Genomic DNA, 57671 nt, shown 5'->3' with positions numbered 1-57671 from the left:
GGGTCATCCAGGGTCGCGCCGGCAAACTCAAAATCCTTGCCCGGCGCCGTGCCCAGGAAGCCGTAACTGGCTTGAATAGCGCCCTGCAGGGAGGCATCAAGTCGGCCCACCACCAGGTCGGCGTACACCTGGTCCTGATTCTGATAGGACAACACCTCCACTCCTTTCTTCCCCCAGACGGCTTTGGCATACGCTTCCTGGGTCGAGCCCTGCTCCACACCAATGCGTTTGCCCTTGAGCGATTCAAAGGTCGGCAACAGACCCGACCCACGCTTGACCACCAGCCGTGCCGGCGCATTGGAGACCTTATCGGTAAACGCAATCTGCTCAAGACGCTTGGGCGTCACGGTCATCGACGACGCCACTGCGTCGAACTTGCGCGCCAGCAGCGCCGGGATCATCCCGTCCCAGCTGCTTTCAACCCAGACACAACGGGCTTTCAGTTCTGCGCACAGTGCTTCGGCGATGTCGACCCCGAAGCCGGTCAGGGTGCCGTCCTGATTTTTGTATTCCAGCGGCGGGTACGTAGGGTCGACCCCCAGTCTCAAGACTTTGCCAGACCAGTCGGCCGCGCCGACCAGGCTGGATGCCGTCAAGCAAACCAGTGAAACAGCAGCAATCATCTTGTTCATTGTTATTTTCCTCTTCAGACCGCAGACGTTCTTTGTACAGACTGACGCTCGGCAATACGGCGTCTCAACTCAGAAAACGTTCGACCAGCTTGACCCAGTAACTCGCCCCGATCGGCAGGCAGGCATCATTGAAGTCATAGCCAGGGTTGTGCAGCAGACACCCGCTCTCCCCGTCGCCGTTGCCGATCACCAGATAGCTGCCGGGGCATTTCTCCAGGATGAAGGCGAAGTCTTCACTGGCAGTAAAGGGCCGCAGGTTATCGATCAGTTGCCCTTCCCCCAGCCACTCCCGTGCGACGTCCCGGGCGAATGCGGTGGACTCGGGATGGTTGATCAACACTGGATGACAATGCTGATAATCGATTTCGGCCCGGGCACCGAAACTGGCGGCCTGACCGTTGACCAACTCGGTGATTCTGACTTCGAGCAACTGGCGAATCTCGGGGGTCAATGCGCGCACGCTCAGGCTCATCTGTGCGCTGGACGGGATGACATTCGAGGCAGTTCCGGCATGAATGGAACCCACCGTGATGATCGCCACGTCCTGCGGGTTGACGTTGCGCGAGACGATGCTTTGCAATGCGATCACGATCGACGAGCAAACCACCACCGGATCGACGGCTTTGTGCGGCACCGCGCCATGGCCGCCGTTACCGATGATGTTGATCGTCACGGTGTCGGCAGACGCCATGAACGGTCCGCTGTAAAAACCCAGGTGCCCGGCGGGGTAGCCCGGCACGTTATGCATGGCGAAGATCGCGTCACAGGGGAACCGTTCGAGCAGGCCTTCTTCCAGCATTTTCCTGGCGCCGCCCAGCCCTTCTTCGGCCGGCTGGAAAATCAGTTGCAAAGTACCCTTGAACGCCCGGGTCTGCGCCAGGTGCCTGGCGGCCGTCAACAGGGTGGCCGTATGACCGTCATGGCCGCAAGCATGCATGACGCCGTCGATCCGGCTGGCGTAGGGTAAACCGGTGGTCTCCTGAATCGGCAGTGCGTCCATGTCGGCGCGCAGACCGATGGACCGGCCCTCACCATTTTTCAAGGTGCCGACGACGCCGGTCTTGCCGACACCGGTGCTGACCTGGAAACCCCACTGGCTCAAACATGCGGCCACCCGCTCGCTGGTAGCGAACTCTTCAAAACCCAGTTCGGGATGTGCGTGAAGGCTGTGACGCAACGCGATCATTTCATCCTGCATCGCTGCAATACCAGGCAAGACATGGCCGGCGTTCATTATTGTATTCCCTCGAAAAGACCTGAGCGGTCGCTGAGCTGGATCTTAGGGAACGGAGTCTGGGCTGGGGAGGCCCAGTTTGGTTATGATGACAACCATACGTTGTCACCAGGGTGAGCAGATGAAACTGCATCAATTACAAGCACTGATTGCCAGCGCTGAAACCGGCAGTATCCGGGCGGCGGCGCGTTCACTGGAGATTTCCCAGGCGGCCGTGACCAAAGCGCTGCGCGAATTGGAAACCGCTCAGCAGTTACCGCTGTTCACCCGAACGCCCAGCGGCCTGAATTTCACCGAATACGGAAAAGTATTGCTGACTCACGCCCGCCTCGTGATCAAGCAACTCGAACATGCGCAAACCGAACTCGATCACATGCGTGGCAAGGCTCAGGGGCGGCTCTGTGTAGGGATCACGCCCTGGATAGCCCTGACCTTCCTGCCCGAAGTGGTCCTGGCCTTTCGTGAGCGCATGCCGCAAATCCGCCTGGAGTTGTTCGAAAGCCTGATGGCCGTGGCCCAGCCGCTATTGCGCGACGGCAGCATGGATTTTGCGATCGGCCAGCTTCACCCTGCGCAATCAACGCAGGAGTTCGCCTGCGAAACGCTGCTCGATTACCAGACCTCGGTGTTGGTGCGTCAGGGCCATGCCCGGCAGAGCGCTCGATCGATCCATGAACTGCTGGAGGAAAACTGGACGCTGAACTACGCACCCGACGGACACGACGGTTTGATGCAGGAGCTGTTCTGGCAACATGGCGCACAAATCAATGAAAACCGTATCGTTCGCGCCCACTCACTGGCGATCCTGCAGATGATGGTCGAGCAGGCCGACATGTGCACCTGGGGGCCGTCCATCGTCAGTATTGCCCCACCCTTCCTCGGCCGAGTGGTGTCCCTGGACCTGGCCGAGCAGTTCGAGCCCAGACATCTGGGCATCGTGACACGCCGCAATGGAGCGCTGAGCAACCCGAAGATCGGCAATTGTTTGAAACGCTGCGGTTGTTGGTTTGATTAGCGCCTCGGCTGTGAAATCGCAGCCGACGGCTGCTGCATTCGCCGTGCTCATCTCTACAAATGAGATGAATGCGGACATACAGGGGCTGCCGCCAGCTGCGATCTTTTTCGGTTAGCGATCCAGGTCGCTGATAGTTGCAAGGCAGGCACTGCCCCCCTGCCTGGGCAGGAATACCTCGGCCAACATGCAGCGCGCGCTGCCGCCACCGATGCGCTCGATGGTGTCGATGTTCACCGGCAACGGCGTGGTGTGAGCTTCGATCAAACGACGCTGATTGGCGTCCAGTGATTGCCAGGCTGTGCGCGACATCACCAGCAGCGGCTCGCCCGCTGCGCTGTGCACTTCCAGCATGTTGCCGGCAAAGGACTCCAACTGCTCCCAGTTCAAGGCGATGACCTGTTTGCCGCTGGTTTCGAGCCGTTCACGCAGCGCCGTACGTTCACCCGAATGGGGCAAGGACGCCAGGCAAGCCACCGCCAGGCGGGTGCCGACACTCATCATCACATTGGTGTGATAAATCGCCACGCCCTGGCGATCCACCGCGTTGAACGCACAGAGTTCATAGCCCAAATGGGTGACCAACTGATCCAGGGCCTGGGCGTGGGTGCGTGTGGAATACCCGGCGTAGCAAATCCGCTGTTGCCGATCCAGGACCATGCTACCGGTGCCCTCCAGGAAAACCTCCTGCTCTTCGAAGCTGGACAGGTCTAGCAACTGCTCGACCCGGTATTCGCCCAGCAGCCCGTCGAGTACACCTTTGTCCCGCTCCAGTCGCCGGTTGTGGCCCTGCATCGGATACAGCACCAGGGTGCCATCCGGGTGGCTGCTCCACCAGTTGTTGGGGAAGATCGAGTCCGGGGTATGGGGCGCTTCTCGATCGTTATGCACCAGGACTTCAACGCCGTGCCGACGCAACGCGGCGACATAGCCATCGAACTCGGCAAGGGCCTTGAGTTGAACGTCTTCAGCAACGGTTGCCGGACGCTGGAAGCGGTTGTTCGCCGCCGTGTCCTGATTGAAGGAGAAACGTGTCGGGCGAATCATTAAAACCGTATTGGTGGTTTGCATGGGCACAGACTCAATGAGGGTCGAGAGAGGCTCATTGTCTGTTTCGAGGTGGGAAAAACCCGGTTGATAACAGCTGTTGCGCTGATGAAAACGGCTGAAGATTCTGACCCCTTCAGCCGATTCGGTGAACAACCCAAAGCAAATGTGGGAGCGGGCTTGCTCGCGAAGGCGCAGGGTCATCCAACATCAATGTCGACTGACACACCGCCTTCGCGAGCAAGCCCGCTCCCACAGTTTTTATCCGTTTGACGCTTACTCCATCGTGGTCTTGACCATCGCCAGTTCCGGGTGGCTGACCAGTTTGTCGATGTGCAAATCCGGGTCGTCAAACCAGACTTCGGTCAACACCCGGTAATGTTCCATATCACGGCAGCGCATGCGCAGGCTGTAGTCGAACGCACCGCTGATCAGACGACATTCCAGCACCTGCGGACAGGCGCGGACCTTGGCCTCGAAGGCCTTTTGCGCCGCGCGTCCGCTCTGGTTCGACAACGCCACCAGCACCAGCAACGACAAGCCCGGCGTCAGCTTCTTCTCATCGAGAATCGCACCATAACCGCGAATGACCCCAAGCTGTTCCAGCTTGCGCACCCGTTCCAGACACGGCCTGGGGGTCAGGTGCACGCGCTCGGACAGCTTTTGATAGGTGATGCGCCCTTCGTGGCGCAACACTTCAATGATTGCCTGATCGATACGATCAAGCACGATCGACAGATCGCGGATATCCGCCATGTACGCCTTGCCTCACTTCAAACGACCCGATAGAAATTGCTGCAAACGTTCACTGTTTGGCCGGTCGAGTATCGTAGCATCACCCTGCTCTTCGACCCGGCCCTGATGCAAAAACAACACCTGGCTGGAGACCTGCCGGGCAAAGCCCATTTCGTGGGTCACCATCAACATGGTCCGGCCCTCTTCGGCCAGTGCCTGAATGACCTTCAGGACTTCACCCACCAGCTCCGGGTCGAGCGCCGAGGTTGGCTCGTCGAACAACAGGATTTCCGGTTCCACCGCCAGGGCCCGGGCAATCGCCACCCGCTGTTGCTGCCCGCCGGACAGAAACGCCGGGTACTGATCGGCCACCCGTTGCGGCAGGCCGACTTTGTCCAGATACGCCCGAGCGCTCTCTTCGGCGGCCTTGCGACTCATGCCCAGGACTCGACACGGCGCCAGCACGATGTTCTCCAGCACGGTCAGGTGGCTCCACAGATTGAAATGCTGGAACACCATCGCCAGTCGCGTGCGCAAACGCTGCAACTGCTTCGGATTGGCAACGCGCATGCCGCCAACGCCCTGACGGGTGAGGACTCGCTCGCCATCCAGAGCAATGGCGCCTTCGTCCGCCCGTTCCAGAAAGTTGATGCAGCGCAGCATGGTGCTTTTGCCCGATCCGCTGGCGCCGATCATGCTCACCACGTCCCCTGCCCTCGCGTTTAACGAGACGCCCTTGAGGACTTCGTTGTCACCAAAACGTTTATACAGATTTTCAACCGTGAGTTTGTACATGCGAATACTCCTGAAGCGGCACACTTATCGGCGCCGCTCTGGATAAAGAATGGAAGTCAGTGGGTCGGGCCCAGAAAGCTCAGCCAGCGTTTCTCAGCCAGGCGGAACGCACCGACCAGCCCGAACGACAGCACGAGGTACAGCAGGCCGGCGATACCGAAAGCCTGAAACGTCATGAAAGTCGCGGCGTTGGCATCCCGGGCGATTTTCAGGATGTCCGGGATGGTTGCGGTGAACGCCACCGAAGTCGCGTGCAACATCAGGATCACTTCGTTGCTGTAGTACGGCAGCGCGCGGCGCAGCGCCGAAGGCAGGATCAATTGCAGATACAGGCGCCAGCCACTGAGGCCATAGGCATGGGCCGCTTCGATTTCACCGTAGGGAATGCTGCGGATCGCTCCGGCGAAAATTTCCACAGTGTAGGCGCAGGTGTTGAGGGTGAACGCCAGCAAGGTGCAATTCATGGCGTCGCGGAAAAACGCTTCGAGCAATGGCTGCGAACGGACCACCGCAATGCCGTAGATCCCGCTGTAGCAAATCAGCAACTGGATATACAACGGCGTGCCGCGAAAGATGTAGGTAAACAGCTGAACCGGCCAACGCAAGACACCCCAGCGCGAGACGCGCAAGATCGCCAGGGGCAATGACAGGAAAAACCCCATGGCAATACTCGCCACCAGCAGCCACAGGGTCATCGCCAACCCGGTGAGGGTCTCACCATCGCTGTACAGAAAGGGTTTCCAGTATTCGGCAATCAACTCGATCATCGCGCCATCCCCCGTACACCCTGGTTGTAGCGCCGTTCCAGCACACGCAAAACGTAGTTCGAAGCGCTGGTGATCAGCAGGTAAAGCGCTGCGGCCAACAGCAGGAAATCAAGCATATTGAACGTACTTTTACCGGCCTCTTGCGCGACTTTGACCAGGTCCGACAAACCGATGATCGAAACCAGCGCTGTGGCCTTGAGCAGCACCAGCCAATTGTTGCCAAGGCTCGGCAAGGCGAAGCGCATCATTTGCGGGAACACCACGAAACGAAAGCGCTGGCAACGGCTCAGGCCAAAGCACGCCGCGGCTTCCTGTTGACCGCGCGGCACACTCAGAATCGCCCCGCGAAAGGTCTCGGTGAAATACGCCCCGTAGATAAAACCAAGGGTGATGATGCCGGCCACGAATGGGTCGATTTCCATGTAGGGCCAGCCCATGGCCTCGGTCAGGGCGCTGAGCCAGCCTTGCAGGCTGTAGAAAATCAGCAGCATCAACACCAGATCGGGCACGCCACGGATCAGTGTCGTGTAAAAGGTCGCCGGGAGATTCAACAGTTTCAGCGGCGACAGTTTGGCCGCCGCGCCGAGCAGCCCCAGCGCCATGCTCACCAAAAGTGCGAGCGCCGACAGTTTGAGGGTGACCCAGGTGCCGTGCAGCAACAAAGGGCCATAGCCTTGCAGGGCCGAAAGATCGAGCCCCAGAATATTCAGGAAGGAGTTCACGCCAGTCACCTGTCTTGATGCGCCCCGGTCGCAGCGATACAACGACCGGGGCACGAGGATCAGTTGTTGTAGAGGTCCAGATCACCGAAGTGTTTCTGCTGGATCTGCGCGTAGATGCCCTTGTCGTGCAGGGCCTTGATGGCGGCGTTGAGCATGCCTTTGAGTTCTTCGTTGTCCTTGCGCACACCAATGGCGATTTCCGACGGCACCAACGGGTCGCTGATGCCTTCGCTGTTTTGGAAGTCCGCCCCTTGTGGCGAGGTCAGGAAACTCATCTGCGCTTGCAGCTTGTCCTGGATCGACGCATCGAGACGGCCAAATACCAGGTCGGCATAGACCTGATCCTGATTCTGATAGGCCCGCAGCTTTACCCCGCCTGGCCCCAGTTTGGCCTTGGCGTAGGTTTCCTGAATCGTGCCCTGCATGTAACCGATGGTTTTTCCGCGCAGCGATTCGGCGGTAGGCAGCAGTCCGGAGTCTTTGCGGGTGACGATGGCGGTCGGTCCTGCGTACAGGCGATCGGTAAAGTCGATCTGTTTTTTGCGCGCGTCGGTAACGGTCATCGAAGATTCGATGGCATCGAACTTACCGGCCTTGAGCCCCGGAATCAGCCCGTCGAAATCATTGCTGACCCACACGCAGGTCAGCTTCAGCTCGGCACATATTGCATTGCCCAGGTCCACGCCGAAGCCCTGAACCCCGCCATCGGCCGTGGTGGATTCAAAGGGTGGGTAGCTTGGGTTGACGCCAAATCGCAGCTCCTTCCATTCCTTGGCACTGGCGCCCGTGGTGCAGCAAAGCAACGCGAGTGCCGGCAAAGTCAGCCATTTGATGTTCATTTTCTAGAGTCCCGGATTATTTGGATTTATAGCGATCCGGCGCTTGCGTCGGACCACACTTTTTTGACAGGGGCAGAGAGTCGATGCGGTCTTCACCGCAGCCGTTTTTGTTGTTGTTTTCGACTGGAAGGTGCCAGTCGTCGGAGTTGCACTCCATCTCGGACAGCGATCAACAAGCGCTTGAAATGGACCGTCAGAATGCCAATTGCCGGGAGGGTGCTGGTGTCGTAACCCCATGTTCAAACAGCTTGCCTGTGCTGAACGAAGGGCATTCACAGCCGATTCTGTCGTCCACTGTGTCCCCACATAAAAGGGAGCGGCACAAGACATGTGCTTGTCTTTGAGGCCTTCTTTACCTGCATGACGATGCTTCGTGAAGTACATCGCGCCTGAGCCGTGCGAGCGAGATGCGAGCGGTCACTGTCACCCGGCCGATTCCGCTGTGCGCTCTGTGTTTTTCGACTTGTCTCGCTGTGTCCAGGGTCAGTATTGGCCGAAATCTTCTCTCCATTGCCTCGACAATAGGTCCGTTGCAAACACATGGACCGCCTCCTGAGTCTCAGCCGCCAAAGCGAAAGGCAGTCCGGACCGGCACACCATAAAAGCCCAAAGGAACCCAATATGACCCGTTACATTGACGTCAATGATCTGAGCCGTCTCGTCCAGGAAAAAGGTTTGCCTCGTTGCCTGATCGAAATGGCCGAGTACATCCGTCAAGACTACGTACGCTGGCCGGATTTCGAAAAGTGCGCGCGACTGGCGAACCACTCCCCCGAGGGCGTCATCGAGCTTATGCCTGTGTCTGATACCTCGCTCTACGCCTTCAAGTATGTCAACGGGCATCCGAAGAACACGCACAATGGCATGCTGACGGTCATGGCGTTTGGTGCACTGGGAGACGTCGATACCGGCAAGCCTGTCTTGCTGAGTGAAATGACCCTGACTACCGCCATTCGCACCGCTGCCACTTCTGCACTCGCCGCCCGTTACCTCGCCCGACCGGACAGTCGCCGAATGGCACTTATCGGCAACGGTTCACAGAGCGAATTCCAGGCCCTGGCATTTCATACACTGCTAGGCATTACTGAAATCAGCCTCTACGACATCGATCCTGCCGCGACGGCGAAGCTGGTAGCCAACCTGCGTGCCTACCCCGCCATACAGGTGAGCGTTGCAAAAACCGTCGCGGAAGCCGTACGTGGGGCCGATATCGTGACCACGGTCACGGCCGACAAGGCCTACGCAACGATTTTGACGCCTGAGATGATCGAGCCCGGGATGCACCTCAACGCAGTGGGCGGCGACTGCCCCGGCAAGACCGAACTGCACCGAGACATCGTGGAGCGTGCGCGAGTCATGGTTGAGTACGAACCACAAAGCCGCATTGAAGGCGAAATTCAGCAGATGCCCGCCGACTCACCGGTGATCGAATTCTGGAAAGTCATCAATGGTCAGACCCAAGGTCGCCAGCATGCCGAGGAAGTCACCTTGTTCGATTCGGTCGGCTTTGCCATCGAGGACTACTCCGCCTTGCGCTATGTGCTGGATGTTGCAAGAGCGCTCAACATTGGCAGCGACATCCAGCTGGTGCCGGAGCTGCAGGATCCCAAGAACCTGTTCTCGTTGCTGCAACCTTCAGCAACTGACGATGTAAGGCTTCGGGCTTAACTGCACTCGACACTTCAAAGCGTTTACCTGGCGGCCCCTTCGGCTGCCAGGCGGAACCTTGAACAACCCCTCGGTCGTTTGAGCCATTTTTACAGCGCCATCCGCTGCGCCAGCGGCCTGGATCCACATAAACAAACGACGCCTTTGCATAAAAATTCCATGGCTGCTCGCCCCATGCCTGATGGACCTGGCTGATGCCAAATCCACGCCAGCATGCGGGCTTTCCTCATCCACTATGGAAGACTCGATATGCCACGTTTCATGCTCAGCACGCTGACGCTCGCCCTGGCCTTGACGGCAATGATGCCGGTAGTCAATGCCGCCCCTTTACTCGATCCCACACCTGCACACGCTCGCGTCGACAATCAATCAGGCCAGGCCAATACCTGGCTGGAGATTGATCAGGCTGCCTTCGAAGGAAACATCACCAGGCTTCAGCAACGGCTGGCGGGTAAAAGCCAGATGTGTGCCGTGATGAAAGCCGACGCTTATGGAAATGGCATAGGTTTACTGATCCCTTCCGCCATCCGGATGGGCATCACCTGTATCGGCGTGGCGAGCAATGAGGAGGCGCGTGTTGCACGGGAAAAAGGCTTCAAGGGACGCCTGATGCGTTTGCGCAGCGCTACCGTTGATGAAGTCGAGAATGCACTGCGCTACAACATCGAAGAACTGGTAGGCAATCTGGAGGTTGCACGCCAGCTCAATGCACTGGCCACCCGCAAGGGCGTGAAGCTGCCGGTCCACCTGGCGCTGAATTCGGCGGGCATGAGCCGCAACGGTCTGGAAATGAGCACGGCTGAAGGACAACAACAGGCGGTGGATCTGACCCGGCTGGATCATCTGAATATCGTCGGAATCATGACCCACTTCCCAGTCGAGGAACGTGAAGATGTGCTGCAGGGCCTGGCGAAATTCAAGGAGCAGTCCGGCTGGTTGATCGAGCACGCCAAACTGGACCGCAGCCGGATCACCCTGCACTGCGCCAATACCTTCACCACCCTTGAGGTGCCGGAAGGTTGGCTGGACATGGTTCGCCCAGGGGCAGCACTTTATGGCTACCCGGTGGGTGGGCATAACGAATTCCAACGGGTGATGCAGTTCAAATCACGGGTCGCGGCGGTCAATGCCTACCCGGCGGGCAGTACGATCAGCTACGACCGCACCTTTACCCTGAGCAAAGACTCGTTGATCGCCAACATCCCGGCCGGCTACTCCGATGGTTATCGAAGAGCGTTTTCCAACAAAGCTTCAGTTCTGATCCGCGGCCAACGCGCGCCGGTGATCGGCAAGGTCACCATGAACACGCTGATGGTCGACGTCAGTGGTATCAAGGGCGTGCAGGCGGGAGATGAGGTCGTTCTCTACGGCAAGCAAGGTGATGAAGAGATTACCCAGACGGAGCTTGAGACCATCAACGGCGCATTGCTGGCGGACCTGTACACGATCTGGGGCAACTCCAATCCGAAAGTCTTGAAGTCCAAATAAGGGAAGCCTGATACCAGTCACTTAACGAACGCAGGACATCTGTAGGAGCCGAGCTTGCTCGCGATGGACGTTAACGATAACGCGTGTTTTCTGAATACACGCGCCGCCTTGAGTCCATCGCGAGCAAGCTCGGCTCCTACACAGACCTCATCGATACAGTCCCGATCAGTTTTGCTCAAAGTGATCTTTCAGGTACTCAGCCGCCTCATCCGACGCTTGCTTGACATGCTTTGTCATCAACGCAACCGCCGCCTCCACATCTTTAGCCCGATACGCCGCAAGGATCGCGCGGTGCTCGTCCTGGCTATCAATCCCTGCTGAGCGCAGCTGCATGTAGATATGTGTATAACGCTGCGCGACGGTGTGCGCACGGATGATCATGTTTTCCAGGTGCTTCATTCGCGCAGGAGCATATAGCGCCGTATGAAGCGAGAGGTTCCATTGGCTGCTCAAGATCGGATCGTGAACTTTCTCGAACTCATCGATGATGCGTTCGACAGCATCAAGTTGCTCGGGTGTCGAAAGCGGTACCGAATGGCGCACAGCCAGTGGCTCCAGAACCGCCCGCAACTCAAAGCACTCATTCATTTCATGCCGGGAGGGCTGCGTCACCATAAAGCCACGGTTTGGCAGGAATTGGACCAGTCCCTGCCCTTCAAGCTCGCGCAGCGCTTCGCGAACCGGCACCTTGCTAGTGTTGAGTTCGGTAGCGATCAGGTCCTGACGCAGAGGTTCGCTACCGGAGAGCGCGCCGGTGACGATGGCTTCTCTGATAACGGCCGCAACAAATTGCGGTGCGGACACGCGTGCCAGCGGGATCAGTCCTGCAATGTATTTCAGTGGTGATTGGTTAGACATATGACACTAAGTGGCCAGGGGCGATTTAAAGGCGTGTCTGGGTTTGGCAGATACGAGGAACAACTACATCACTGTGGACAACCGTATACGATTATACGAAAACGGACAAGGACGGCATCCTCGGCCTGCCCTCTCGAACTTCAGTCCAATCCCTCGCCCCATCCATCTGAAATACAAGTCTCATTCATCGTTTTGTTGTTGTCGCTGGCGGATCTATAATCGTATACGTTCTACAGTAGGACGGAATGAAAACACCCTGGTTTGCCGTTTGCGATCAGGTCCTCGTCCCTCTTGCGCCATCTGCAACCACATCAGGACAACCACCGTGATCAACATAAAAAATGTTTCCAAGTGGTACGGTAACTTTCAGGTACTGATCGACTGCTCTACCGCAATAAAAAAGAGCGAAGTCGTCGTAGTGTGCGGCCCTTCCGGCTCTGGCAAATCAACGCTGATCAAAACGGTCAATGCGCTGGAGCCCTTCCAGAAAGGCGAAATTGTCGTCGACGGTATCAGCCTCTCGGACCCGAAAACCAACCTGCCCAAGCTACGCAGCCGGGTCGGCATGGTGTTTCAACACTTCGAGTTGTTTCCGCACCTGTCCGTGACGCAAAACCTGACGCTCGCCCAGATGAAGGTGCTGGGCCGTGGCCAGGACGAGGCGCTCAAACGTGGACTGAAAATGCTCGATCGTGTTGGCCTGAGCGCCCACAAGGACAAGTTCCCAGGGCAGCTCTCAGGTGGTCAGCAGCAGCGTGTGGCAATTGCTCGTGCATTATCCATGGACCCGATCGTCATGCTGTTTGACGAACCTACCTCCGCCCTGGACCCGGAAATGGTCGGAGAGGTTCTAGACGTCATGATCAAGCTCGCAAACGAGGGCATGACCATGATGTGCGTCACCCACGAAATGGGCTTTGCCAGGAAAGTCAGTGATCGTGTGATTTTCATGGACGCGGGAAAAATCATTGAAGACTGTAAAAAAGAAGAGTTCTTCGGCTCTCCCGAAGCACGCTCCCCTCGTGCCAAGGACTTCCTGTCAAAGATCCTGCAACATTGATCACGCGGAGTCGCCAAGGGGACTCACCAACGCAACTCAAAGGCATTTTTCGCGCCCGGCTGGATGCTGCTGCCCAAGCGTGCGCACTCGCGAGAAAGGGTGTCGTGCAGCCATTGACGGTCATCCCCTTCGGCGCGACAGATGCGAAAGCGACGCAGGCGGGTGGGTACCAAGTCCAGCGACTGCAGGTGCCCGCCCGGGTCCAGCGAGGCAAAGTATAGAAACCCCAGGTCGCCGCGAAAGGCTGTGTAGCCTTCGATGCCTTCGTAATCGTTCAGAAGATCACCGCAGCCATAGAGAATCAGGCGTTCGCGGTAGACCTCGATGCCTTTGACGTGGTGCGAGGAATGCCCGTGCACCACGTCAACTCCGGCCTCGTCGATCAAGGCATGGGCGAACCAGCGCTGCTCGCGCGGGATATCGAACCCCCAGTTGTCGCCCCAGTGAATGGAGGCGACCACCAGATCCCGCGGTTTTTTGCCCTCGAGAATCCGTTTGGCCACAGGGCGCAGGCTTTGCATCGACAGATCCTCCAGCCGCGCGACGCCCGCGCCCTTATCCGTGGCGGCCCAGTCCGACGCAATGCCGCTGTCGGGTGCGCCGAGGCCAAACACCAGCAGGCGCCGCCCGCCAGGCTGCAGCAACACGGCAGGCGCTTCGGCAGATCGCCGGTTGTGCCCGGCACCGGCGCTGCACATACCATTGCTCGCCAGGGTATCCAGCGTATCGGCCAGGCCGGCTGCCCCCCAGTCCAGCACATGGTTGTTGGCCAGCACGCAGCAGTCGATGCCGGCTGCGCTGATGGCCGGGAAGTTCTCCGGGCTCATGCGGTAGTTGATGCCCTTTGGCTCCGGTCGTCCGCGGCGAGATACCGCAGTTTCCAGATTGATGATGCGTGCGTGTGGCTGGCGAAGTTCGAACTCATCCAGCGCAGCGCCCCAGACATAGGTGAAATCGACTGGGCGAGGAATCGGGCCATTGACTCGTTCTGCCAGCCGGACGTAGTCGCCGGCATTCTTGACGTAAGCTTCGTAAAGCCGCGGATCGCCAGGATGCGGCAGTACTGCATCGATGCCGCGGGCAGTCATGACGTCGCCGCAGAGAAACAGCTTAAGCGTATCGGTAACAGCTGCCATGGCACCCTCCCGAATATAAGCCGGGGGATGTTTCCATCCCCCGGCTTATTATTACGCTGAAATAGGCAGAACGACTTCTGAACCTCTACTCAGTTGTTCTTCATATGCAACTGATAAAGCTCATTGGCAATGGCGATATCCTCCAGCCCCAGCCCGATTGAGCGGAAGAAGGTATGGCGCTCGGGATCGGGAAGTCGGGCGGCTCCCGTCATCAGCTCGGGCAAATCTCCGCAAATACTCTCGGGTAACCAGCCATGCTGGTCTTTTGCCAAGCGCATTTCCCCTGCGCTGTCGGGCGTTGTAGCCCGGTAATCGCAATAGACGCTCATGTTCAGCAAGGACTCTGGCGGTACTTCATGTGCCAAGGGTGCATTGGTACAAATGGAAGTGATCAGCGCCGGTTTTTTCAGCGTGACAGGGTCAAGCACCGTTCGACCGGCCGAGGTGCACAGCATGATGACATCCGCATCTTCGACCGCACTGGCCAGTTCGGTATGAATGCTCACGCGGGGATCTATGTCCCGGAGCGCCTGCTGTTCGGACGCTGGCAGAGCGTCAATATTAGGTGCATACAACCTGATATCCCCCCATTCGCGCAGTGCCAGGACATGCCGGGCATGAGCCTGGCCCAGCCGCCCTACTCCCACTACCGCCAGCTTGCTGACATGCGCGGGCGCGAGCAAATCGACGGCGAGTGCGGTGGTTCCCGCCGTTCGCTCAACCGTCAGTTGTCCCGAATCACAGAGCAAACGGGGTTGACCGTCATCCATCGACATCATCAACGTCCAGGCCGTCACCAGAGCCCCTTCCGGAAGCGGGATATAGGGCGAGAGCTTTGCACCAAAGACCCGCTCCTCGGCAAGCGTTCCGAGGTAGCTGATAAAGTTGCCCTGCCCATTGGGAAACGGATTGCGCAGTTGTGGCGGTTGCACAGCCTTTTCCTGTCCCAACGCCAGGAACATACGACGCAATGCGGACAGCACATCAATCTGATCGATCAGTTTGGCCACTTGAACTGAATCAAGTACGGCAATGTCATTTTTCATCGAATTCATTCCTTCATCGAGCATCTGACAGAAAACCTAAAACGTCGAAACCACTCGGTTCGAGTTCATGGGGAAGAATATTCAAACAACTAGTTGAATAGCTTGAAGCTACCAAGAGAACTGATACTTCTTACTCAATACAACCCAGCACATCGGTTTTCTAAAGATGGGCAACTACATCGATTTCAATATCAAACGGAAACGGCCAAGGCTTGACTGCAACGAATGAGCGGACGGGTGGATTCTCAGGGAAATACTTGCGATACACTGTGTTTACCTCATCCATCATCGATGGATCCGTCACGAAGATCGTGGTTTTCACGACGTTATCGAGGCACGATCCTGCCGATTCAAGAACAACTTTCATCACCTGCAATACAGCATGCGTCTGTTCAATAATCGTGCCTCGAACTATATTCCCGGTCAGTGGATCGAGCGGCGGCAGGCCACAGGTATAGAGCATCGAGCCCGAACGAATCAGCAAAGAAGTCGGTGTATTCAAACGTCTTAGCGCGTCAGATAAAAACGGTACTTCTATTATTTCTTTCATGGAGGCATCCATTATTGATACAGGCGGGCCCTACGTTCACGCTCAATCGACGCAACGTAGTGTTGGATATACATGCAGATAACGAAGTAGATGACGCCGACAAACAGATAGAGCTCTTTGTAGAACCCTTGCCAGTTTTCGTCATAAAGGCTTGATCTTGCCGATCCAAGCAAATCGAAAAGTCCGATGATCATCAACAGCGAACTGTTCTTGACGAACGCGATGGCGATGTTGGCAATCGGTTGCAGCGAATGGGCGATGACTTGCGGCAAGATGACGTAGGCATGACTGCCCCAATAACCGAACCCCAGGCTTGCCGACGCTTGGCGCTGACCGACTGAAAGTGCTTGCAGGGCACCGCGCAAGGCTTCGGAAAAGTAAGCGGCGGTAAACAACGAGAGACCGATACCTGCCCGAAAAAGCTTGTCGAAAATAAGCTCGTCCGGAAGTATCAACGGAATGATCGCAAAGGTCATGAAGACAATAGTGATCGCCGGAACACTGCGAATGAGATCCACATAAAGCCGGCACGGAACAGAGACAAGCGGCATCTGCGACCGACACCCCAACGCCAGCAGCACACCCAGAGGGAACGCACACACGAGGCCGGCAATGCTGATCAGCAGGGTGATCGGCAGTCCACCCCAACGCGCACGATCCACTGACTCAAGACCGAACAGTCCGCCACTCATCAATAGATAACCAATCAACGCGGCCAGTACCCACAACACAATGGCCACTGTGTGATGGCGGACTCGAATCAAACACCAGAGCGCAACGGCCGCGATCAATGCAACGAAAGTGATCGGACGCCAAAGCGATTCCGGAGGATAGGCCCCGAACAGGATGAGATTGAGCTTGGTGCCGATGAACGCCCAGCAAGCGCCTCCGTTCTGGTGGCATTGCGCGGCATCGCCACTAAAGGTTGCATCAAGCAACAACCATTTGAAGATATCTGGGCCAACCAAAACGACGCCCCAGAGAAAAAGCGCGCCGAGCACAATCCGGCTTGGCATACCCGAGCCCAAGCCTTTCAGACGCTGGATCAGCGTCAAGGGTGCGACAATCGACACTTGGGCACCATTATTCAGATCACCAGACATAATGTTTCTCCCAAAGACCGATTACCCGCGTCGTAATAATGTTTACCGTGACGTAAACCAGCATGAAAATGCTGATCAACTCGATGGCCTGCCCCGTTTGATTCATGGCGGTATTTCCCGCCGAGACCAGTTCCGGGTATCCCACGGCAACACCCAGCGAACTGTTTTTCATCAGGTTCAGGAGTTCACTGACCACCGCCGGCATCGCGATCCGGAAAGCTTGTGGCATCACGATGTAACGCAGCACGCCAAAGTGTGTCAGGCCCAACGCATAACCTGCGGCAATCTGTCCCTGGGCAATGGACTGCACGGCCCCACGGATCGCTTCGGCTATGTAAGTGCCCGTGTACACCGAGAGCCCGATGAACATACTCATGAACTCGGGTGAAAAGTGCCCGCCGCCGCCGATTGAAAACTTGCTCGCTGTGGGCCATTCAAATGTCATTTGCCCGGACCACAGGGCATAAGCGGTGGACACGAAGGCAACCAGGCTCAGGAGTATCAGCAACGCTCCCGGGTTTTTCAGTGTGCTGCCACCGGTGCGCACACTTCTGAGGACAAACGCCACGACGGTGCAAAAGATCGCGACGATTGCTGTCAATGCGAAGGGGGACGGCCACGGGAAATTGATCCCGCGATTACTGATGAACACACCCGGTACCGGCTCCAGAGCCTCCCGGACGACTGGTAGACCGTAAGTAAAAACAGCGAACCAGAAGAACAACTGCAGCAGTAGCGGTGTATTGCGGATCGTCGAGACATACACTTTGGCAATTCGTCTGGCCAGGCCGAATTTAGATAACTGAGCCAGCGCCGCCAATACCCCGAGCAGCACGGAGAACACGATGGCGCAAAACGCCACTTTCAACGTGTTTGAAAACCCCGCTAGCAAGGCGTACGCATATGACTTGTCACCGCTGAAAGCAATCATGCTTTCGCTGAGGTCGAAGCCGGCGCGAGTCCACAGAAAGCCGAACCCGGTATTGATCCCTTTCTGTGTAAGGCGCTCGTTAATCAGGTGCCCGAAATACCAAACCGCAATCACGACAGCCGTGAGTACTACAAGCTGGACCAACACCGTGACTGCCCGGTGTTGGTGTTTAACTGCGCCATCTCTTGCCGACATGACCTTCACCTCTCGTTTCTGATTCGCCATCTACGCGGCGTTTGAGCCATTCACATCGCGGATCAGAAAAGCGGGGCGTACAGCAGGCCACCGTCCGACCACAGGGCATTCTGGCCACGCTTCATCTGCAAGGGAGTATTGGCACCCACGTTGCGCTCGAAGATTTCTTTGTAGTTGCCTACCGCGGAGATGACATTGATCACCCAGTCATCCTTGAGACCCAGCCCTGCCCCAACGCCAGGTGTTACACCCAGAAGACGCCGGACGTCTTCGTTGTTACTGGTGAGCATTTGTTTAACGTTTTCTTTGGTGATACCGAGTTCTTCTGCAGTAAAGGTTGCGAAGACGGTCCACTTGACGATGTCTGCAAAGTGCTTGTCATCGCCCCGCACGACTGGACCCATTGGCGACTTCGAGATCACATCCGGAAGGATGGCGTAGTTTTCAGGGTTGCCTGAGTTGAGCCGGATAACCGCCAACTGCGACACATCGCTGGTGATTACATCGCAGCGGCTTGCGAAAAAGGCCGAGAAGAATTCAGTCCCGCTTTCGATCACCACAGGTTTGAATGTGATCTTCAACTTGTCGAAGAAATTGCGAACCACATACTCGCTGGTGGTGCCCTGCTGAATGCAGACCGTAGCGCCATCGAGTTCTGCCGCCTTGGTGACGCCCAGTTTCTTGTTGATCAGAAAGCCTTGGCCGTCGAAGAAGTCCACCACCGGAAATTGCAGCCCCATCGTGGTATCGCGCGTCAGGGTCCAGGTGCTGTTCCGAGAGAGGACATCCACTTCGCCATTCTGCAGCGCCGTGAAACGTGCCTGATCGGACAGCGGGACAAACTTGACTTTCGGCTTCTCGAAAATCGCCGCCGCAAAGGCTTTGCAGAAATCCGCATCAAACCCCTGCCAATCACCTGCACTGTTGGGCGCACCAAAGCCGACCAGGCCCGGGTGCACACCACAGACAAGCACTCCACGCTCTCGAATTTTCGACAAGGTATCGGCCTGTACCGGTGCAGAAATTGCCAATGAAAGCCCCAGGGCTGCTGCGGTAGATGCGAAAAGAACTCTTAGACGTGTCATCAGATTCTCCACTCGGTAGAAAGTATACGATTTCAAGCTATATGACTTTGCGAGCGGCTGTCAAGCCACAAGAATGGTCGCATTGGCAATTTGTTTTGAGTTTAGATCGGGTGCGCTGCGAGGTGGCTGATCACCGGCGTGTGTCGCAATGGCTCAAGCAGCCCATCGGGATTGCGCAGACCCAAATCACGGATGATGCCCATCAAAAGTCAGACTTCCTGGTCGACCTTCTGATCAACGGATTGTTCTGCAACTGCGATGGCATGCTGGAAGCTTTCAAGAAATACAGTTTCTGCATGGGTCATTTTTTGCTCGCGGTTCCACAACAAGTGAATGTCCACGTCGGAGACTCCATCCCGGGGCGGCAGGCGCCAGAGCATGCCGTTGTAGAGGTCAATATCGAGTAAGTGCTCTGGCAAACAGCCGATACCAAATCCTGCGATCACCAACCTGCGTATTTCTTCAAAGTTTGATGACGACGCGACGATCTTGCCGGTGAAGCCCTGTTGGTCACGAAACACGGTAAGCGGCGAAAGATTGCCGCCAATCTGGTCGCTCGTGAAGCTGACAAAATTTTCCCCTTGCAGCTCAGCCAGATCCAGGCCCCGCACGCCAAAAAAGCGATGGCGTTTTCCGCAAAAGAACGCATATCGCTGACGTATCAGACAACGCTGCTCAAGCTTGGGTTGAGCGATGCGGCATAAACCGACACCGACGGTGGCGGTCTTCTGTATCAGCGAACTGAGAATGTCGGAGCTGCGCATTACCTCTATTTCCAACTCCACACGCGGATGATTGAGATGAAAATTCGCGAGAAAATCATCATAGACCGTCGATTGCACCCGGCTGATCGAGAGCAGGCGAACCTTCCCCACCACATCATCCTGGGGGCCTTCGATGGCCGAGCCGATGCGCGACACGTTGCCGTACATCTCTTCGGCAATCCGCAGTATTTCTTCCCCTGCCTCAGTGAGATCGAAGCGTGGCCCCTTGCGCGAAATCAAGGCGCACTCCAACTGCTCTTCCAGCCGCTTGAGCGATTGACTGACGGCTGATTGGGTAATGAACAGCCGCGCCGCAGCACGGCTGATGCTCCCTTCCTGACCAATCGCCAGGTACGTGCGCAACAAATTCCAGTCCAGACGATCGTTGAGGAAACGCCGCCCTCCCCATCTAGCCTGCATTAGCTCTTCATTCGAGTTTTTGCTGCTCATCTTAATGTCCATTATTAGCGTGACTTAATCAGCGCTTAAGGATTAGCAAATTGCTTAATTATAGAGGCTACGAGATAAAGCACGAAGGCGCCAGAGGGACAGAGCGTTACCGTGATCCGATTGATCCCTGTCGGTAAAATAATCAGAGAAAGGAACTTACATGTACACACCCGACAACATTGCCCCCGCCGAGTGGAAAGCCCGCTGCGAGCTGGCCGCACTGTATCGACTGGTCGCGTACTTTCGCATGACCGACCTGATCGACACTCACATCACCCTGCGCATTCCAGGCCCTGAACACCACTTCCTGATCAACCGCTACGGCGTGATCTTCGATCGCATGAAAGCCAGCGACCTGGTGCGCATAGACCAGTATGGTCAGGTGGTGGGCGGTGCGAACGAGCGCACCCGTGTCAACGCCGCAGGCTTCGTGATTCATTCGGCGATCCACATGGCCCGCCCGGATCTCAATTGCGTGGTGCATACCCATACCGCAGCCGGGATGGCTGTGGCCGCCCAGGAGCAAGGTCTGTTACCGATCAGCCAGCATGCGCTGAAGTTCTACGGCAAATTGGCTTATCACACCTATGAAGGCATTGCGCTGTCGCTGGCCGAGCGTGAACGATTGGTCGCCGACCTGGGGCCACACAAGGCCATGATCCTGCGTAACCATGGCCTGCTGGCGGCCGGTGGAAACGTGGCTGAAGCCTTCCACGAAATTCACTTCCTGGAGCGCGCCTGCCAGGCGCAGGTCGCGGCGCTGGCCGGCGGCAGCCAGCTGGTCTACCCCAGCAAAGAAGTCTGCCAACACACAGCAGAACAGTTCGGCCGCGACGAAGCCGAGGAAATCATGGGGCTGAGCTGGAATGCCGCCTTGACCTTGATTGAAGACCAGCGCGAGTCCTATTGCTCATGAACACCGTCGTACTGCTGTCGCGCGACAGCATCCTGCTCGGCCAGCTCCAAGCGGCCTTTGCCCGTCAGGCGCCAGACATACGGGTAGTGCTGGCCGATGACCCGGTCGCCAGTGAAGCACTGGTCGCGGCATGCTGGTTCCCGCCGGCCAACAGTTTGGGCGCGCTGCCCAATCTGCAACTGGTGCATTCGGTTGCCGCGGGTGTTGATCACTTGCACACCGATCCCAGCTGCCCGAACTTGCACGTGTGCCGAGTGGTCGATCCCGCGCACCGCCAAGGCATGACCGAGTACGTACGCTGGGCGGTGATTCACTATCACCGACGTTTCGATCAGGTCTTGCAGCAGCAGCCTGACCAGCTCTGGCAGCGCCCGATACAGATTCAGGCAAAGGATTTCAAGGTCGGTGTGATGGGCTTGGGTTCGCTGGGCGCAGCCATTGCCGAAGACCTGGCCAGTGCCGGCTACAGCGTTCACGGCTGGGCGCGCAGTGTCAAAAACATACCCGACGTGGTCTGCCACAGCGGCGACCAGGCGTTCAGTGGCTTTCTCGAAGGCCTCGATCTATTGATCAACCTGCTGCCGTTGACCCCGGCGACCCGAGGCATTCTCTGCACTGAAACCTTCAAGGCCTTGGCGCCTGGTGCTGTAGTCGTCAACTGCGGTCGCGGCCAGCACGTACGCATCGACGATCTACAACAGGCATTGAGCAGCGGTCAGCTGCGCGGTGCGGTGCTCGACGTCTTCGAGCATGAACCCCTGCCGGTCGATGATCGCCTGTGGCGCATGCCCGGGGTGATCGTTACCCCGCACATGGCATCGGCGGCGTCCCACGACTGCATCGCCAGCCAGATTGCCGAAAACACGCGGCGGCTGGCCCGTGGTGAACCCCTGAACAACCCGGTCGATACGTCCCTGGGCTATTAAGACACGCGACAAGAGGTGAATGATGAAAGTATCCAAGGTCAACGGTGAGCGCCTGTGGGGCAGCCTGATGGACATGGCCAAAATTGGCGCCACCGAGCGTGGCGGCAACTGTCGCCTGGCCCTTTCCAGGGAAGACCTGGCTGGCCGCGAGTTGTTCATGGGCTGGTGCCGTGAGGCTGGCTTGAGTATCGCGTTCGATGCCATTGGCAATCTTTTCGCCCGCCGCGAAGGCCAGGACAATGCCCTGCCGCCGATCGTCATGGGCAGTCACCTGGACACCCAGCCAAAAGGTGGTCGCTTCGATGGTATCTACGGCGTGCTGAGCGGACTGGAGGTGGTGCGTTGCCTGAATGATCAAGGCATCGAAACCCGCCAGCCCATCGAAATCGCCGTGTGGACCAATGAGGAAGGTGCGCGCTTTACTCCGGCCATGTTCGGTTCGGCGGTGTTCACTGGCATTCTGCCGTTGCAAACCGCATTGGATGCCCGTGATGCCCAGGGCATCAGCGTCGCTGAAGCCTTGGCCGATATTGGCCATGGTGGAGACCTTCCCCTGCAGCGGGCCTTCGATTCTTACTTCGAGGCTCATATCGAACAAGGCCCAATCCTGGAGGACAACGGCCTGCCAGTAGGCGTTGTCACTGGCGGCCAGGCGATCTGCTGGCTGGATGTGCAGGTTGGCGGTGTCAGTGCCCACGCCGGCACCACACCGATGCCGTTGCGTAAGGATGCCCTGTTCGGTGTCGCGGAAATGGCCAGCGTGCTGGAATCCATCGCCAGAGACTTCGCACCTAAGGGGCTGGTCACGGTGGGCCAGCTGGAGATCGCCAAGTCATCGCGCAACACCATCCCCGGCCGGATCAACTTTACTGTCGATCTGCGCCACCACGAAGACGAACAGATTTCCGCAATGGAGCAAGCCGTATGCGAGCGCTTGCAAATCGTGGCTGATAAGCGCGGTTTGAGCCTGGCGATCAGTCGTCACTGGCTCAGCCCCGCAACACCCTTCGATGCCGATTGCGTGGCCGCTGTGCGTTCGGCGGTCCAGGCGCTGGGTTACCCCCATCAGGACATCGTCAGCGGTGCCGGGCATGACGCCATTCACCTCGCCGGGCATTGCCCCACCACTATGGTCTTCATTCCCTGTGTCGGTGGCCTGAGCCACAACGAAGCCGAAGACGCCCTGCCGGACGATGTACGAATGGGCTGCGACGTGCTGCTCAATGCGGTACTGCAACGAGCTCAGCACCTGAGCGACTGATTATGCAAGCAACAACGAACCTCTGAGGTTGCGTCATTCACACGACCTCCGAGGCAGGGCCCGTTTGCGCCTGAAAAACAATAAAACCGATCTCCAGCTACAGCATCACCGTTACCCACACTGCCAACCAATAAATCAATCCACTGAGCCCAACGCTCAATTTGGAGAAAAAGGCATGAACAGCTCCGCGTGCATCCAGACCGCTACCCCGACGGTCGAACCCAGCGTCAACATGAAAAAAGTCGCCGTCGCCAGCGTCATCGGCACCACGGTGGAATGGTACGACCTGTTTGTTTTCGCCACGGCTTCCGCCCTGGTGTTCAACAAGATTTTCTTCCCGGCGTTCGATGCCTTGATTGGCACCCTCCTGGCCTTCGGCACCTTCGCTTCGGCTTATGGTGCGCGCATCGTCGGGGCTGCCTTGTTCGGCCACTACGGCGACAAGCTTGGGCGCAAATCGATGCTGCTGATTTCGCTATTGACCATGGGTGCGGCAACCTTTGCCATCGGTCTGTTACCGGATTACGCCAGCATTGGCATCTGGGCACCGATCCTGCTTTTAACCCTGCGGATCATTCAAGGCCTGGCACTGGGCGGTGAATGGGGCGGTGCGGTGTTGATGGCCGTCGAGCATGCCCCCGCCAACCAGCGTGGTTTATATGGCTCATGGGTACAGATCGGCGTGCCGGCCGGTACCATGATTGCCAACCTGGCCTTCCTGGCGATCGCCTGGCTGCTGCCGGCTGAAGACATGCTTGCCTGGGGCTGGCGCATCCCGTTCCTGGCCAGCGCGCTGCTGATTGCCGTGGGCCTGTACATCCGCCTCAACATTACCGAGACACCTGCGTTCCACAAGGCTCAAACCAGCGAGCCGCAAATCAAGCTGCCGCTGGCCGAAGTCTTCAGCAAATACTGGAAGCAAGTCCTGCTCGGCGGCGTGGCAACCATGTCGACCGGCGCATCTTTCAACATCATCGTCGCCTTCGGCCTGACCTATGGGACCCAGACCCTGGGCTTCAGCCGCACCATCATGCTCAGCGTGGTACTGGCCTCCTGTGCGCTGTGCATTGTGCTCTTGCCAGCCTTCGGTGCACTGTCTGACCGCTTCGGCCGCAAGCCGGTGATCATCGCCGGTATCGTCGGTGAAGCGCTGGTCGCCTTCCCTATGTTCTGGCTGATGGATACTCGCGAGCTGCCGCTGGTGTTTCTCGGCTATGGCCTGTTGATGACCGCGTTCGCCGCCAACTACGGGCCCATCGCAACCTTCCTCGCCGAGCTGTTCGGCACCCGTGTGCGTTACTCCGGCCTATCGGTGGCTTACATGCTCTCCGGGCTGCTGGGCAGCGCGGCCACGCCTATCGTGACCACGGCCCTGCTGGCAATGACCGGCAAAGGCTCGTCAGTGGCCTGGTACCTGATTGGCTCTGCGGTCATTTCCCTGATTGCCCTGTTACTGCTGACCGAAACCTTCAAGCGCGACTTGAGCGCTGGACGGGCTGAATAGCACCAAGTGACCCACAACAAGAATAAACCCACCCGCACTTGATCCTGCTGCCATTCACGCTCCCTCTGGATTCGTACACCATGGAAAAAACTCTGCACCTGTTTGGCATGAGCGCCGGCGCTTGCCTTTTGACTCTGAGCCAGGTCGCTTCAGCCGATTTCATCAGCGATAGCAAGGCCACACTGGGCTTGCGTAACTTCTACTTCAACAACGACTACCGCGACCGGCCCGGCAGTGCCGGCCAGAGCAAGACCGAGGAATGGGCGCAGGGACTCATGCTCAATTACTCCTCCGGTTTCACCGACGGCACCCTGGGGTTTGGCGTCGATGCGCTGGGGCTGGTGGGCCTCACCCTGGACAGCGGCCAGGGCCGCCATCGCGGCAGCTCGATGATCCCGACTGAAGGTGATGGCGCTGCCGATGAATGGAGCCGCCTGGGCGTGACCGCAAAAGCCCGTTTGAACAAGACCGAAATGCGTTACGGCACGCTGACGCCCAAACTGCCGATCCTGATAGCGAACGACGGTCGCCTGTTGCCCCAGACCTTTGAAGGCGGCCAGATCACCAGCAACGATCTCGACAAGCTGACCTTGACCGCCGGCCGTCTGGAGCACGCTACCGGGCGTGGCTCCAGTGATAGCACCGGGTTGGCGGTCAGCGGTGGGCGTCAGGAGAGCAACCAGTTTCTCTTCGCCGGTGCCGACTACAAAGTCACTAAAGATCTGACCGCGCAGTATTACCTGGCCAATCTCGAGGACTACTACACCCAGCACTTTTTCGGGCTGCAGCATGTGCTCGCACTCGGCGAAGGCCAGTCGTTGAAGACCGACCTGCGCTACTTCGATACATCTTCTGACGGCGCCAACAGCACGGTCAGCGGACGGGCCGACGGTTACCGGGTCGGTGGCTATAGCCGAAACGGTGCCGGTGAAATCGACAACCGCACCTGGAGCGCCCTCTTCACGTACAGCCTTGGTGGCCACGGGTTGACCGGCGGTTACCAGAGCGTTTCCGATGGCAGCAACTTCGTCCAGCTCAACCAGGGCTCCCTGGTGGACAAAGGGGCCGGTGGCGCAAGCCTGTATCTGTTCACCGACCGCATGCTCACCAGCTTCAACCGGGCCGGCGAACGCACCTGGTTCGGCCAGTACGCCTATGACTTCGCCGCCTCGGGCGTACCGGGCCTTCGCGCGTCGATGGTTTATCTCAAAGGCAGCCAGATCAAGACCACTTCTGGTAGCGATCAGCAGGAATGGGAGCGTGACCTGGCCCTGGATTACGTTATCCAGGACGGCACGTTCACAGGCCTGGGTTTCGGTTGGCGCTATGGCGTTCTGCACTCCGAAGCCGACGCTAATCAGGACCAGAACCGCTTGTTCGTCAGCTACACCCTGACATTGTTCTGATTCACCGGCCCGCCGCCCATACCGGGTCGGCGGGCCTCTATTCTCAGCGAGGTTCATTAATGAAACGTATCCAGGCAGCACCCGGCACAATCGGCCCGGTCGGTCCTTACTCCCAGGCAGTGGTCAGCGGCCATCTGGTGTTCACTGCCGGTCAAATACCCGCAGTCGGCGGACTGGATCAGCAACCCGAAGGCTTCGAAGAGCAAGTGCGCCAGACCTTGCGTAACCTGGAAGCCATCCTGATCGCGGCAGGTTCGGACTTCGATCACGTGATCAAGGTTAACGGCTATCTCACCGATCCAGCTCAACTGGAACCCTTCAACCGGGTCTATACCGAGGTGCTCGGTCATGCGCCGCCGGCACGCACCACGGTCTGCGTGGCACTCTGGGGGGTGGCACTGGAAATCGATTGTGTGGCCGAACTCATTGATTCAGCAAAGCAGAGGTAAGCCATGAACGCCCCTACTCAATTGCTTGAAAAACTCCATCAGGTCAGCTTCGCCACCCTCGGGCATTTGCTCGAAGACGGCTTTGTCAGTGCCGAAATTCGCTCCATGCTGAGCGCCGTCAAAGTGGTAGGTCGCGCCGTGACGCTGAGCGTGATCGACGCTGATGCCATTGCCGTCAACCGCGCCTTGGCAAGCCTTCAAGACGGCGACGTGCTGGTGATTGACATGAACGGTGATCGACATCACGCCTGTGTCGGTACGGTGACAGCCTGTGCAGCTAAAGCGAGAGGCGCCAGGGCCATCGTGGTCGATGGCGTGGTGACCGATATCCTCGAACTGCGCGAAGCCGGACTGCCGGTTTTCGCCCGTGGCACCAACCTGCTGACCACCAAACTGCACGGCAACGCCGAGAGCCAGTTGAACGTACCAGTGCAATGTGGCGGGGTTCAGGTGCACCCGGGCGATCTGGTGCTGGGAGACGATAACGGGTTACTGATTCTTGACAGTCAGGCACTCGCCGCAGTCATCGACCAGGCACTGGCCAGTGATCGTGCAGAACCCGGTCTGCTGGAACGTCTTGAAGCCGGAGAGCCAATAGCATCCGTACTGCGTGTTCAATGATTGATCGCTTGTAATGCGGACCGCCGCGCGGCGGCGAGCGTCAACAAAGCGTTATTTTTTTGAAATTCTTCACAGCCGCTAATCAGTTAGTTCGGTTTTTTGACACTCCCCCGATATGCGGTCACAACTTTTGCGCTCCGTTGGGTCATAACACGGTAGCTGCCGATGGAATATTGGCATCTGCCGAGGTTTCGCCTGATACGGAGATAAACTCATGATTTTCAATGTACAAAATTTTGGCGCCAAAGGAGATGGCATCACTGACGATACGGCGGCGATACAAAATGCAATTGATGCGGCGGCCGCTGCAGGCGGGGGGCAGGTGTACATGCCGACCGGAACTTATATCGTTTCGGGAGGTGAGGAACCCTCCGACGGCTGCCTGATGCTCAAGAGCAATGTCTACTTGTACGGCGACGGCATGGGCGCAACCACCGTCAAGGTGGCTGACGGCTCCGACACCAAGATCACCGGAGTCATCCGCTCCGCCTATGGCGAGCAAACCCACGACTTCGGTGTCAGCAACCTCACCATCGACGGCAACCGTGACAACACCACGGGCAAGATCGACGGTTGGTTCAACGGCTACATTCCCGGCGAAGCGGGCTACGACTCCAACGTCACCCTCGACAGCGTCGAGATCAAGGATTGCTCCGGGTACGGTTTCGACCCCCACGAGCAGACCGTGAACATGGTCATCAGCAACAGCGTGTCCCACGGCAACGGCCTGGACGGTTTCGTTGCCGACTTTCTCAGCGACAGCACCTTCGAAAACAACGTTGCCTACGACAACGACCGGCACGGTTTCAACATCGTTACCAGCACCCACGACTTCACGCTCACCAATAACGTTGCCTACAACAACGGCGGCACTGGCATCGTCGTGCAGCGCGGCAGCGAGGACATCCCCTCCCCCAGCAACATCACCATCACCGGTGGTGAGGTGTACGGCAACGGCGCCGAAGGGGTGCTGATCAAACTGTCCAGCGAGGTGACGGTCAGCGGCGTCGATATTCACGACAATGCCAGCACCGGGGTCCGCATCTACGGCAGCAACCACGTCGAGATCATCGACAACACGCTCAACAACAATTCCCTGGGCAGCCCCGTACCGGAGATCATCATCCAGTCCTACGACGACACCCTGGGCGTGTCCGGCAAGTACTTCAACGGCAGCGATAACACCATCCAGGGCAACCTCATCACCGGCAGCGACCTGTCGACCTACGGCGTTGCAGAGCGCAATGAAGACGGCACTGATCGCAACGCCATCATCGGCAACACCATCAGCCACACCAGTAACGGTGCCACGCTGGTCTATGGCGACGGCAGCTACGTCAGCGCCACGGTGCCGATGACCACCGTGCAAGGTACGGCTGGCAATGACACCCTGCTGGGCAGCGCCGCCAGCGAGATTTTCTACGGCGTTGCCGGCAACGACACCCTCAATGGCGGGGCCGGCGACGACATTCTGGTGGGTGGTGCAGGCATCGACAAACTCACCGGCGGTACCGGCGCCGATACGTTCCGTTTCGCCGCTCAGTCCGACAGTTACCGCAACGCGACCACAAGCTTTGATGACACCATTACCGACTTCGACGTCACCCAGGACAAGATCGACCTCGCCGGCCTCGGTTTCACAGGCCTGGGCAATGGCCGTGGCGGCACCCTGCAGGTCAGCTACGGCGCCAGCAGCGACCGCACCTACATCAAGGACTACGACGCCGACGCCAGCGGCAATCGTTTCGAGTTGATCCTCTCGGGCAACCTTGCCAGCACCCTGACGGCCAATAACTTCATCTTTAATCGGGTGATTACCGGCACCAGCGGCAGCGACTCGCTGTTGGGTAGCGATTCGGCCGACACCCTGCTCGGCCTGGCGGGCAACGACAGCCTCAGTGGCGGCGCGGGCGACGACAAGCTCGACGGCGGTGCCGGCATGGACACCCTCACCGGCGGTGCCGGGGCGGACACGTTCGTGTTTTCCAGTCGCCTGGACAGTTACCGTAACTACAACACCGGCGGTGCCAACCTTGGTGACCTGATCACCGATTTCGATTTCACCGCCGACAAGATCGACCTCTCGGCCATGGGTTTCACCGGCCTGGGGGATGGCAAGAACAACACCGTGTACCTGGTGCTCAACAGTGCCGGCACCAAGACTTATATCAAGTCCCTGACCGCCGACGCCAATGGCAACCGCTTCGAAGTGGCACTGGACGGCAACTACCTCAACAAGCTGACCAGCGCCAACTTCGTCTTCGCCACGTCGTCACCAACCAACCAGGCGCCGGTGCTGACCACGCCGCTGCTGGATCAGAACGCCACCGAAAACACCGTGTTCAGCTACGTGGTGCCGGCCACCAGCTTCACCGATCCGGACAATGACAACCTCAGCTACACCGCGACCCTGGCCGACGGCAGCGCCCTGCCCGCGTGGCTGAGCTTCAATGCCACCAACCTGACCTTCACCGGCACGCCGACTAGCACTGCGTCCGGCAATTACAACGTGCTGGTCAGAGCCACGGACCCGGCCGGTGCATCGGTCAGCGATAGCTTCGCCCTGGCGGTGGCCGATGCGCCCGCCAACACCGTCACCGGCACCAACAATGCCGAAACCCTCAACGGCACGGCGGGTGCCGACCTGATCCTTGGCCTCGGTGGCAACGACACGATCAAGGCCGGCACCGGCGCGGATATCGTCGACGGCGGCGCCGGACGCGATTCGTTGTACGGCGGCGACGGTGTCGATACCTTCCGCTACACCAACGTGCTCGACAGCTACCGCGACTACGACACCGGCGGTGTCACGGCCACCGACACGATTTATGACTTCACCGCGGGCGTCGACAAGATCGATGTTTCGGGCCTGGGCTTTTTCGGCCTCGGCGATGGCAGCAATGGCACGTTGTACATCACCCTCAACGCGGCCGGCGACAAGACCTACATCAAGTCCGCCGAAACGGATGCCGATGGCAATCGTTTTGAAATCGCGCTCATCGGCAACCACCTCAACACCCTGACCGCCAGCGACTTCGTGTTCGGCGAGAGCATCCAGCAGGACATCCTCTATCTGCCCACCCTCGGCCAATCCAATGCGCGCCTGCTGCGCATGACGGAGGACGACAATCAGTCCGGCACCTCGATGCTGGTCAACGACCTGAACCGCTACACTCCCTATGACGTGCGCAGCCAGTTCACCGATGCCGATGGCAACGGCGTCGACATCGCGGTGGGCGGCAGCACCGTCACCGGCCTGTCGACGCTCAGCGCCGGGGAACTCGAGTTGTGCTGGTGGCTGACCGACACCAACCAACCCGGAGCTGCGTTGTTGCGCGCCGCGACGCTGCTGCGGGGTCAGCTCAGCGAACTCCAATCGATCAGTAACGTCACCATGGGCATCATTTGGGGCCAGGGCGAGGAAGCAGCCCAGGAGATCGCCCGAGCCACGGACAAAGCAGCGGCAGCAGCGGCGTACAAGGCCGCGACCCTGAAGGTGTTTGATTACCTGCATGCCCAGTTCGGCAACTTCAGCGTGTACATGATGGAAACCGGTCACTACGAACAGGACGCAGCGCGTGCCCGTGGTTATTCGGAGGAGAAAATTGCCTCCATCGTCGAGGGGGGTGGCTATGTCCGCGCCGCCCAGGAAGCCATCGCCGCCGAGCGCGCCGACGTCAAGCTGGCGGTGGACTACACCGACCTCCCCTTGCGCTACGAAGTCGATCCGCTGGCGTATCCCGACGACGTCTGGCACCTGCACGAAGAGTCGGCTGAGATCGTCGGCCAGCGCCTGGCCGACTACATTGCCAATGACCTTGGCTTCCAGGGCAACCCCAACGACAACAACAGCGTGCAGGACATTTTCGACAACGCCCGGAACATGATTTCCGGTACCGACCAGGCAGACACCTTGGTGGGCAGTTCGGGCAACGACACGCTGGATGGCGGCCTGGGCGCCGACACCATGACCGGTGGCAATGGCAACGATATCTATGTGGTCGACAACGCGTTCGACCGCGTGGTGGAAACCAGCACCTCGACCTCGCAGATCGATACAGTGCAGGCTTCCGTCAGCTGGACCCTGGGCGCCAATCTCGAGAACCTGGTGCTCACCGGCGTGTCGGACATCAACGGCACCGGCAATGAGCGGCACAATTTCATCACCGGCAATGCCGCCAATAACGTGCTCGACGGTGCCGCAGGGGCCGACAGCATGAGCGGCGGCGATGGCAACGACACCTATTATGTCGACAACGCCGATGACACCGTGATCGAGACCGACAGCAATGCGGCGCCTGGAGGAGTCGACAGTGTGCACAGCAGCCTGGCGGCCTTGACCCTCAGCAATAACGTTGAACATCTGTATGTCGATAGCACTGGCGCCGCCAATGGCACGGGCAACGCGTTGGACAACACGCTGTTCGCCGGACCCGGCAACAATGTTTTGGACGGGCGCGATGGCATTGACACGGTGTCCTTTGAGCGCGCCCTGTCCGGCGTTACCGTAAACCTCTCGACGTCAGCGCAACAAAACACCACGGGTTCCGGGCTCGACACCTTGAAATTCTGTGAAAACCTGACGGGAAGCGCCTACGCCGACAGTCTCTCGGGCAACAGCGCCGCGAACGTTCTGAACGGTGGTGCGGGCAACGATTCGCTGGTGGGCGGTTCGGGCGATGACCGGCTGATCGGCGGTACAGGCACCGACAACCTCATCGGTGGCACTGGCGCGGATACCTTCGCGTTCAGTGCGCTGTCAGACATGGGCGTCGGGGCTTTGCGCGATGTGATCAACGGTTTCAAGAGCACCGAGGGCGATCATCTGGATTTCACCGGCCTGGACGCCAACCCGCTGACCGCAACCGTCGACGCCTTCACCTTCATCGGCAGCAATGCCTTCGACCCTGCCAACGCCACCGGTCAACTGCGCTTTGCCAATGGCATTCTCCAGGGCAGTGTCAACGCCGACGCCACCCCCGAGTTCGAAATCCAATTGGTGGGCGTCCAGGAGCTGCACGCCAGCGATTTCACAGCCTTGGGTTAAGCCCACACCCTGCGGGAGCGGGGTCGCCCTGATGCCGGTCAGACGAGGGTGATACTGAACCTGCAGGCGTAAACGATCAGGTGCGCAAGTGCGCACTCATGTAGTCAATGAACACACGCAACTTGGGCGAGGCATAACGGCTGGCTGTCCACAGCATCCAGAAGACGACCTGGCGGTCAATGTAATCGTCCGGCACGGTGACCAACTGGCCGCTTTCCAGAGTCGACATGGTATTTAGAGAGTCTTTAAATCTGTTGGCTATGTCGGCAAGGAACAACTGTTCTTTTGCGACAAGCGAAAACAACTAGCCTGATTCGATGGAGGAGTATTTTCAACTTTCATCAGGGCGTACCTATGAACACATCCACCATAGCAACGGATTATCTGGTCATCGGCGCGGGGGCAACAGCCATGGCCTTCGTCGATACATTGCTCGATCAGTCGGATGCGAGTGTGCTGATGGTGGATCGACACGCTCAACCTGGTGGACACTGGAACGATGCCTACTCGTTCGTCCGCTTGCACCAGCCGTCTGCCTTCTATGGCGTTAACTCCTGCGAGTTGGGCTCCGGCCAAAAGGACGAATCCGAATGGGGCGGTGGCTTGTATGAATTGGCCTCAGGCGCCGAGATTGTCAGTTACTTCGATCAGCTTATGCATCATCGATTCTTGCCGTCAGGTCGGGTGCGATATTTTCCGATGCACAACTACGAAGGTGATCGCACCGATAGTCATTGCATCACTTCCCTGCTCACCGGCGAACGTAATGCTGTCCAGGTCCGAAGGAAGCTGGTGGATGCAACTATTTCACAGGCAGCCGTTCCTTCGACCCATCCTCCGCATTACCGGATAGAGCCTGGTATACGGTGCGTACCGCTCAACGACTTGCCAAAGATCGGACAGCCTTACTTGCGTTACGTGGTGGTGGGGGGAGGAAAGACCGGCATCGATGCCTGTCTGTGGCTGCTACAGAATGGCGTGGCACCAGGCAGGATTCAATGGATCGTTCCAAACGCCCCCTGGCTGTTGGATCGCGCCAACTTTCAACCCGGCCAGGAGAATGTTGTACGAACGATCGGTAGCCTCGCGAACCAGTTCGAAGCAATAGGTGCGGCAGATTCGATCCCGGACCTGTTTCTCAGACTCGAAAGTGCCGGCGAACTGCTGCGCATCGATCAAGCCGTCGAACCCACCGCCTTCCGTGCTGCGACCATTTCACAGGCTGAGTTGCGTGCGCTACGGCGCATAACCAATGTAGTGCGCCTGGGGCGGGTATGCGCGATTGAAGCCAGCCGTATCTCCCTCGAAAGGGGCAGCATCGCTGGAGATCCCGACGCCCTTTACATCGACTGCAGCGCAAGCGCTGTCCCGATTATTCCTGAGGGAAGCGTGAAAGCGTTTGATGGCAATCGCATCAACCTGGTGACAGTCAGCAGTTATCAGATTCTGTTCAGCGCCGCAGTCATCGCATACGTGGAAAGCCACCTCGACGATCAAATGCAGATGAATCAACTATGTGGGTTTGTCCCGCTGCCACGCTCACCAGTGGACTGGGTCAGGATGTGGGCCGCTTATCTGGGCAATCAGCGGCAATGGAAGAACCACGCGGGGTTGTCCAACTGGCTTGCGCAGTGCCATCTGCACCTTTTGCCGACAGTGCTGAGAAGCCTGCAGGAGGGGGATCCTGAAAAGCTTGCCGTGTTGAACCGATTTACTGAAGCCAGGAAAAAAGCCCTGGAAAACATGCCCAGGCTCCTGCAGGCCGTAGCAGGTTTGGCGCAAGAGTCCTGAGCGACTGGAGTCAACCAGACCACCTGCCGCCTTTTGCGTGAGCATGGGCGAATCAGTGGCCATCCTGGTCGTGCGCTGGCGCTGGCGCGCTTTCTCGACCTCAAACACCTTGCACAGTCAGACAAGCGCATGAACCGGACTTTTTCGTCTAACGTCATTGGATGCGTTTGCATGATCCACTTCCTCTGAAAATGGAGTTCGACGATGAAAACCATCACTTCCTGGCTGACGATTTCGCTTTTTGGTCTGTTGCTTGGCGGCTGTGCCGCGGTGGGAGCCGGGAGCGGAGGCGCTGGCGAGATGGAGATTCGCTCGGGGAAAATCGAGCAGATCACACAGACCCAGATGCAGACCAATCACGATAGCGGCGTCGGTGCCATCTTGGGCGGTATTGGCGGTCTGGGCCTGGGTAGCCTGATCGGCCAGGGTACCGGCCGGGATGTGGCGATGGTCGCCGGAGCCCTCGCGGGGGCGGCGGGCGGCAACTACGTCGAAAAGAAAAAATATGATCAGCCCGTGGACGCACAGCAGATCATCGTTCGCACCCAGAGCGGCGTACTGGTTTCGGTAACGCAGCCGATCAACCCGACGCTGAGAAAAGGCATGAACGTGTACGTCGAGGGTGCCGGAAACGAAGCACGGGTGGTACCACAAAGCTAGGACGGCTACCGGGCGTTGCGCAGCGGACAAATGAGCCGTCGTCACTTGCTGCGCAACATCCTCATGGCGAGCGAGTTCGGTTGACACTCAATGACTCATGCACAACCTCAGGCCAATTGCTGGCAACCCATGGATCTACACCTCTTGCGCACTTAAACTTTGAGTCTCTCGCCCTCCTCGCCGATTGTTGAACGGGTTTCATGACTGAGCAAGCCAAGTACCATCACGTGTCCGAAGTACCAGGCCTGGTGCTGGGGTCCGCACGTTTTGCGGATATCGGCTTCGATCGCCATTACCACCTCGATTTCCACATTGGTTTTGTCACCGAAGGCATCCAGCGTCATCGAGCGAAAGGCGAGTCGTTTCTTTTGGGGCCGGGAAGTGTTGCCCTGATGCCGCCGGGTGAAATCCACGACGGTGTATCCGAGGACGGCGGCGCTTATACGCTCAAGACATTCCGTCTATCCCAAGCGTTGGTCGCGAGCCTGGCCGAGGAGATCAGCGGTCAACCGAAAGAGCTTGAATTGGCCGGTGTGTTGCTCGAAGACACGGGGCTTGCCGGCAACCTGCGCGGTTTGCACGAAGCGATGCAGCAGGCCGTTGGCCCCGGCAGCCTCGCGGTGCAGACGCAATGGTTCACCCTCCTTGAACAGCTGTTGAGCCAGTCACGGGCGATCAAGCCCGAAACGATTACCGGCTCGCTATCACCCCTGCAATGGTCTCGCGTCAGGGACTATTGTTTCAGCCACATCGATGAGCGAATCACCCTCGATGATCTCGCCGGACTATGTGGGCTGGGGCGTTTCCCGTTTCTCAAGCAGTTCAAGCGGACCATCGGCATGACGCCCCACGCATGGCTGCTTCGCCTGCGTCTCGAACGGGCGTGTGGCCTGCTGTCTGGCAGCGCGCAACCGATCATCGATGTCGCCCACGCTGTCGGCTTCTACGATCAAAGCCATTTCAACCGCGCCTTTCGACAGGCATTCGGCGTCGCGCCATCGCGCTACAGGACTTAGGCCGTCGACCATCGGCGAGCGTCAATTTTTTACAAGCGCAACAACCGTCCCCCTCCATAGGATGCGCCAATCCGGGCGAAACACCTTCGCCTGCGCAGCCGAGAACTGGATGATGAACGGTGAAACAAGCAGACCGCCCGCGCTGGGTTTTTCAAGTGACAACATCGCCGGTGCATCGCCGGAGGTGGCACAGGCCCTCGTCAAACACAGTTCGGGCCAGGCGGGTCCCTATGGCACCGACGAGTTGACGGCACAGGTCAAGCGCAAGTTCTGCGAGATCTTCGAGCGCGACGTGGAGGTCTTTCTCGTGCCCACCGGCACCGCCGCCAACGCCCTGTGCCTGAGTGCGATGACACCACCCTGGGGCAACATCTACTGCCACCCGGCCAGCCATATCAACAACGATGAATGCGGCGCGCCCGAGTTCTTTTCCAACGGCGCGAAGCTGATGACCGTCGACGGCCCGGCGGCCAAGCTGGATATCGTCCGATTGCGCGAGCGGACTCGCGAAAAAGTCGGCGACGTACACACGACCCAGCCCGCCTGCGTCAGCATCACTCAGGCCACCGAAGTCGGCAGCATCTACACCTTGGATGAAATCGCAGCCATTGGTGACGTCTGCAAGTCCTCTTCCCTGGGATTGCATATGGATGGATCGCGCTTTGCCAACGCCCTGGTGTCGCTTGGCTGCTCCCCGGCCGAAATGACGTGGAAGGCCGGCGTGGATGCCCTGTCGTTCGGTGCCACCAAGAACGGCGTGCTGGCGGCGGAAGCGATCGTCCTGTTCAACACCTCCCTCGCCACCGAGATGAGTTACCGCCGCAAGCGTGCAGGCCATCTCTCTTCGAAGATGCGTTTTCTGTCGGCGCAGATCGATGCGTACCTGACCGACGATCTCTGGCTGCGCAATGCACGCAAGGCCAACGCTGCCGCCCAGCGCCTGGCGCAAGGGCTTGAGGGCCTGGGTGGCGTCGAGGTGCTCGGCGGCACCGAGGCGAACATCCTGTTCTGCCGGCTGGACTCGGCAATGATCGATGCGCTGCTGAAGGCCGGCTTCGGGTTCTACCATGATCGCTGGGGACCGAATGTCGTTCGCTTTGTCACCTCGTTCGCCACCACCGCCGAGGATGTCGATCACCTGTTGAACCAGGTGAGGCGAGCTGCTGACCGCACACAAGAACGATAGTCGATGGCGGGTGGCGGCTGTGCTCGCTCTGGTTTCAATGAGCAGCCGCCAAAGCGGAGTTACGCCTTCGACGTCATTTACCGCCCGGGGTCGGCTGCGATGTGGTTGAATTGAACGCTTCGTTCAACAAAGCTCCGCGCAGGAGACATCCGCTTGAACCTGGAACCAGAATGCATCTCGAGCCGCCCGCGATGAAAGTCGGCGTCATTTCCGACACCCACGGTTTGCTCCGCCCCGAAGCCATTGCCGCCCTGCAAGGCTGTGATCGCATCCTTCACGCGGGTGACATCGGTAGCGAGGCGATCCTCGACCAACTGGCCGCAATCGCGCCGGTGGATGCGGTGCGGGGCAACAATGACCTGGACGCATCCTGGGCGCGGGAGTTGCCCGATTGTCTGCACCTGGAGTTCAACGGCTGGACCGTTCTGCTGGTGCATGACATCGCCGACGTGGCGGCCGATCTTGATAGCCGCATCAAGCTGGTGATCACCGGTCATTCGCACAAACCGTGCATCGACTGGCGCGGTGAACGGCTATTCCTGAATCCCGGCAGTGCCGGCCGCCGACGCTTCAAGTTGCCTGTCACCCTGGCGTTGCTTGAAGTGGTTGACCAGTCAATCGAACCGCGGCTGGTGTCGCTGCTCGACTGAGTCGCCTTCACCGTTCGATTCACGACTCGCCGGCAACCACCCTCACTCTGTGGCAGTCGGACGGTCCAAGTTTTTGGCCGCTCGAGATCAGTGTGACGGCCCTGGTGCTGTGGTTTTTCACTTTTCAACTGTCAATGGGTCCCAAAGCCGACCTCGCGCCTGAGTCAAGCATCGACCTGCAACTCATGCAGAAGAAACCCCAGTGAATCCGGGGCTGCGCAATGACTTTTTGCCGAGCGTTGTTCATCCCACGACATCGCATCATCGGTGCAGAAATCTCCAACACACTCCATGCTCAACTCGCCATCGAGAAGCCCAAGCGGAATCCAGTAGTAAGGCGTTTCGCGAAGAACATTAGGCACGGTCGAGCCACATCGTGAGCAAAAGTCATTTCTGTACCCGCTGGGTTTGCGCCACCCCGTGATCGTCCCTTGCCCTTGCTCCCACCGAAAGTCGCGAGCGTTGACCAGCGTGGCAAGATTATGGCCGACCCCGGTTTGCTTGCGGCACAGGGTGCAATGGCAGCGATAGAAGAATCGGGGTTCAACCGCCAGCGAAAAACGTACCGCCCCGCAAAGACATTGCCCTGATGCCATGAGTATCTCCCTTGAAAAATGCTTCATCCGTATTTGCCGGTCAACGGGTTGGTATTGGAAAAGGGGGGCCGTCCTGTTACTGGCCCCTTATTGCCATGTCGGCTTGGCAAAATGATAACTTTGGGCTTTTCCTGCCCCTATTTCACGCAGCTCCCCACTAGCCCCCCCTGCATTTCAATGACATTGAACCTATCAGTCGTCGTTGTCATCGCGATCACGGTAGCGACGGTGATCGCGATCATAGTCCCTGCGATCATAACCACGACGATCATAGTCACGGTCATAACCTTGATCATCGTCCCCTCTCTGGTCGTAACCACGTCGATGGTCATGATCGTGATATCGCCCGTACCGCTCTCCGTCATCCCAGTGCGGGCCGCACCCTCCCAACAAGACGGCGCTGGAAATGGCCACGATCAAGATTACTGCGCGATTCATATGAACGTCCTAAACGTCGGAAGTATGGAAGGGTCATGGCTGCTCGAAACCTTCGTCCGGGCAGTGTTCAGACATAGCTATGACCATTCGGTAACCCAATGATTCCGCTGAAAAATACAAACAAGTGACAGTCGCTCTCCCATCGAATGCCCGACGAGACAGCCCGGGCCTGTCATCAATAGCCAAGGGGCTGTCGTCGAATGAAAAGCGCCCCTGATAAGGCGGCTATCTAATGGCAGTACTGAAAAAGTCTCTGGTGATGAGTCGACGTAAGCGACTGCTGCGCCTGAGTCACGAGTTGCCTGGTACGCCAGGCAGGAGAATAACAATATGAAATTCGTGAAAAGTCTTCTGGCTGCCGTACCCCTCATGGCACTGGCCATCGATGCCCGCGCCTATGTATCGAGCCAGGAAGCCGCCCGGCTGGGCACCAGCCTGACGTGGGTGGGAGCCGAAAAGGCCGGTAATGCCGACGGCTCCATTCCGCCCTACAACGGTGGCCTGACCACTGCGCCGCCCGGTTTCAAGACCGGCGACAGCATGCGCCCGGACCCCTTCGCGGGCGAAAGACCGTTGCTGGTGATCAACGGCAAGAACGTCGACGCTTACAAAGGCATGCTGACCGCCACCACTGTAGCGTTGGCCAAGCGCTACCCCGCCTTTCGCGTCGACGTCTATCCGACCCACCGCACGGCATCGCTCCCACAGGCGGTACTGGACAACAGCCGCAGAAATGCCACCAACGCCAGGTCCCTCAACGGCGGGATCGCCATCGACAATGTGATGCCCGGGGTGCCTTTCCCGATTCCGCAATCCGGCGCCGAAGCGATGTGGAATTTCCTGCTGCGCTACCAGGGCGTCAACATCCACTCCAAGTACGACTCCTGGAGCGTCGACACGGCGGGTGTACCGAGCCTGGCGGTCACCGGCGAGGCATTCGTCTCCTTCCCGATCTACGAGAACCTGTCGAAACCGTTCAACAGCTCCGACATCTACTATCAGTTGAAACTGTCCTATACCGGACCTGCGCGCCGAGCCGGCGAGTCGATCATGCTCAAGAACGCCACCAACCCGGCGGAGTTCCCTGGCCGCGCCTGGCAGTACATGCCTGCCCAGCGCCGCGTCAAACAGATCTCGATCCTGGCCTACGACACCCCCAACCCCGGTACTGCCCGTGCACTCGAGCTGTACGACTGGACGCTGGTGGGCAAGCAGGAAATGATCGTGCCCTACAACACTTACAAACTCACCTACGCTCGCGCTGCCAAGTCGCTGACCACGCCTGACTTCATTTCCCCGGACTTCGTACGCTGGGAAAAGCACCGGGTCTACGTCGTGGAGGGAAACCTCAAGCCGGGGGCGAAGCACATCTACCAGAAGCGCCGCTTCTACCTGGATGAAGACACCTGGGCCGCGGTGGCCTCCGATCAGTACGACACCAGTGGCCAGCTATACCGCGGCTCCTTCGCGTTCTTCAGCCAGAGCTACGACCAGCAGGTCCCGGACGCCACCCCTTTCATGACTTACGACCTGTCCAAAGGCACCTACAACATCAATGGCGTGGTGGGCCCCCATGGCGGCATCCGCTACATCGAGCCGCTATCGACGGCGCAGTGGGTGCCAGAGTCCATGGCGGGTGCCGGTATCCGTTAGGTCCGCGGCGAAGCAACTCCCGATCATGTATGACCGATGAATAACAAAGCCCCCAGCTTCAACGGAACCAGGGGCGCAGAAATCGGCCGGTCAAATGTAGCGAGGGGGATCTGGTCATTCAAAGCCGCGAAGGAAGGGGTCGACCACGTCTACGCGGTCCGACCTGAATCAGCTCTCAGAAGCGATCGTTGACTCGCCAACGGTTTCTGCCGCCAGCTTCAATCGGTCCGCTTTACAAATGTATTTAGGCTTGCTCTTCGGTGCCAGTTTGGCACTGGCCTTTTTGGCCTTAGCCTTGAACAGTTGCTTTAGTTTCTTTTGACGGTTCATTTTTTCTACTCGGTATGTCAGGTCTTGAATGATATCAGCTTAAGGCATTGGCCCAATTGTGCCGTTACAGACCAGCGAGTAAGAACGCCCATTAAAACGCCGAAAAGCCCGCCACCCTCAAGAGGATGGCGGGCTTTTGTGTTTTTGGCGTTACGTCACCTCAGGCTTCGTGCGTGCCAGTTGCTCCCGGGCAAATGCGCCGAGGGTCTTCAACGCCTTGGCCGCCGAACGCAGGTAGAAGGCTTGCAACTGGAACACGTGCCAGCGTGCGGCATACACCTCCAGGCGGCAATTCACCCCGCAGTCAAGCGCATGCTCGGCCAATCGGGTGGCGTCAGACAACAACAGCTCATGGTCACCGACCTGGATCAACATCGGCGGCAGCCCTTGCAGGTCCACCTCAAGCGGATAGCCCATCACCTGCGTACCGGCATACCAGCCCAGCCCTTGCTCCAGCCAACCGCGACGGATCATCGGATCCTGTTCTACCCGCGAGGTCATGGAAGCACCGCTCAGGCTGTCGTCAGTCACTGGCGACATCAGAAGCATGCCGGCGGCAAAATGCGGGTGAAGATCACGCAGCTTGAGCGCCAGAGCCAACACCAGCGCGGCACCCGCCGAATCGCCGGCCAGGAAGATTCGGTCAGCGGCATACCCCTGAGCCCGTAGCGCCTGATAGCAGGCCAGCGCATCGTCCAATGCCGCCGGGCAAGGATGTTCTGGCGCCAGGCGATAATCAGCTACCCACACCGACATCCCCGAAGCCTTGGCCAAGCGGCCGGTGATGCTCCAATGTGTATCCGGCGAGCCTAGGCAGAACGCTCCGCCATGCAGGTACAGAATGACCCCGCCGTTTTCACCCTGCTGCGGTGCGACCACTTGCACGGGAACGCCGTTGGCCTGCTGACGATAACGAATCACGCCGCCAGTGCCTGGCATTAACCTGGACAATAGGTTCACGACCTTTCTCTGCGCAGGCGCCGCCAACCCCGGCCCGATCAGCGAGCGAAACGTGGTGCGAAGAAAAACCCTCAGGAATCCGGCGCTCAATGTTTCCGGCCAGTCGCGGGATTCGACTACGGTCGCGCCGCCTTCAAACTCGCGTGTGAAGCGGTATGCATGCAACCCGGAAAACCGCGTCAGCCAGCGATAGCTCAAGGTGAACCCCGGCCAGTTGGTGCTGTTGTTGCCAGCGTCATCCACATACCAGCTCTTGCAGCCGTTCCACACCGTGTTGACCAGGCGTTGCTGGACCTGCCCATGAAAGCGGTCATACACGCTGCGGTCGACCTCCACAGTGTTGGCGCCGTTGCCCTTCATCGTGCGCCAACAGCGCATGACGTGGGCTATCTGGCTCTCCAGCATGTAGACAATCGAGTTGTGACCCAGGTTGGTGTTCGGTCCATACAACATGAAGAAATTTGGGAATTGCGCAACCGTCAGCCCCAGATACGCGCGGGTGCCATCGCGCCAGGCATGGTTAAGGTCCACGCCATTTCGCCCGACGATACGCATCGGCGACAGAAACTCGGTGGCCGCGAACCCGGTGCCGTAGATGATCGCATCGACTTCATGCCGCTGGCCGTCAACGGTTTCAATGCCGCTTTCAGTGACTCGCGCAATGCCGTCGGTCATCAACTCCACGTTGGACCGGCTCATGGTCTGGAGGTATTCGCTCGACAGCAGGATACGCTTGCAGCCGTATGGATAATCCGGGGTCAGTTTGTTGCGCAGTACCGGGTCCGGCACTTGCTCGGACAACAGTCGACGGAACGGAATTCCCACTGCCCACTTCATCAAGCCCTTGAATCGGGTGAACGCCAGCGCCCGGGACTCGTAGCGCATGTATATCCAGGCACGGTACGCGGTCATCATCCAGGGCACGTTGCGCAGCAATGATTTTACCCGCTCCGAGTAAGCCCGATCCGGTCGAGGCATCAGGTACGCCGGCGAGCGCTGGAACACTTTCATGTGCCCGACAGTCCCGGCAATCGCCGGTACGAACTGAATGGCCGAAGCACCGGTGCCGACCACCGCCACGCGTTTGCCTGCCAGCGAATAGCTGTGGTCCCAGGTCGCCGAGTGGAACACGTGCCCCTTGAATGTTTCCATACCTGCCAGCTTCGGGAACGCCGGGCGACTCAACTGACCGGTGCCACTGATCAACAGCGATGCACTCAGGACGCTGCCATCCTGCTGAGTCACGTGCCACAGCGACGTGCGTTCATCAAACTCGGCGGACACCACTTCGGCGCCGAAACGAATGTGCTTGTCCAGCCCGTACTTGTCAGCGCAATGCCGCAGATAGGCATGAATCTCGGCCTGGGGCGCGAACACCCTGCTCCAGTCCGGGTTCGGCTCAAACGAAAAAGAATACAGGTGCGAAGGTACGTCGCACGCGGCGCCGGGGTAACTGTTGTCCCGCCAGACACCGCCGACGTCCTGTTTCTTCTCCAGGATCACAAAGTCCTTCACACCGGCCTTTTGCAAGGCAACGGCCATGCCGATACCGGCAAAACCGCTGCCGATGATGATGGCGCTCAAGGCTGTTGCCGACTGACTGCCGGTTCCAACTTCATGCAACGACATAAGATGCCTCATTGTTGTTTTCAGTGGTGGCTGTCGTTTCAGTCCGGGCGGACGAACACACCCGCCCAATGCCGCGGATAAGGTCAACGGCTTTCTCGGCGATCATGATGGTCGGTGCGTTGGTGTTGCCGCCGATCAGGGTAGGCATCACCGATGCGTCAACGATTCGCAGCCCTTGCAGACCGTGTACTCGAAGTTGCGCGTCGACCACGGCCAGTGAGTCATCGCCCATGCGGCAAGTGCCCACCGGGTGATAAACACTGTCGGTACGACGACGCAGTACGGTGCGGATCTGCTCGTCGGTCTCGACCCCGTCGGTGTACAGGTCGCGGGTGATCCAGTTGGCCAGCGCCGGTGCCTGCATCAAACGGCGTGTCAGTTTGAATGCCGCGACCATATCTTCAAGGTCCTGCGGGTCCTGAAGGAACGCCGGATCAATCAGCGGTGCCGCTTGCGGGTCTTTGCTGGCCAGAGATACGGTTCCGCGGCTGCGCGGACGCAACAGGCAAACGTGGCACGACAACCCATGACCCAGACGCAACTTGCGCGCATGGTCCTCCACCGGAGCCACGACAAAATGCAATTGAATATCCGGTTTATCCAGCCCTTCGCGCGTTTTGAGAAACGCTCCGCCCTCGGCAAAATTCGAGGTCAGCATGCCTCGACGTTCCCGGCGAAAACGGCCGGCTTCCTTGAGCATTCTGGTGCTGCCTGCAAATGAAACGCCCATGGCATCCAGGCTTGAGGTCTTGTAGACGAAAACGAAATCCGGATGGTCTTGCAGGTTTTGCCCAACACCAGGCAGGTCCTGCAAGAGCGGGATGCCATGGCGTTGCAGTTCCTCTTTGGGCCCCACGCCCGACAACATCAACAGTTGCGGGGTCTGGAAGGCCCCGGCGGCGAGAATGACTTCCCGCTTGGCACGCAGGGTGAGAACCTCACCGTTTTGCAGCACCTCGACAGCCACGGCGCGAGTGCCTTCAAATAAGATGCGTTGCACCTGGGTCCGGGTTTCGACGGTCAGGTTGTTGCGCACGCCCACATACGGCAACAGATACGCCCGCGCCGCGCTGCAGCGTTCACCGTGCTTTTGCGTGACTTGATAGATGCCAACGCCTTCCTGTTCCTCACCGTTGAAGTCGTCGTTGAGCGGTAAACCGGTCTCGCGGGCCGCCTCCAGAAAACGTTGCTGGAATGGATTGTCCGAACGCAAATCGCTGACCCACAACGGCCCACCCCGCCCGTGCAAGTCGTTGCCGATGCGCTCGTTGTGCTCGCTGCGTCGGAAGTACGGCAAGACATCCTTGAACCCCCAACCGGTATTGCCCAGGGCGGCCCAATGGTCGTAGTCCCATTGATGACCCCGCACGTAGATCATGGCGTTGATCGCAGAGGAACCACCCAGTGCCTTACCCCGTGGCTGGTAGCCCTTGCGCCCTTCCAGCCCCATCTGCGGGACGGTGTCGAAGGCCCAGTTGTTCACCGAAGTCGGGACCATTGCCACCATCGCCGCTGGGATATTGACCAGGCTGGACTGCCCGCCACCACCGGCTTCCAGCAAACAAACACTGACGTCCGGATCTTCGCTCAGCCGACCGGCAACCACACAACCACCGGAACCGCCGCCCACTACGATGTAATCGAAGGTCTTTTTCATTGTTGTTCTCCCTTGTGCAAGGCAGTGCGAGATTTGCGGGGTTACCCGAAAACACACAACTGCGCCTCCTGGTTTTCGCCAGGTGCCGCAACGGCCTTTTATTGATGGTTAAACGACGAACCGTGCGCAAAGGATGGTGACGGCCATTGATAAAGAACCGAATGCTGGAATGGGACAATTGCTTTATTATTCGGGCCAACCTTTTCGCCACAGGGACATGGGCATGACCTTTCGGGATTTTCTGCGTGGCCCGGCCAGCGCCTTACTGCTGGTGGAGTTCGGCGTCGAAAAAGGCTTGGCGGCCAGTGCGATACTGGCCGGCTCGGGGCTGACGGCAGCGCAACTGGCCGACCCGAATCTGGAGCTGACTGCCGATCAGGAACTGCGGGTGACCGGCAATCTGTTGCAGTTGCTCGGTCATCCTCCGGGGCTTGGCTTCGAAATCGGCGCGCGCTATCACTTCTCGACCTATGGCCTGTTTGGTTACGGCCTGATCAGCAGCGCGACCACCGGGGATGCACTAACCCTGGCACTGAGCTTTTTGCCGCTCACCTACGCATTCACCGTGGTGACCTATGAAGAGCAAGGCAGTGAAGGTGTGCTGACTTTCGCCACGCCCGGGCTGGCACCCGACCTGCGGGATTTTCTATTGGCCCGGGACATGGCAGCGGGGGCGCTGTTGCTCAAGGAACTGGGGGGCGATGACTTTTCGCTGTCGCGCTTCACGTTGCGTGCCGATCCTGCTCACGAGTGCGATAACGACCGTTTATTGGGGCTGGCGCCTGTCTACGCAGCCAGCAGCAACAGCCTGGCCTTTGATCGTTCATTCCTTGTGCGCCCCTTGCCGCAAGCCAACGCCGTCACAGTGAGCATGTGCGAGCAGATGTGCACACAGTTGATGCAACGGCGAATCGCCCGTTCCGGCATGACGGCGCTGGTCCAGCACTACCTGACCAATACCGATGCGACGCCACCGGACCTTTGCGCCATGGCCCGCCTGATCCACGTCAGCACTCGCACCCTCAAGCGCCGCCTGCACGACGAAGGCACCACCTTCCGTGCCTTGCTGGCCGAGGCCCGAAGCCGCAGTGCCATCGAAATGCTCTACGACGAACGCCTGAGTCTCACCGAGATTGCCGAGCGACTGGGGTTCAGTGACCTGTCGAGTTTTTCCCAGGCATTCAAGCGCTGGTATGGGGTAGCACCGAGTCATTTCTCGCTGCGAAAAAGCAGCAGCGGCGTGTGCTAGATGACGCACTCGGTATCGAATGTCCGTTAGGCGGGCGTTTGCAGCCCGATGCGACCGGCAGCAATCGGCTCCCCTCGATTCAACATTGCTGTTCCACGATCCTGAGCCAGGGCCAGCGAGCCTGATAACTTCTCGCCTTCTGATCGAACAGCTCTGGCTTGAGATTCTTTGGATTGATTCGAAGTAGCCCGTGCTCGGTGTCGGCCAGGCCGTTGGGCGCATAGACCTCACCCGTTTCGATATCCAGACCAATGCAGGTGCCGGCAATCAGGTAGCGGTCTATCCCGTCTTTAGCCGACTGAAGCCTTGGATAATCCCCGCCAAAGCGCTGGCGGTACCACAGGTGGACGCGGGCCTGATTCTTGATCTCAATGTTCACGTCGAGGTCCTGGAACAGACGCTGACCTGATTCGATGACCTCATTCTCAGCTTCCCATGACAGGTCATCATCGAAGTAAAAGACGTCGTAATCCTTCACGCCCCACTCTGGCGGTCGCTGTGCCTGTTGATTCCAGACGGCCTGGAACAAACAACCGGCCGTGAGCATGCACTGGTTCAAACCGAGCTCCGGCAAACGAGCGGAAATTTCTGCGTTTACCGGATTGGTCATTGCGATCCTGACCAGGCTTTCGACAGTCAATGTCATCTTCATCCCTTCTGATTGATCTAATCCCGGCCGCCGACAATACCCTCAACGCTGTTCAAATTTGCAAAAAAAGTCGCCCTTTTTTCTCCCTCGGCCAATCTGGCGCGAATCATGCCTGATTCAATAGCCTGAAGTCGGTACTGACTATGTGGGTGACACTTTTGAAGTGAACCACCTCAGTGCCTGCCCCGATAATCGATAGCTTACTGACGAACTGTCGAGGTCAAGCATGACGAACGCAACTACGGAACAAGTCAGCCCACAAACACTGAGAAGAGTGATTGTGGCTGCCGGCATCGGCAATTTCGTCGAGTGGTTCGACTTTGCCGTGTATGGCTTTCTGGCCACGACCATCGCCCAGCAATTCTTCCCCAGCGGCGATGCCAGTGCCGCGCTGCTCAAGACCTTTGCGGTATTCGCCGTGGCCTTTGCGTTTAGGCCCCTTGGAGGGATTTTCTTCGGCATGCTGGGCGACAGGATCGGCCGCAAGCGCACCCTCGCGATGACCATCCTGCTGATGGCCGGTGCCACGACCTTGATCGGTCTGCTGCCCACTTATGCGGCAATCGGGGTCATGGCGCCGATTCTTCTGTCCCTGATCCGTTGCGCCCAGGGTTTTTCCGCCGGGGGAGAATACGCAGGTGCCTGTGCCTACCTGATGGAACATGCGCCGAGTGACAAGCGCGCCTGGTACGGCAGCTTCATTCCGGTGTCGACATTTTCCGCCTTCGCCGCGGCCGCCGTGGTGGCCTACGCGCTCGAGGCGTCATTGTCGGCCGAAGCCATGGGAAGCTGGGGTTGGCGCCTGCCGTTCCTGATTGCCGCACCCCTGGGCCTGGTGGGTCTTTACCTGCGCTGGAAGCTCGATGAGACACCGGCATTCCAGGCGGTGACTCAGGAACATGCTGTCGCACATTCTCCACTCAAGGAAACCTTGCGCAACCATGGTGCGGCGATCTGTTGCCTGGGCGCTTTTGTGTCACTCACAGCACTTTCGTTTTATATGTTCACCACCTACTTCGCGACCTACCTGCAAGTGGCCGGTGGGCTGAGTCGTGCAACAGCGTTGCTGGTGTCACTGATTGCATTGCTGTTCGCTGCGGCGATCTGCCCGTTGGCCGGGCTGTATTCGGACCGGGTCGGGCGTCGAGTCACGGTGATGACCGCATGCGCGCTGTTGATCGTGGTCGTGTATCCATCGTTCCTGATGGCCAGTTCCGGTTCGTTCGCCGCGTCCATCGTCGGCGTCATGCTCCTGGCGATTGGCGCGGTGTTGTGTGGCGTGGTAACCGCAGCCTTGCTCTCGGAAACCTTCCCTACCCGCACTCGGTATACCGCCTCGGCGATCACCTACAACATGGCGTACACCCTTTTCGGCGGCACCGCGCCGCTGGTGGCAACGTGGCTGATCAGCACCACCGGCAGCAACCTGTCGCCGGCGTTCTACCTGATTGCGATTGCGTTGCTCGCATTGGCGGGCGGGCTGGCATTACCGGAGACTTCAAGGATTTCCCTGCACGACGTTGCGGCGCAGGAGAAAGCCGAGGGCGTGGGCGCATCCGCCTGAAAACACGAAACGAGCCGGCCAGGCGTCACGTGAGCGAGGTTTCCCTCAGCGGCCGTTGACTGGCCGTCAAAACCCCGCACAATTGCCGGCTTTTTTCGCGACAGGACGTCACTCATGCAACGGATTGTAATTCTAGGCAATGCCGGTAGCGGCAAATCCACCCTCGCCCGCGCCCTTGGCAAGCGTCTGGGCCTGCCCGTGGTGCACCTCGATACCTTGTTCTGGGAGCCCGGCTGGATAGAGCCCGACGCGGAGCAATTCCGCGCGCGGGTCAGCGCCGCGATCGCAGCGGATACCTGGATTTGTGAAGGCAACTATGCCCGGCGCACCTTTGACCTTCGCCTGCCCCGGGCCGACCTGATCATCTGGCTCGATACGCCGCGACTGATCTGCTTCGCCCGAGTGATCATGCGCAGCGTCAGCAAGCGCCCTCGCCTTGACCTTGCTGCCGGTTGCCCAGAGAAGCTCGACCGGGCGTTCCTGACCTTTCTGAACTTTGTGTGGAATTTCGATCAGGGTTATCGCCCCGGTATTGAGGCGGTGCGCCTGACCACAGGCCCGCGGATTCCTGTGGTGCATTTGTGCAATAGCCAGCAGATTGACGCCTTTCTCCATGGCTTGCCCGCAATGCCAGGCACCTGCCCTGTATAGAGGGCGCATGATTTCACATTGATATCGCCGATTTGTCATGAAATGAAAAGAAATTGTCGTCGAATGAATGGTCGATAGCCTCCCCCGTCCATAAATTCCTCTTCGGGCTCGCGCGTTGAATCCCCGATCTGACGCCTGGCCCGGCTGGCGCAATGCCTGGGCGCATTTGTGATTTATATGCTCAACATAATAATAATCCGAGGGGTCGCATTGTATGCGTGTGAATTTACCCGTAACCGAGCATGAAAGAGTTTTCCCCACCGAACAGCGATTGATCTCCACGACCGATCTGGATAGCCGAATCACTTACTGCAACGACGCCTTTGTTGCCATCAGCGGTTTCACCTACGACGAACTGGTGGGTCAGACCCATAACCTGGTTCGACACCCCGATATGCCACCCGGGGTATTCGTGCATATGTGGCACACCATCAAGCAAGGCAAACCCTGGATGGGTATTGTGAAAAACCGCTCGAAGAATGGTGATTTCTATTGGGTCAGTGCCTACGTCACGCCCATCTATGAAAACGGACGCATGAGTGGCTACGAGTCGGTCCGCTCGGTGCCCAGCCGCGACCAGGTCCGCCGGGCATCAGCGCTCTATTCCAGGATGCGGGCCGGCAAGCCGATCGTTGCGCGCAGCGCGCGGATTTTCCGGCCACTGCGACAGGGGTGGCCATTATTGATGGCTGGCGGGGTTTCACTGCTGGGTAGTCAGTGGCTATCGACAACCGCGGCACAAGGGGTCCTGATCGCGAGCCTTGGCGTTGCCTGGTACCTGATCGAGTCCCGAAATCGCAAGGCCATCGAGCGTACCCTGGCCGAGCATCCGAAAGCCTTTTCCGATCCGTTGGTCGCCCTCACCTACAGCGATAACCACGGCCCCCAGGGGCAACTGGACATGGCCATGGTCAGTGAGGAAGCGCGCCTGCAGACAGCCCTGAGCCGGCTCGTCGATGCCGGGGTCAATGTCAAGGCCAAGGCGGCGCAATCATCCGAGCTCTCAGGTTTCCAGGCACAGTCGCTTGATCGTCAGCGCAGTGAAACCGATCAGTCTGCAGCGGCCATTTCACAGATGGCCGCCACCATTCAGGAAGTCACGCAGAACGTCATCAGCACCGCACATGCCGCGTCGGAGGCTGACCAGTTGACCCGTGACGGTAGTGAGTTGGCCCGGCAAAGCCTGAGCGCCATGAAAACCATGCATGAGGCGGTCAACGAGATTGGCCAGGCGGTCGATGCATTGGCGAGCGAAACGCAATCGATCGGCAGTGTCGTGGATGTCATCACCTCCATTGCCGAACAGACCAACCTGCTGGCGCTCAATGCGGCCATCGAGGCGGCCCGGGCAGGTGAGCAAGGTCGCGGTTTTGCCGTGGTTGCCGACGAGGTGCGCTCCCTTGCACAACGCACCCGCACCTCCACCGAACAGATCCACGGCATCATCGCTTCACTGTATGCCGGTGCCGATCGCGCCGTATCAACGGCCAATCGTGGCGAGCAGATTTCCCGCGAAAGCATGCAAAGTGTCGAGGCGGTGCAGTCGGCGTTGGTCGGCATCAGCCAGGCCGTCACCCGGATAACCGGCATGAGCCAGCAGATGGCCTCGGCGTCTGAAGAACAAAGTCACGTGGCTGAAGATATCAATCAGCAGATCACCCGGATTGCCCAACTGTGCGACCACAGTGCCGGGCAGGCCAAGCAAGGCGCGGCGATCAGCCAGGATCTGGAAGTAATGGCCGATTATCTGCACAGCCTGGCCGAACGTTTCAGCCGATAGCCATCAGTGCCTGTTGACCATCTTGCATCCGGACAACAGGCAGCCTCAGTGGAAAACAGCGACGCGTCCCTCAACGCCCCCAGTCCCAATGATAGAATCCTGTTTTGAAAAAGGAGTTTCATCTGTGGAGGCTGGAAAAATGAGTTGCCCATATTGCGCGGAAGTCATCATGGCTGAAGCCATTCTATGCAAGCACTGCCAATCCGACCTCAGGCAGAAAATACAAATCCCGCCTGGGCGGCCACTACCGTCAGTAAAGAGAATGGTCCCTGTCGGCAAGGTCCTCATCGGAGCCATTATCGCCATCACCTTGTACCTGGCTTTCGGCTCTTCTGTCAGTAACAGGTCGCAAGACAAGGAAATGATACAGGCCCGAGATGCCGTCGAACTATGCCGCCAGGAAGTAAACAGCTACTCCGGCCCTGCAGTCGGGAAAAGCATCATCGTAGAAACTTGTCAGAAGCTTGAAGACGAATTCCGTAAGGGTTTTGGCGACGCACTATAGGAAAAACCGATTACGAAGCCCGCCATTGAGCGGGCTTTTTTGCCTTTGGCATCAGGCAGCAAATCACTGATTCACCCTGCATGAAAATCCATCATGACATGTTATGACATCGTTCAAAAACGGACTTTGGTCAACAAATACGGGGTTAAAAGGACGAATGGTCGAGAGGCGTCAAGCGTGGGGAATTGCCGGGAGTTTGCAGCCACTACAGGCTTTTCAGGCAGGCACGTTCGTCGCGGTAAGGTGAACTTCACTTACTCAACGTGTCACATTAGGTCCCCGTCAAGCGAACTTCAGTGGAGGTATAGCCTTATGAGCATGGCCACAATTGTCAGTGCCGTGATTTCCAGTCTCGCACCCAGTGTCTTTGACCAGAACAACCTGCAAGAACCCGGCGCACATGTTTCAGCCGTCGATTACCACTACGGTATGGACATCGATGTGAAACAGGTACTGCAGCGCACCGATACATCCGACAAGACCGGCGTAGTACCAGTGACTGTGGTCTACCTGGACAGCCAGGGTGAGCTTCACAAGATCCGTTTCCTCGAATGGGGTGCAAGCCCTGCCAGCCCCACCAGCATTGCCTGATCCGCTCGTCGATCGGATTCCGGGCCTCACCGCCCCCCAGAAGCGGAAGTTAAACCTCCCATGCACTCAGTGCGATTGAGGTTTTTTGTTACTTGAAAATGGACATGATCGAATGACTAAAAAGTTCATTCGAGAAACTCACTTTTATCTTGGTGGCTTAATGTCGCAAGATTAATTGATAACAATTGCTGGATCTAAATGGCAGTCAGCAACGGTAAATTCCAATCAAGCCGTGCATAGAGCCAAGTTGATTCACTATTGAAACCAAGAGGTCACCATGGAACTTAGTATGTTCTCTTCGTCCACCGTGGAATACGTGCGTTTAGGCGTTGTATATTTTCATCTTATCGCCTGCTGTGTGGCAATCGGGCTGGTCTTGACCAGTGACATTGCAATGGTCAAGCAACTCCTGAAGGGAGATGCGTCAGGCCACCACGATGACGCGCACATGGAAAGCCTTCAAAAAACCGTAGTGCTTGCACTTGTAGCGCTCTGGATTACGGGCATTGGTATTGTCGGGATCGATTATGCCGGCAAGGGGATGGAATATTTCCTCAATCCAAAATTGCAAGCCAAAATCGGCATAGTTGTGCTGTTGACCTTTAACGGTTTCCTGTTGCATAGCGCTGTATTGCCGGCGCTGAAAAAAGCCGGTTCGTTACTCAAACTCTCCTTCAGCTTGCGCATGCTGGCGCTGTTCTCCGGCGCCCTCTCTGGCGTGTCGTGGTTCTATGCCGCCATGCTGGGTGTTGGTCGTCCGCTGGCCTGGAAGTATTCGCTGGTGGAGTTGCTGGCAGCCTATCCGGTACTCATCGTCGGTGGTTTCGGAGCGATGGTACTGCTCACTACCTGGGCAAAAAGCAGAGACACCGAGGCGCGTAGGGAGCAAGGCACCTGGTCACCAGGAAACGCCGCCCTGGCTGGATGGTGAGACAAGGAAGTTCAGCTTTCGCCAATAAAACCCATTTTTAGCAGTTCGTAAAATGTCACTTGAGGATACCCAAATGAAATCCATGAAAGCCCTTTTCGTAATCGCCGCTCTGACCGCTTCTTCTCTGGCGATGGCCACAGGTGGTGGTGACAAGACGTTCAATCGCATGGAGTCGGCCCGGAAAGTCTCGATGGAGGCCTTCCAGGTTGCACAGAAACAGAAGGCTGAAGCCGCTGTCGCTGAAAGCAAAGCCAAGGCTACCAATCACACCAACAGCTGATCGATGTAGCCTGCCCCCCGGCTGACAGAAATGTGCAGCCTCAAGCCGCGCCAGCAGCACCCAAGGTGCTGCTGGCGCCGGTTTAACCGAGATCCCTTGGACCCACGCTTATGCCAGCCTCGCAAACCCGCCCCTCACCTGCGCCGTTGCTCAAACCAGGAGAGACGGTGGTCTTGTTCGACGGTGTCTGCAAGCTATGCAATGGCTGGGTGAGATTCTTGATTCGCCATGACCACCAGCGGCGCGTGCGGTTGGCGGCGGTTCAGTCACCCGAGGGGCAGGCGCTGCTCGCATGGGCAGGTTTGCCCGTGGATCAGTTCCACACCATGGCGGTGATCCGCGACCGACACTACTGGGAGCGTTCGCAAGCGTATTTCGAAGTCATTGCCCAGTTGCCCGCACGCTGGCACCCCGTGCTTCTGTTGCGCATCTTTCCTCGCACGCTTCTGGATTGGGCATACGACCGCATTGCGCTTAATCGTTATCGGCTCTTCGGGAAATACGACACATGCCTGTTGCCGGATCCTGATCATGAACAGCGCTTTTTGAAAGCGCCCCTATGAACGGCTTCACGCCCATTAACCGGAACGCCCCTGAGTAACCGGCTATCGCTTCAGGAGACAATCCCCTCAAACAAACGCCCGACAATGCCGGGCGCCTGTTCTTCAGGTCTGTACTCAGAAGCGATAGTTGGTGCTCAGTTCCAGCGTCCGTGGGGCACCTGGTGTGATCAGATCCACTGAGCCATGCGCCGAAGCGTAATAGTCCTTGTCGAAAACGTTGCGCAGACGCAGGGCCATGTCCCATTTCGGCTCGTTGTACAGCAGTGCGGCGTCCACGGTTGTGTAAGCCGGCATGACCACATTGTTATCCAGCGCGGTATAGCGATCATCGACATAGTTGGCCCCCATACCCACACGCCAGGTTTGCGTCAGCGAACGCACCAACCACAGGTTGGCGCTGTGGCGCGGCGTCAGAGTGGGCACCTGCCCTTCGTTGGCGACCCCGTTGGTAAAGCTGTTGGACTTGGTGATTTCGGCATCCAGAAAGGCGTAACCGGCATAGACCTGCCATTTGTCACTCAACTGCCCGCTGGCGGTCAGCTCAAGACCGTCGGTGCGCTGCTCACCGGCAAGCACCAGTTTGGTCGGGTTCGCCGGATCGCTGGTTTTCATATTGGTACGTTCCAGACGGAACAGCGCCGCGGTCAACGCCAGGCGATTGTCGAGCAGGTCCCACTTGCCGCCGATCTCGAAGTTGGTGGTTTCCTCTGGTTCAAGATCCTGGTTCGTCGTACTCAGGGCGAACATCTCGGCGGAGGGTTGGTAGGAGCGGCTCACCGAGACGTAATAGGACTGCACTTGATCAGGCTGGTAGACCAGACCGACTCGCGGGCTCCAGGTCGTATCGGTGCGGGACAGCTCGCTGTGCGTCAGGTCATCGGCGTACTCCTGGTCGAACACGTCGTAACGCACACCCAGCAGTGCCTTCCACTGTGGCGCCAGTTCGATCAGGTCCTGTACGTAGAAGCCGGCGGTGTCCTGGGTGTTGGTACCCTTGGCGGTTTGCCGGTTGGCCTGGAACGGCACGTCGACCAAGGCATCGCGGTACACCGGCACCCTGGCCACATTGGATTGGCTGAATACGGACTGGTCCTTCACCTGGCGCCCCAGCTCCACACCATAGAGCAGGTTATGGTTCATCCCGGCAAGCACGGCGCGCTGCTTGAGTTCGGTCTGGTTGAACCACCCGTCCTCCTTGCGCTGCACGTTGCCGCGGTTGAGTTTTACCAGCAGTTCACCATTGGGAGCAGTGACGAAACGTGTCGGGCTGGAGTCAGCGAGTGTGTTGTTGCGATCCAGATCGTAGTGGTAGTAACGACTGGTATTGCTCAGGCTGAAATCGTCGTTGATCCGGTAGTCGACACCCGCCGTGAACGAGAACACTTCGCTGCGGGTGTAGTCATCATCCGGGTCGGCGGCACCGAAGCGCTTGTCGCGGTCCACATCGACCGGGCGGTCGCCTCGTGCCGGGATGCCGAAGTCAATCAGGCGCTTGTCATACAGATAGGTAGCACCCAGGTCCAGTTCCAGATCATCCGAGAGCTTGAAGTAGGCCGAAGGCGCGATGGCCTTGCGGTCGGTGTAGCCGTCATCCCGGAAGGTGTCACTGTTCTCCAGCGCGCCTGTCACACGAAAGGCTTTATTGCCTTGCTGCTGATCGGCCCAACCGGCATCGAACTGAGTGCGTTTTTCGCCCTCGCTGTCGACACTGACGCCAACCTCCTGCTTGGGTGCGAAGTTGGGGGTCTTGCTGATGCTGTTGATCAGCCCCCCCGAAGAGCCTCGGCCATAGAGCACCGCAGCCGGCCCCTTGATCACTTCCACCCGCTCGACGTTGGACAGATCCCGGAAGTACAGCGCATCGTCGCGAATGCCGTCGACATACATGTCGCCAATGGCACTGAAACCACGGATGGTGACCTGATCGCGCTGACCGTCACCATTGGACAGGCCGATACCAGGGACGTTCTTCAGCACGTCCTCCATCGACCGCGCCCCCTGATCCTTGATGACGCTCTGGGGAATCACATTGACGGTTTGCGGGATATCTCGTAGAGGGGCGTCGATCTTCAGCGCGCTCCTGCTCTCGGTCGACATGTAGCTCTGCTCGCTGTACTCACTGTTCACAGCGGTTGCCGGTAGGGTTAGAGCAGACTCCGTTTCTGCCTGTAATTCAGGTACAACCAGAACACCCAGCAACGACAGAGAGGCTGGGTAAATGCGCGATCGAGCCACCATGGACACCTTTGTTTGAATTATCGCGCGAATAATAACGATTATCTTTTGTAAGTAAATACATATCATTCCTATATGCAACTCAGAACGATCGTCTCAATTTCATGGGCGGTCGACAGAAGCGTAAGTGCAATGCCGTACTCGGCAGCCACATTATTGTGACGCTGACGCTGTGGTGGATGACTTATCCAGCCCCCCTCGATACCCTTTCGCCTCCGGGTGCCTGACGGCAATTCAGGTCAAACCACACTTCATCCAGACGAACCAAAAATGAAATCCTCCGCAGGTTTGCTGTTGTCAGGTATCGAGCTGGACCGTGCCAGTTCCATCCCCTTGTACCGCCAACTCTACTTGCAGATTCGCAAACAGATCCTCAGTGGCAGGATTCAGGGAGGCGTGCGCCTGCCCTCCACCCGGACCCTGAGCAAGGAACTGCAGTTGTCGCGAATCAGCATTCTCAATGCGTTCGATCAACTGATTGCCGAAGGTTTTCTGACGTCGAGGACCGGGGCCGGGACCTATGTCGGCCATGAATGGGAAAGCCGCGGTATTGAAGACGATGAACACAAGCGCCAGCCTCCGCGCCTGTCCGACCTTAGCCAGTCCATGCTGTCATTGCGCAGCGATCATTTTCGCGGCGTTTCCTATGCCGACTGGGCGACCGGGAGCCCGACCTCGTTCCTGCCCAGCCACAGCGCCTACGATGCATTCCCGCAATCGGTCTGGAAGCGGCTGTTGAACCGCCACCTGCACAAGCCGACCAAGGCCATGCTCGGTTATGGCGAACTGCAGGGATTGCTGGCCCTGCGCGAGGCGATTGCCGAGTACGTCTTCGATGCCCGTGGCATCGATTGCACTGCCGATCAGGTGGTCATCGTGTCCGGCGCCCAGCAAGCCTTCAACCTGCTGGGCATGCTGTTGCTCAATCCGCAGGACAGTTTCTGGATGGAAGATCCGGGGCATATCGCGGCGCGGATTGCGCTCCAGGCCCAAGGTGGTCAGGTCGTGCCGTTGCGTATCGACGAACAGGGGATCGATGTCCGGCAAGGCCTGGCTTTGTGTCCTGACGCCCGCCTGGTGTTTACCACACCTTCCCGTCAGCATCCCTTGGGCGTCACCATGAGTTATGGGCGACGCCAGGAACTCATCGACTGGGCCGCCCAGAATCAAAGCTGGATCATCGAGGACGACTGCGACAGTGAATTTCGCTACAACGGTCGTCCCCTGCCGGCACTCTATGCCATGGACCAATGGGCCCGGGTCATCTACGCCGGAACCTTCAGCAAAGTGCTCTTCCCCTCGCTGCGACTGGGTTACGTGATACTGCCGAACGCCTTGATCGAACCCTTCTGCACCCTGCGGGCGGTCATGGATCGCAGCCCGCCCACGCTGCTACAGGCCGCCACGGCGGACTTCATGCGCGAAGGCCACTTTCTCGGCCATATTCGCCGAATGCGCGCCCTGTACCAGGCTCGCCAGCAGGCACTGGTCGAACAACTGCAGAAACGGCTGGGCTCTTTCTTCAGGATCACGCCAGTGGAAGCCGGCATGCACCTGATCGCCTGGTTACCCGCGCATCTCGATGACGATGCCCTGGCCAGGGAACTCGGCCAGCATGACATTCATACCTATCCCCTGAGTGACTACTGCGTCGAACATGTCTTGCCACCGGCGCTGTTGATCGGCTTTGCCAGCACCCCCGAGGACCAGGCCCAGGCGCGCGTCGAAGCACTGGCCCAGGCCCTGGACAAAATCGGCTACCTGCATCCGGCCACCTGACTCAAGGCAAGTGGTCTTATGATTTAACTGATAATGGATCTATCGAGAGTTCCTGACTGGCGCGATAAAGGCTGCGCCGGT

The 57671-nt window shown here is 58.4% G+C and carries 52 protein-coding genes (1 of these 52 only partly in view); 28 read left to right on the top strand and 24 right to left on the bottom strand.

The window, feature by feature from the left end; genetic code table 11:
• A protein-coding gene (locus PspS34_RS13655) for an ABC transporter substrate-binding protein (protein ID WP_150813159.1) crosses the window boundary here: on the bottom strand, positions 1-632 show its 5' portion. The gene continues 157 nt to the left of window position 1, outside the view; the window shows 632 of its 789 coding nt (coding positions 1-632); it begins with the start codon at positions 630-632; its stop codon lies off the left edge, out of view.
• A 64-nt stretch (positions 633-696) separates the two neighbouring features.
• The gene (locus PspS34_RS13650) at positions 697-1866 is read right to left on the bottom strand and encodes a M20 aminoacylase family protein (protein WP_159389921.1); all 1170 of its coding nucleotides are present in this window, start codon (positions 1864-1866) and stop codon (positions 697-699) included.
• 121 nt (positions 1867-1987) lie between these two features.
• Here PspS34_RS13650 and PspS34_RS13645 point away from each other — a divergent pair, with 121 nt between their 5' ends.
• Positions 1988-2881 carry a LysR substrate-binding domain-containing protein gene (locus PspS34_RS13645; protein WP_159389920.1) on the top strand — a complete coding sequence of 298 codons (894 nt, stop codon included), beginning with the start codon at positions 1988-1990 and terminating at the stop codon, positions 2879-2881.
• Positions 2882-2992: 111 nt separating this feature from the next.
• On the opposite strand, the gene PspS34_RS13640 is transcribed toward PspS34_RS13645, so the two are convergent.
• The 6 genes from PspS34_RS13640 to PspS34_RS13615 form a co-directional block, all read right to left on the bottom strand.
• The gene (locus tag PspS34_RS13640) at positions 2993-3949 is read right to left on the bottom strand and encodes an arginine deiminase-related protein (protein WP_159389919.1); all 957 of its coding nucleotides are present in this window, start codon (positions 3947-3949) and stop codon (positions 2993-2995) included.
• Positions 3950-4201: 252 nt separating this feature from the next.
• Positions 4202-4681, bottom strand: coding sequence for an Lrp/AsnC family transcriptional regulator (locus tag PspS34_RS13635; RefSeq protein WP_007974731.1), 480 nt, complete (start codon positions 4679-4681; stop codon positions 4202-4204).
• Between the two features lie 12 nt (positions 4682-4693).
• The gene (locus tag PspS34_RS13630; protein WP_007986657.1) at positions 4694-5455 is read right to left on the bottom strand and encodes an ATP-binding cassette domain-containing protein; all 762 of its coding nucleotides are present in this window, start codon (positions 5453-5455) and stop codon (positions 4694-4696) included.
• Positions 5456-5511: 56 nt separating this feature from the next.
• Positions 5512-6222, bottom strand: a complete 711-nt coding sequence (locus tag PspS34_RS13625) for an ABC transporter permease (RefSeq protein WP_150813162.1) — start codon at positions 6220-6222, stop codon at positions 5512-5514.
• A complete protein-coding gene (locus PspS34_RS13620) occupies positions 6219-6944 on the bottom strand; it encodes an ABC transporter permease (protein WP_159389918.1) in 726 nt (241 codons plus the stop codon). The genes PspS34_RS13625 and PspS34_RS13620 overlap by 4 nt, the downstream gene beginning before the upstream one ends.
• A gap of 59 nt (positions 6945-7003) precedes the next feature.
• Complete coding sequence (locus tag PspS34_RS13615) at positions 7004-7783, bottom strand: transporter substrate-binding domain-containing protein (RefSeq protein WP_090455199.1); 780 nt, start codon at positions 7781-7783, stop codon at positions 7004-7006.
• Between the two features lie 621 nt (positions 7784-8404).
• Between PspS34_RS13615 and PspS34_RS13610 the strand changes: the two genes are divergently transcribed.
• Both PspS34_RS13610 and alr read left to right on the top strand, forming a co-directional pair.
• On the top strand, positions 8405-9451 hold the full coding sequence (locus PspS34_RS13610; protein ID WP_159389917.1) for an ornithine cyclodeaminase: 1047 nt from the start codon (positions 8405-8407) through the stop codon (positions 9449-9451).
• Between the two features lie 249 nt (positions 9452-9700).
• Positions 9701-10939, top strand: a complete 1239-nt coding sequence (alr, locus tag PspS34_RS13605) for an alanine racemase (RefSeq protein WP_159389916.1) — start codon at positions 9701-9703, stop codon at positions 10937-10939.
• 165 nt (positions 10940-11104) lie between these two features.
• Here alr and PspS34_RS13600 read toward each other — a convergent pair whose 3' ends face one another.
• Positions 11105-11797 carry a GntR family transcriptional regulator gene (locus tag PspS34_RS13600; RefSeq protein ID WP_154909053.1) on the bottom strand — a complete coding sequence of 231 codons (693 nt, stop codon included), beginning with the start codon at positions 11795-11797 and terminating at the stop codon, positions 11105-11107.
• 325 nt (positions 11798-12122) lie between these two features.
• Between PspS34_RS13600 and PspS34_RS13595 the strand changes: the two genes are divergently transcribed.
• Entirely contained in the window at positions 12123-12857 is a 735-nt protein-coding gene (locus PspS34_RS13595) for an amino acid ABC transporter ATP-binding protein (RefSeq protein WP_159389915.1), read from the top strand.
• Between the two features lie 23 nt (positions 12858-12880).
• On the opposite strand, the gene PspS34_RS13590 is transcribed toward PspS34_RS13595, so the two are convergent.
• The 7 genes from PspS34_RS13590 to PspS34_RS13560 form a co-directional block, all read right to left on the bottom strand.
• Entirely contained in the window at positions 12881-13993 is a 1113-nt protein-coding gene (locus tag PspS34_RS13590) for a CapA family protein (RefSeq protein WP_159389914.1), read from the bottom strand.
• An 89-nt stretch (positions 13994-14082) separates the two neighbouring features.
• Positions 14083-15039 (bottom strand): ornithine cyclodeaminase family protein, encoded by a 957-nt coding sequence (locus tag PspS34_RS13585; RefSeq protein WP_150813081.1) that lies wholly within the window; start codon positions 15037-15039, stop codon positions 14083-14085.
• 160 nt (positions 15040-15199) lie between these two features.
• Positions 15200-15589 (bottom strand): Rid family hydrolase, encoded by a 390-nt coding sequence (locus PspS34_RS13580; protein ID WP_150813082.1) that lies wholly within the window; start codon positions 15587-15589, stop codon positions 15200-15202.
• An 11-nt stretch (positions 15590-15600) separates the two neighbouring features.
• Entirely contained in the window at positions 15601-16692 is a 1092-nt protein-coding gene (locus tag PspS34_RS13575; protein WP_159389913.1) for an amino acid ABC transporter permease, read from the bottom strand.
• Positions 16682-17818 carry an ABC transporter permease subunit gene (locus PspS34_RS13570; protein WP_159389912.1) on the bottom strand — a complete coding sequence of 379 codons (1137 nt, stop codon included), beginning with the start codon at positions 17816-17818 and terminating at the stop codon, positions 16682-16684. The genes PspS34_RS13575 and PspS34_RS13570 overlap by 11 nt, the downstream gene beginning before the upstream one ends.
• Before the next feature lie 62 nt (positions 17819-17880).
• Positions 17881-18903 carry an amino acid ABC transporter substrate-binding protein gene (locus PspS34_RS13565; protein WP_154909049.1) on the bottom strand — a complete coding sequence of 341 codons (1023 nt, stop codon included), beginning with the start codon at positions 18901-18903 and terminating at the stop codon, positions 17881-17883.
• A gap of 209 nt (positions 18904-19112) precedes the next feature.
• The gene (locus PspS34_RS13560; RefSeq protein WP_154909048.1) at positions 19113-20117 is read right to left on the bottom strand and encodes a LysR family transcriptional regulator; all 1005 of its coding nucleotides are present in this window, start codon (positions 20115-20117) and stop codon (positions 19113-19115) included.
• Positions 20118-20277: 160 nt separating this feature from the next.
• On the opposite strand from PspS34_RS13560, the gene PspS34_RS13555 reads away from it, so the two are divergent.
• The 8 genes from PspS34_RS13555 (at position 20278) to PspS34_RS13520 (ending at position 32247) form a co-directional block, all read left to right on the top strand.
• Positions 20278-21033: a class II aldolase/adducin family protein gene (locus tag PspS34_RS13555; RefSeq protein WP_150813087.1), complete on the top strand. Its 756-nt coding sequence runs from the start codon at positions 20278-20280 to the stop codon at positions 21031-21033.
• Positions 21030-21959 carry a glyoxylate/hydroxypyruvate reductase A gene (locus tag PspS34_RS13550; RefSeq protein WP_154909047.1) on the top strand — a complete coding sequence of 310 codons (930 nt, stop codon included), beginning with the start codon at positions 21030-21032 and terminating at the stop codon, positions 21957-21959. The genes PspS34_RS13555 and PspS34_RS13550 overlap by 4 nt, the downstream gene beginning before the upstream one ends.
• A gap of 22 nt (positions 21960-21981) precedes the next feature.
• Entirely contained in the window at positions 21982-23220 is a 1239-nt protein-coding gene (locus tag PspS34_RS13545) for a Zn-dependent hydrolase (RefSeq protein ID WP_154909286.1), read from the top strand.
• Between the two features lie 175 nt (positions 23221-23395).
• Positions 23396-24724, top strand: coding sequence for an MFS transporter (locus PspS34_RS13540; RefSeq protein ID WP_095966169.1), 1329 nt, complete (start codon positions 23396-23398; stop codon positions 24722-24724).
• Positions 24725-24804: 80 nt separating this feature from the next.
• Positions 24805-26130, top strand: coding sequence for an OprD family porin (locus PspS34_RS13535; RefSeq protein WP_159389911.1), 1326 nt, complete (start codon positions 24805-24807; stop codon positions 26128-26130).
• A 59-nt stretch (positions 26131-26189) separates the two neighbouring features.
• A complete protein-coding gene (locus PspS34_RS13530; protein WP_150758548.1) occupies positions 26190-26579 on the top strand; it encodes a RidA family protein in 390 nt (129 codons plus the stop codon).
• A gap of 3 nt (positions 26580-26582) precedes the next feature.
• Positions 26583-27200: an RraA family protein gene (locus PspS34_RS13525; protein ID WP_154909044.1), complete on the top strand. Its 618-nt coding sequence runs from the start codon at positions 26583-26585 to the stop codon at positions 27198-27200.
• A gap of 214 nt (positions 27201-27414) precedes the next feature.
• Complete coding sequence (locus PspS34_RS13520) at positions 27415-32247, top strand: glycosyl hydrolase family 28-related protein (protein ID WP_159389910.1); 4833 nt, start codon at positions 27415-27417, stop codon at positions 32245-32247.
• A 76-nt stretch (positions 32248-32323) separates the two neighbouring features.
• On the opposite strand, the gene PspS34_RS13515 is transcribed toward PspS34_RS13520, so the two are convergent.
• The gene (locus PspS34_RS13515; RefSeq protein WP_223508477.1) at positions 32324-32476 is read right to left on the bottom strand and encodes a hypothetical protein; all 153 of its coding nucleotides are present in this window, start codon (positions 32474-32476) and stop codon (positions 32324-32326) included.
• A gap of 125 nt (positions 32477-32601) precedes the next feature.
• On the opposite strand from PspS34_RS13515, the gene PspS34_RS13510 reads away from it, so the two are divergent.
• From PspS34_RS13510 to PspS34_RS13490, 5 genes are all read left to right on the top strand, one after another.
• A complete protein-coding gene (locus PspS34_RS13510) occupies positions 32602-34038 on the top strand; it encodes an FAD/NAD(P)-binding protein (RefSeq protein WP_154909042.1) in 1437 nt (478 codons plus the stop codon).
• 204 nt (positions 34039-34242) lie between these two features.
• Positions 34243-34698, top strand: coding sequence for a glycine zipper 2TM domain-containing protein (locus tag PspS34_RS13505; RefSeq protein ID WP_154909041.1), 456 nt, complete (start codon positions 34243-34245; stop codon positions 34696-34698).
• 200 nt (positions 34699-34898) lie between these two features.
• Positions 34899-35714: an AraC family transcriptional regulator gene (locus PspS34_RS13500; RefSeq protein WP_159389909.1), complete on the top strand. Its 816-nt coding sequence runs from the start codon at positions 34899-34901 to the stop codon at positions 35712-35714.
• Positions 35715-35823: 109 nt separating this feature from the next.
• Positions 35824-36900 carry a low specificity L-threonine aldolase gene (locus PspS34_RS13495; RefSeq protein WP_223508474.1) on the top strand — a complete coding sequence of 359 codons (1077 nt, stop codon included), beginning with the start codon at positions 35824-35826 and terminating at the stop codon, positions 36898-36900.
• Positions 36901-37091: 191 nt separating this feature from the next.
• Complete coding sequence (locus PspS34_RS13490; RefSeq protein ID WP_090457877.1) at positions 37092-37550, top strand: metallophosphoesterase family protein; 459 nt, start codon at positions 37092-37094, stop codon at positions 37548-37550.
• 164 nt (positions 37551-37714) lie between these two features.
• Here PspS34_RS13490 and PspS34_RS13485 read toward each other — a convergent pair whose 3' ends face one another.
• Together PspS34_RS13485 and PspS34_RS28555 are read right to left on the bottom strand one after the other, a co-directional pair.
• Positions 37715-38146, bottom strand: coding sequence for a GFA family protein (locus PspS34_RS13485; RefSeq protein WP_150813169.1), 432 nt, complete (start codon positions 38144-38146; stop codon positions 37715-37717).
• Positions 38147-38338: 192 nt separating this feature from the next.
• Positions 38339-38584 carry a hypothetical protein gene (locus PspS34_RS28555; protein ID WP_154946426.1) on the bottom strand — a complete coding sequence of 82 codons (246 nt, stop codon included), beginning with the start codon at positions 38582-38584 and terminating at the stop codon, positions 38339-38341.
• 330 nt (positions 38585-38914) lie between these two features.
• Here PspS34_RS28555 and PspS34_RS13480 point away from each other — a divergent pair, with 330 nt between their 5' ends.
• Complete coding sequence (locus tag PspS34_RS13480; protein ID WP_150813171.1) at positions 38915-40237, top strand: DUF1329 domain-containing protein; 1323 nt, start codon at positions 38915-38917, stop codon at positions 40235-40237.
• Between the two features lie 168 nt (positions 40238-40405).
• Here the strand turns inward: PspS34_RS13480 and PspS34_RS13475 are convergent, their stop codons facing one another.
• The 3 genes from PspS34_RS13475 to PspS34_RS13465 form a co-directional block, all read right to left on the bottom strand.
• Positions 40406-40567, bottom strand: coding sequence for a DUF2986 domain-containing protein (locus tag PspS34_RS13475; RefSeq protein WP_079246754.1), 162 nt, complete (start codon positions 40565-40567; stop codon positions 40406-40408).
• Positions 40568-40717: 150 nt separating this feature from the next.
• Positions 40718-43156 carry an alpha/beta hydrolase fold domain-containing protein gene (locus tag PspS34_RS13470; protein WP_159389908.1) on the bottom strand — a complete coding sequence of 813 codons (2439 nt, stop codon included), beginning with the start codon at positions 43154-43156 and terminating at the stop codon, positions 40718-40720.
• Positions 43143-44813, bottom strand: a complete 1671-nt coding sequence (locus PspS34_RS13465) for a GMC family oxidoreductase N-terminal domain-containing protein (protein ID WP_159389907.1) — start codon at positions 44811-44813, stop codon at positions 43143-43145. The genes PspS34_RS13470 and PspS34_RS13465 overlap by 14 nt, the downstream gene beginning before the upstream one ends.
• A 223-nt stretch (positions 44814-45036) precedes the next feature.
• Between PspS34_RS13465 and PspS34_RS13460 the strand changes: the two genes are divergently transcribed.
• Positions 45037-46062, top strand: a complete 1026-nt coding sequence (locus PspS34_RS13460; protein ID WP_159389906.1) for an AraC family transcriptional regulator — start codon at positions 45037-45039, stop codon at positions 46060-46062.
• Positions 46063-46141: 79 nt separating this feature from the next.
• Here the strand turns inward: PspS34_RS13460 and PspS34_RS13455 are convergent, their stop codons facing one another.
• Entirely contained in the window at positions 46142-46708 is a 567-nt protein-coding gene (locus PspS34_RS13455) for a nucleotidyltransferase family protein (RefSeq protein WP_174245514.1), read from the bottom strand.
• Between the two features lie 229 nt (positions 46709-46937).
• On the opposite strand from PspS34_RS13455, the gene PspS34_RS13450 reads away from it, so the two are divergent.
• From PspS34_RS13450 to PspS34_RS13415, 8 genes are all read left to right on the top strand, one after another.
• On the top strand, positions 46938-48275 hold the full coding sequence (locus PspS34_RS13450) for an MFS transporter (protein ID WP_057714870.1): 1338 nt from the start codon (positions 46938-46940) through the stop codon (positions 48273-48275).
• A 114-nt stretch (positions 48276-48389) separates the two neighbouring features.
• Complete coding sequence (locus PspS34_RS13445) at positions 48390-48926, top strand: AAA family ATPase (RefSeq protein WP_159389905.1); 537 nt, start codon at positions 48390-48392, stop codon at positions 48924-48926.
• A gap of 214 nt (positions 48927-49140) precedes the next feature.
• The gene (locus PspS34_RS13440) at positions 49141-50706 is read left to right on the top strand and encodes a PAS domain-containing methyl-accepting chemotaxis protein (protein ID WP_159389904.1); all 1566 of its coding nucleotides are present in this window, start codon (positions 49141-49143) and stop codon (positions 50704-50706) included.
• 169 nt (positions 50707-50875) lie between these two features.
• Positions 50876-51211, top strand: coding sequence for a hypothetical protein (locus PspS34_RS13435; protein WP_150813177.1), 336 nt, complete (start codon positions 50876-50878; stop codon positions 51209-51211).
• A 312-nt stretch (positions 51212-51523) separates the two neighbouring features.
• A complete protein-coding gene (locus tag PspS34_RS13430; protein ID WP_102669614.1) occupies positions 51524-51802 on the top strand; it encodes a DUF2790 domain-containing protein in 279 nt (92 codons plus the stop codon).
• Positions 51803-52079: 277 nt separating this feature from the next.
• Positions 52080-52733 (top strand): hypothetical protein, encoded by a 654-nt coding sequence (locus tag PspS34_RS13425; protein ID WP_154909023.1) that lies wholly within the window; start codon positions 52080-52082, stop codon positions 52731-52733.
• 73 nt (positions 52734-52806) lie between these two features.
• A complete protein-coding gene (locus tag PspS34_RS13420) occupies positions 52807-53013 on the top strand; it encodes a co-regulatory protein PtrA N-terminal domain-containing protein (RefSeq protein WP_154909022.1) in 207 nt (68 codons plus the stop codon).
• 110 nt (positions 53014-53123) lie between these two features.
• Positions 53124-53576 carry a thiol-disulfide oxidoreductase DCC family protein gene (locus PspS34_RS13415; RefSeq protein ID WP_159389903.1) on the top strand — a complete coding sequence of 151 codons (453 nt, stop codon included), beginning with the start codon at positions 53124-53126 and terminating at the stop codon, positions 53574-53576.
• A gap of 114 nt (positions 53577-53690) precedes the next feature.
• Here the strand turns inward: PspS34_RS13415 and PspS34_RS13410 are convergent, their stop codons facing one another.
• Positions 53691-55814, bottom strand: coding sequence for a TonB-dependent siderophore receptor (locus tag PspS34_RS13410; protein ID WP_159389902.1), 2124 nt, complete (start codon positions 55812-55814; stop codon positions 53691-53693).
• Between the two features lie 267 nt (positions 55815-56081).
• Here PspS34_RS13410 and PspS34_RS13405 point away from each other — a divergent pair, with 267 nt between their 5' ends.
• Entirely contained in the window at positions 56082-57590 is a 1509-nt protein-coding gene (locus PspS34_RS13405; protein WP_159389901.1) for a PLP-dependent aminotransferase family protein, read from the top strand.
• Positions 57591-57671: the final 81 nt, after the last annotated feature.

Source organism: Pseudomonas sp. S34 (assembly GCF_009866745.1).
Classification (GTDB): Bacteria; Pseudomonadota; Gammaproteobacteria; order Pseudomonadales; family Pseudomonadaceae; genus Aquipseudomonas; species Aquipseudomonas jessenii.
Note: the sequence above shows the minus strand (reverse complement) of the source record. Positions and strands in the feature narration are given on the sequence as shown.

Excerpts from the sequence above, each read along its gene's own strand:
- PspS34_RS13650 (WP_159389921.1), bottom strand. The coding sequence starts at position 1,866 with ATGAACGCCGGCCATGTCTTGCCTGGTATTGCAGCGATGCAGGATGAA.
- PspS34_RS13645 (WP_159389920.1), top strand. The coding sequence starts at position 1,988 with ATGAAACTGCATCAATTACAAGCACTGATTGCCAGCGCTGAAACCGGC.
- PspS34_RS13640 (WP_159389919.1), bottom strand. The coding sequence starts at position 3,949 with ATGCAAACCACCAATACGGTTTTAATGATTCGCCCGACACGTTTCTCC.
- PspS34_RS13635 (WP_007974731.1), bottom strand. The coding sequence starts at position 4,681 with ATGGCGGATATCCGCGATCTGTCGATCGTGCTTGATCGTATCGATCAG.
- PspS34_RS13630 (WP_007986657.1), bottom strand. The coding sequence starts at position 5,455 with ATGTACAAACTCACGGTTGAAAATCTGTATAAACGTTTTGGTGACAAC.
- PspS34_RS13625 (WP_150813162.1), bottom strand. The coding sequence starts at position 6,222 with ATGATCGAGTTGATTGCCGAATACTGGAAACCCTTTCTGTACAGCGAT.
- PspS34_RS13615 (WP_090455199.1), bottom strand. The coding sequence starts at position 7,783 with ATGAACATCAAATGGCTGACTTTGCCGGCACTCGCGTTGCTTTGCTGC.
- PspS34_RS13610 (WP_159389917.1), top strand. The coding sequence starts at position 8,405 with ATGACCCGTTACATTGACGTCAATGATCTGAGCCGTCTCGTCCAGGAA.
- alr (WP_159389916.1), top strand. The coding sequence starts at position 9,701 with ATGCCACGTTTCATGCTCAGCACGCTGACGCTCGCCCTGGCCTTGACG.
- PspS34_RS13600 (WP_154909053.1), bottom strand. The coding sequence starts at position 11,797 with ATGTCTAACCAATCACCACTGAAATACATTGCAGGACTGATCCCGCTG.
- PspS34_RS13590 (WP_159389914.1), bottom strand. The coding sequence starts at position 13,993 with ATGGCAGCTGTTACCGATACGCTTAAGCTGTTTCTCTGCGGCGACGTC.
- PspS34_RS13585 (WP_150813081.1), bottom strand. The coding sequence starts at position 15,039 with ATGAAAAATGACATTGCCGTACTTGATTCAGTTCAAGTGGCCAAACTG.
- PspS34_RS13580 (WP_150813082.1), bottom strand. The coding sequence starts at position 15,589 with ATGAAAGAAATAATAGAAGTACCGTTTTTATCTGACGCGCTAAGACGT.
- PspS34_RS13575 (WP_159389913.1), bottom strand. The coding sequence starts at position 16,692 with ATGTCTGGTGATCTGAATAATGGTGCCCAAGTGTCGATTGTCGCACCC.
- PspS34_RS13570 (WP_159389912.1), bottom strand. The coding sequence starts at position 17,818 with ATGTCGGCAAGAGATGGCGCAGTTAAACACCAACACCGGGCAGTCACG.
- PspS34_RS13565 (WP_154909049.1), bottom strand. The coding sequence starts at position 18,903 with ATGACACGTCTAAGAGTTCTTTTCGCATCTACCGCAGCAGCCCTGGGG.
- PspS34_RS13560 (WP_154909048.1), bottom strand. The coding sequence starts at position 20,117 with ATGAGCAGCAAAAACTCGAATGAAGAGCTAATGCAGGCTAGATGGGGA.
- PspS34_RS13555 (WP_150813087.1), top strand. The coding sequence starts at position 20,278 with ATGTACACACCCGACAACATTGCCCCCGCCGAGTGGAAAGCCCGCTGC.
- PspS34_RS13550 (WP_154909047.1), top strand. The coding sequence starts at position 21,030 with ATGAACACCGTCGTACTGCTGTCGCGCGACAGCATCCTGCTCGGCCAG.
- PspS34_RS13545 (WP_154909286.1), top strand. The coding sequence starts at position 21,982 with ATGAAAGTATCCAAGGTCAACGGTGAGCGCCTGTGGGGCAGCCTGATG.
- PspS34_RS13540 (WP_095966169.1), top strand. The coding sequence starts at position 23,396 with ATGAACAGCTCCGCGTGCATCCAGACCGCTACCCCGACGGTCGAACCC.
- PspS34_RS13535 (WP_159389911.1), top strand. The coding sequence starts at position 24,805 with ATGGAAAAAACTCTGCACCTGTTTGGCATGAGCGCCGGCGCTTGCCTT.
- PspS34_RS13530 (WP_150758548.1), top strand. The coding sequence starts at position 26,190 with ATGAAACGTATCCAGGCAGCACCCGGCACAATCGGCCCGGTCGGTCCT.
- PspS34_RS13525 (WP_154909044.1), top strand. The coding sequence starts at position 26,583 with ATGAACGCCCCTACTCAATTGCTTGAAAAACTCCATCAGGTCAGCTTC.
- PspS34_RS13520 (WP_159389910.1), top strand. The coding sequence starts at position 27,415 with ATGATTTTCAATGTACAAAATTTTGGCGCCAAAGGAGATGGCATCACT.
- PspS34_RS13515 (WP_223508477.1), bottom strand. The coding sequence starts at position 32,476 with ATGTCGACTCTGGAAAGCGGCCAGTTGGTCACCGTGCCGGACGATTAC.
- PspS34_RS13510 (WP_154909042.1), top strand. The coding sequence starts at position 32,602 with ATGAACACATCCACCATAGCAACGGATTATCTGGTCATCGGCGCGGGG.
- PspS34_RS13505 (WP_154909041.1), top strand. The coding sequence starts at position 34,243 with ATGAAAACCATCACTTCCTGGCTGACGATTTCGCTTTTTGGTCTGTTG.
- PspS34_RS13500 (WP_159389909.1), top strand. The coding sequence starts at position 34,899 with ATGACTGAGCAAGCCAAGTACCATCACGTGTCCGAAGTACCAGGCCTG.
- PspS34_RS13495 (WP_223508474.1), top strand. The coding sequence starts at position 35,824 with ATGATGAACGGTGAAACAAGCAGACCGCCCGCGCTGGGTTTTTCAAGT.
- PspS34_RS13490 (WP_090457877.1), top strand. The coding sequence starts at position 37,092 with ATGAAAGTCGGCGTCATTTCCGACACCCACGGTTTGCTCCGCCCCGAA.
- PspS34_RS13485 (WP_150813169.1), bottom strand. The coding sequence starts at position 38,146 with ATGGCATCAGGGCAATGTCTTTGCGGGGCGGTACGTTTTTCGCTGGCG.
- PspS34_RS28555 (WP_154946426.1), bottom strand. The coding sequence starts at position 38,584 with ATGAATCGCGCAGTAATCTTGATCGTGGCCATTTCCAGCGCCGTCTTG.
- PspS34_RS13480 (WP_150813171.1), top strand. The coding sequence starts at position 38,915 with ATGAAATTCGTGAAAAGTCTTCTGGCTGCCGTACCCCTCATGGCACTG.
- PspS34_RS13475 (WP_079246754.1), bottom strand. The coding sequence starts at position 40,567 with ATGAACCGTCAAAAGAAACTAAAGCAACTGTTCAAGGCTAAGGCCAAA.
- PspS34_RS13470 (WP_159389908.1), bottom strand. The coding sequence starts at position 43,156 with ATGTCGTTGCATGAAGTTGGAACCGGCAGTCAGTCGGCAACAGCCTTG.
- PspS34_RS13465 (WP_159389907.1), bottom strand. The coding sequence starts at position 44,813 with ATGAAAAAGACCTTCGATTACATCGTAGTGGGCGGCGGTTCCGGTGGT.
- PspS34_RS13460 (WP_159389906.1), top strand. The coding sequence starts at position 45,037 with ATGACCTTTCGGGATTTTCTGCGTGGCCCGGCCAGCGCCTTACTGCTG.
- PspS34_RS13455 (WP_174245514.1), bottom strand. The coding sequence starts at position 46,708 with ATGACATTGACTGTCGAAAGCCTGGTCAGGATCGCAATGACCAATCCG.
- PspS34_RS13450 (WP_057714870.1), top strand. The coding sequence starts at position 46,938 with ATGACGAACGCAACTACGGAACAAGTCAGCCCACAAACACTGAGAAGA.
- PspS34_RS13445 (WP_159389905.1), top strand. The coding sequence starts at position 48,390 with ATGCAACGGATTGTAATTCTAGGCAATGCCGGTAGCGGCAAATCCACC.
- PspS34_RS13440 (WP_159389904.1), top strand. The coding sequence starts at position 49,141 with ATGCGTGTGAATTTACCCGTAACCGAGCATGAAAGAGTTTTCCCCACC.
- PspS34_RS13435 (WP_150813177.1), top strand. The coding sequence starts at position 50,876 with ATGGCTGAAGCCATTCTATGCAAGCACTGCCAATCCGACCTCAGGCAG.
- PspS34_RS13430 (WP_102669614.1), top strand. The coding sequence starts at position 51,524 with ATGAGCATGGCCACAATTGTCAGTGCCGTGATTTCCAGTCTCGCACCC.
- PspS34_RS13425 (WP_154909023.1), top strand. The coding sequence starts at position 52,080 with ATGGAACTTAGTATGTTCTCTTCGTCCACCGTGGAATACGTGCGTTTA.
- PspS34_RS13420 (WP_154909022.1), top strand. The coding sequence starts at position 52,807 with ATGAAATCCATGAAAGCCCTTTTCGTAATCGCCGCTCTGACCGCTTCT.
- PspS34_RS13415 (WP_159389903.1), top strand. The coding sequence starts at position 53,124 with ATGCCAGCCTCGCAAACCCGCCCCTCACCTGCGCCGTTGCTCAAACCA.
- PspS34_RS13410 (WP_159389902.1), bottom strand. The coding sequence starts at position 55,814 with ATGGTGGCTCGATCGCGCATTTACCCAGCCTCTCTGTCGTTGCTGGGT.
- PspS34_RS13405 (WP_159389901.1), top strand. The coding sequence starts at position 56,082 with ATGAAATCCTCCGCAGGTTTGCTGTTGTCAGGTATCGAGCTGGACCGT.